General features: G+C 37.6%; 62 protein-coding genes and 1 tRNA gene (1 of these 63 only partly in view). 20 read left to right on the top strand and 43 right to left on the bottom strand.

Going from position 1 to position 57,671, the window contains the following annotated elements; translation table 11 throughout:
- The first annotated feature begins 18 nt into the window (after positions 1 to 18).
- Positions 19 to 441, top strand: coding sequence for a YkvA family protein (locus ABES02_RS20835; RefSeq protein WP_430139231.1), 423 nt, complete (start codon positions 19 to 21; stop codon positions 439 to 441).
- Between the two features lie 36 nt (positions 442 to 477).
- Here the strand turns inward: ABES02_RS20835 and ABES02_RS20830 are convergent, their stop codons facing one another.
- Both ABES02_RS20830 and ABES02_RS20825 read right to left on the bottom strand, forming a co-directional pair.
- Positions 478 to 609 (bottom strand): YjcZ family sporulation protein, encoded by a 132-nt coding sequence (locus ABES02_RS20830; protein WP_430139229.1) that lies wholly within the window; start codon positions 607 to 609, stop codon positions 478 to 480.
- Positions 610 to 630: 21 nt separating this feature from the next.
- Complete coding sequence (locus tag ABES02_RS20825; protein WP_430139227.1) at positions 631 to 735, bottom strand: YjcZ family sporulation protein; 105 nt, start codon at positions 733 to 735, stop codon at positions 631 to 633.
- Between the two features lie 190 nt (positions 736 to 925).
- Between ABES02_RS20825 and ABES02_RS20820 the strand changes: the two genes are divergently transcribed.
- On the top strand, positions 926 to 1,735 hold the full coding sequence (locus tag ABES02_RS20820; protein ID WP_430139225.1) for a glycerophosphodiester phosphodiesterase: 810 nt from the start codon (positions 926 to 928) through the stop codon (positions 1,733 to 1,735).
- Positions 1,736 to 1,783: 48 nt separating this feature from the next.
- Here ABES02_RS20820 and ABES02_RS20815 read toward each other — a convergent pair whose 3' ends face one another.
- The 3 genes from ABES02_RS20815 to ABES02_RS20805 all read right to left on the bottom strand — a co-directional run bounded on the left by ABES02_RS20815 (position 1,784) and on the right by ABES02_RS20805 (position 4,612).
- Entirely contained in the window at positions 1,784 to 2,374 is a 591-nt protein-coding gene (locus tag ABES02_RS20815) for an ATP-binding protein (RefSeq protein ID WP_430139299.1), read from the bottom strand.
- 130 nt (positions 2,375 to 2,504) lie between these two features.
- The gene (locus ABES02_RS20810) at positions 2,505 to 3,335 is read right to left on the bottom strand and encodes an undecaprenyl-diphosphate phosphatase (RefSeq protein ID WP_430139223.1); all 831 of its coding nucleotides are present in this window, start codon (positions 3,333 to 3,335) and stop codon (positions 2,505 to 2,507) included.
- Between the two features lie 95 nt (positions 3,336 to 3,430).
- Positions 3,431 to 4,612 (bottom strand): LuxR C-terminal-related transcriptional regulator, encoded by a 1,182-nt coding sequence (locus tag ABES02_RS20805; RefSeq protein ID WP_430139221.1) that lies wholly within the window; start codon positions 4,610 to 4,612, stop codon positions 3,431 to 3,433.
- 288 nt (positions 4,613 to 4,900) lie between these two features.
- Here ABES02_RS20805 and ABES02_RS20800 point away from each other — a divergent pair, with 288 nt between their 5' ends.
- From ABES02_RS20800 to ABES02_RS20790, 3 genes are read left to right on the top strand one after another with little or no spacing between them, the layout of a single operon-like run.
- The gene (locus ABES02_RS20800; protein WP_430139219.1) at positions 4,901 to 5,500 is read left to right on the top strand and encodes a DUF6230 family protein; all 600 of its coding nucleotides are present in this window, start codon (positions 4,901 to 4,903) and stop codon (positions 5,498 to 5,500) included.
- Between the two features lie 40 nt (positions 5,501 to 5,540).
- Positions 5,541 to 5,981, top strand: a complete 441-nt coding sequence (locus ABES02_RS20795) for a DUF6114 domain-containing protein (protein WP_430139217.1) — start codon at positions 5,541 to 5,543, stop codon at positions 5,979 to 5,981.
- Positions 5,982 to 6,027: 46 nt separating this feature from the next.
- Positions 6,028 to 6,588 (top strand): hypothetical protein, encoded by a 561-nt coding sequence (locus tag ABES02_RS20790; protein WP_430139215.1) that lies wholly within the window; start codon positions 6,028 to 6,030, stop codon positions 6,586 to 6,588.
- Between the two features lie 40 nt (positions 6,589 to 6,628).
- On the opposite strand, the gene ABES02_RS20785 is transcribed toward ABES02_RS20790, so the two are convergent.
- The 3 genes from ABES02_RS20785 to phaQ form a co-directional block, all read right to left on the bottom strand.
- Entirely contained in the window at positions 6,629 to 7,816 is a 1,188-nt protein-coding gene (locus ABES02_RS20785) for a coiled-coil domain-containing protein (protein ID WP_430139213.1), read from the bottom strand.
- 516 nt (positions 7,817 to 8,332) lie between these two features.
- Positions 8,333 to 8,926 carry a hypothetical protein gene (locus ABES02_RS20780; protein ID WP_430139211.1) on the bottom strand — a complete coding sequence of 198 codons (594 nt, stop codon included), beginning with the start codon at positions 8,924 to 8,926 and terminating at the stop codon, positions 8,333 to 8,335.
- On the bottom strand, positions 8,907 to 9,344 hold the full coding sequence (phaQ, locus tag ABES02_RS20775) for a poly-beta-hydroxybutyrate-responsive repressor (RefSeq protein ID WP_430139209.1): 438 nt from the start codon (positions 9,342 to 9,344) through the stop codon (positions 8,907 to 8,909). The genes ABES02_RS20780 and phaQ overlap by 20 nt, the downstream gene beginning before the upstream one ends.
- A gap of 147 nt (positions 9,345 to 9,491) precedes the next feature.
- On the opposite strand from phaQ, the gene ABES02_RS20770 reads away from it, so the two are divergent.
- Positions 9,492 to 10,274, top strand: coding sequence for an alpha/beta fold hydrolase (locus ABES02_RS20770; RefSeq protein WP_430139208.1), 783 nt, complete (start codon positions 9,492 to 9,494; stop codon positions 10,272 to 10,274).
- Positions 10,275 to 10,337: 63 nt separating this feature from the next.
- Here ABES02_RS20770 and ABES02_RS20765 read toward each other — a convergent pair whose 3' ends face one another.
- The 9 genes from ABES02_RS20765 to ABES02_RS20725 form a co-directional block, all read right to left on the bottom strand.
- Positions 10,338 to 11,417 (bottom strand): alpha/beta fold hydrolase, encoded by a 1,080-nt coding sequence (locus ABES02_RS20765; protein ID WP_430139206.1) that lies wholly within the window; start codon positions 11,415 to 11,417, stop codon positions 10,338 to 10,340.
- Between the two features lie 23 nt (positions 11,418 to 11,440).
- Positions 11,441 to 12,022: a polyhydroxyalkanoate biosynthesis repressor PhaR gene (locus ABES02_RS20760; RefSeq protein WP_430139204.1), complete on the bottom strand. Its 582-nt coding sequence runs from the start codon at positions 12,020 to 12,022 to the stop codon at positions 11,441 to 11,443.
- Between the two features lie 18 nt (positions 12,023 to 12,040).
- Complete coding sequence (locus tag ABES02_RS20755; protein ID WP_430139202.1) at positions 12,041 to 12,721, bottom strand: hypothetical protein; 681 nt, start codon at positions 12,719 to 12,721, stop codon at positions 12,041 to 12,043.
- Positions 12,722 to 13,142: 421 nt separating this feature from the next.
- Positions 13,143 to 14,156, bottom strand: a complete 1,014-nt coding sequence (locus ABES02_RS20750) for an AMP-binding protein (RefSeq protein ID WP_430139200.1) — start codon at positions 14,154 to 14,156, stop codon at positions 13,143 to 13,145.
- 169 nt (positions 14,157 to 14,325) lie between these two features.
- The gene (gene adhE, locus ABES02_RS20745) at positions 14,326 to 16,929 is read right to left on the bottom strand and encodes a bifunctional acetaldehyde-CoA/alcohol dehydrogenase (protein ID WP_430139198.1); all 2,604 of its coding nucleotides are present in this window, start codon (positions 16,927 to 16,929) and stop codon (positions 14,326 to 14,328) included.
- A gap of 373 nt (positions 16,930 to 17,302) precedes the next feature.
- Positions 17,303 to 20,065: a phosphoenolpyruvate carboxylase gene (gene ppc, locus ABES02_RS20740; protein WP_430139196.1), complete on the bottom strand. Its 2,763-nt coding sequence runs from the start codon at positions 20,063 to 20,065 to the stop codon at positions 17,303 to 17,305.
- 163 nt (positions 20,066 to 20,228) lie between these two features.
- Positions 20,229 to 21,305 (bottom strand): cadherin-like beta sandwich domain-containing protein, encoded by a 1,077-nt coding sequence (locus ABES02_RS20735; protein ID WP_430139194.1) that lies wholly within the window; start codon positions 21,303 to 21,305, stop codon positions 20,229 to 20,231.
- A gap of 84 nt (positions 21,306 to 21,389) precedes the next feature.
- The gene (locus ABES02_RS20730; RefSeq protein WP_430139192.1) at positions 21,390 to 21,839 is read right to left on the bottom strand and encodes a CoxG family protein; all 450 of its coding nucleotides are present in this window, start codon (positions 21,837 to 21,839) and stop codon (positions 21,390 to 21,392) included.
- Positions 21,840 to 21,932: 93 nt separating this feature from the next.
- Complete coding sequence (locus ABES02_RS20725; RefSeq protein WP_430139190.1) at positions 21,933 to 23,111, bottom strand: LL-diaminopimelate aminotransferase; 1,179 nt, start codon at positions 23,109 to 23,111, stop codon at positions 21,933 to 21,935.
- Between the two features lie 234 nt (positions 23,112 to 23,345).
- Between ABES02_RS20725 and ABES02_RS20720 the strand changes: the two genes are divergently transcribed.
- A complete protein-coding gene (locus tag ABES02_RS20720; protein WP_430139297.1) occupies positions 23,346 to 23,954 on the top strand; it encodes a YczE/YyaS/YitT family protein in 609 nt (202 codons plus the stop codon).
- Between the two features lie 249 nt (positions 23,955 to 24,203).
- Here ABES02_RS20720 and ABES02_RS20715 read toward each other — a convergent pair whose 3' ends face one another.
- Genes ABES02_RS20715 through pabB form a run of 4 tightly spaced genes read right to left on the bottom strand, consistent with a single transcriptional unit; the run spans position 24,204 to position 27,834 of the window.
- On the bottom strand, positions 24,204 to 24,974 hold the full coding sequence (locus ABES02_RS20715; protein ID WP_430139189.1) for a nucleotidyltransferase domain-containing protein: 771 nt from the start codon (positions 24,972 to 24,974) through the stop codon (positions 24,204 to 24,206).
- On the bottom strand, positions 24,946 to 25,842 hold the full coding sequence (pabC, locus tag ABES02_RS20710) for an aminodeoxychorismate lyase (protein WP_430139187.1): 897 nt from the start codon (positions 25,840 to 25,842) through the stop codon (positions 24,946 to 24,948). Before pabC ends, ABES02_RS20715 begins: the two co-directional genes overlap by 29 nt.
- A gap of 1 nt (position 25,843) precedes the next feature.
- Positions 25,844 to 26,437, bottom strand: a complete 594-nt coding sequence (pabA, locus tag ABES02_RS20705) for an aminodeoxychorismate/anthranilate synthase component II (protein WP_430139185.1) — start codon at positions 26,435 to 26,437, stop codon at positions 25,844 to 25,846.
- Positions 26,434 to 27,834, bottom strand: coding sequence for an aminodeoxychorismate synthase, component I (gene pabB, locus ABES02_RS20700; protein WP_430139183.1), 1,401 nt, complete (start codon positions 27,832 to 27,834; stop codon positions 26,434 to 26,436). Before pabB ends, pabA begins: the two co-directional genes overlap by 4 nt.
- 175 nt (positions 27,835 to 28,009) lie before the next feature.
- Between pabB and ABES02_RS20695 the strand changes: the two genes are divergently transcribed.
- The 5 genes from ABES02_RS20695 (at position 28,010) to ABES02_RS20675 (ending at position 32,708) form a co-directional block, all read left to right on the top strand.
- Positions 28,010 to 28,714 (top strand): response regulator transcription factor, encoded by a 705-nt coding sequence (locus tag ABES02_RS20695; RefSeq protein WP_430139181.1) that lies wholly within the window; start codon positions 28,010 to 28,012, stop codon positions 28,712 to 28,714.
- Positions 28,711 to 30,069 (top strand): sensor histidine kinase, encoded by a 1,359-nt coding sequence (locus tag ABES02_RS20690; RefSeq protein WP_430139179.1) that lies wholly within the window; start codon positions 28,711 to 28,713, stop codon positions 30,067 to 30,069. Before ABES02_RS20695 ends, ABES02_RS20690 begins: the two co-directional genes overlap by 4 nt.
- A 77-nt stretch (positions 30,070 to 30,146) precedes the next feature.
- Positions 30,147 to 30,929: a PepSY domain-containing protein gene (locus ABES02_RS20685; protein ID WP_430139177.1), complete on the top strand. Its 783-nt coding sequence runs from the start codon at positions 30,147 to 30,149 to the stop codon at positions 30,927 to 30,929.
- Between the two features lie 130 nt (positions 30,930 to 31,059).
- Positions 31,060 to 31,641 (top strand): PepSY domain-containing protein, encoded by a 582-nt coding sequence (locus ABES02_RS20680; protein WP_430139175.1) that lies wholly within the window; start codon positions 31,060 to 31,062, stop codon positions 31,639 to 31,641.
- A gap of 176 nt (positions 31,642 to 31,817) precedes the next feature.
- Positions 31,818 to 32,708 carry a selenium metabolism-associated LysR family transcriptional regulator gene (locus tag ABES02_RS20675; RefSeq protein WP_430139173.1) on the top strand — a complete coding sequence of 297 codons (891 nt, stop codon included), beginning with the start codon at positions 31,818 to 31,820 and terminating at the stop codon, positions 32,706 to 32,708.
- Positions 32,709 to 32,783: 75 nt separating this feature from the next.
- On the opposite strand, the gene ABES02_RS20670 is transcribed toward ABES02_RS20675, so the two are convergent.
- Positions 32,784 to 32,978 (bottom strand): IDEAL domain-containing protein, encoded by a 195-nt coding sequence (locus ABES02_RS20670; protein ID WP_430139171.1) that lies wholly within the window; start codon positions 32,976 to 32,978, stop codon positions 32,784 to 32,786.
- 206 nt (positions 32,979 to 33,184) lie between these two features.
- On the opposite strand from ABES02_RS20670, the gene ABES02_RS20665 reads away from it, so the two are divergent.
- On the top strand, positions 33,185 to 34,030 hold the full coding sequence (locus ABES02_RS20665; protein WP_430139169.1) for an alpha/beta fold hydrolase: 846 nt from the start codon (positions 33,185 to 33,187) through the stop codon (positions 34,028 to 34,030).
- Between the two features lie 69 nt (positions 34,031 to 34,099).
- On the opposite strand, the gene ABES02_RS20660 is transcribed toward ABES02_RS20665, so the two are convergent.
- The 3 genes from ABES02_RS20660 to ABES02_RS20650 all read right to left on the bottom strand — a co-directional run bounded on the left by ABES02_RS20660 (position 34,100) and on the right by ABES02_RS20650 (position 36,506).
- Complete coding sequence (locus tag ABES02_RS20660) at positions 34,100 to 34,699, bottom strand: response regulator (protein WP_430139167.1); 600 nt, start codon at positions 34,697 to 34,699, stop codon at positions 34,100 to 34,102.
- Positions 34,696 to 35,835 carry a sensor histidine kinase gene (locus ABES02_RS20655; protein WP_430139165.1) on the bottom strand — a complete coding sequence of 380 codons (1,140 nt, stop codon included), beginning with the start codon at positions 35,833 to 35,835 and terminating at the stop codon, positions 34,696 to 34,698. The genes ABES02_RS20660 and ABES02_RS20655 overlap by 4 nt, the downstream gene beginning before the upstream one ends.
- Before the next feature lie 122 nt (positions 35,836 to 35,957).
- Positions 35,958 to 36,506, bottom strand: coding sequence for a hypothetical protein (locus tag ABES02_RS20650; RefSeq protein ID WP_430139163.1), 549 nt, complete (start codon positions 36,504 to 36,506; stop codon positions 35,958 to 35,960).
- Positions 36,507 to 36,720: 214 nt separating this feature from the next.
- Here ABES02_RS20650 and ABES02_RS20645 point away from each other — a divergent pair, with 214 nt between their 5' ends.
- On the top strand, positions 36,721 to 37,500 hold the full coding sequence (locus tag ABES02_RS20645) for an alpha/beta fold hydrolase (RefSeq protein WP_430139161.1): 780 nt from the start codon (positions 36,721 to 36,723) through the stop codon (positions 37,498 to 37,500).
- A gap of 81 nt (positions 37,501 to 37,581) precedes the next feature.
- Here the strand turns inward: ABES02_RS20645 and ABES02_RS20640 are convergent, their stop codons facing one another.
- From ABES02_RS20640 to ABES02_RS20615, 6 genes are all read right to left on the bottom strand, one after another.
- On the bottom strand, positions 37,582 to 38,649 hold the full coding sequence (locus ABES02_RS20640; protein WP_430139159.1) for an alpha/beta fold hydrolase: 1,068 nt from the start codon (positions 38,647 to 38,649) through the stop codon (positions 37,582 to 37,584).
- A 21-nt stretch (positions 38,650 to 38,670) separates the two neighbouring features.
- Complete coding sequence (locus ABES02_RS20635) at positions 38,671 to 39,237, bottom strand: polyhydroxyalkanoate biosynthesis repressor PhaR (protein WP_430139157.1); 567 nt, start codon at positions 39,235 to 39,237, stop codon at positions 38,671 to 38,673.
- Between the two features lie 20 nt (positions 39,238 to 39,257).
- The gene (locus ABES02_RS20630) at positions 39,258 to 39,887 is read right to left on the bottom strand and encodes a hypothetical protein (protein WP_430139155.1); all 630 of its coding nucleotides are present in this window, start codon (positions 39,885 to 39,887) and stop codon (positions 39,258 to 39,260) included.
- A complete protein-coding gene (locus ABES02_RS20625) occupies positions 39,859 to 40,350 on the bottom strand; it encodes a hypothetical protein (protein ID WP_430139153.1) in 492 nt (163 codons plus the stop codon). Before ABES02_RS20625 ends, ABES02_RS20630 begins: the two co-directional genes overlap by 29 nt.
- A gap of 153 nt (positions 40,351 to 40,503) precedes the next feature.
- On the bottom strand, positions 40,504 to 41,283 hold the full coding sequence (locus ABES02_RS20620) for an SDR family oxidoreductase (RefSeq protein ID WP_430139151.1): 780 nt from the start codon (positions 41,281 to 41,283) through the stop codon (positions 40,504 to 40,506).
- 21 nt (positions 41,284 to 41,304) lie between these two features.
- Positions 41,305 to 42,939 carry a long-chain-fatty-acid--CoA ligase gene (locus ABES02_RS20615; RefSeq protein WP_430139149.1) on the bottom strand — a complete coding sequence of 545 codons (1,635 nt, stop codon included), beginning with the start codon at positions 42,937 to 42,939 and terminating at the stop codon, positions 41,305 to 41,307.
- 492 nt (positions 42,940 to 43,431) lie between these two features.
- On the opposite strand from ABES02_RS20615, the gene ABES02_RS20610 reads away from it, so the two are divergent.
- Positions 43,432 to 44,235, top strand: a complete 804-nt coding sequence (locus tag ABES02_RS20610; RefSeq protein WP_430139147.1) for an alpha/beta fold hydrolase — start codon at positions 43,432 to 43,434, stop codon at positions 44,233 to 44,235.
- Positions 44,236 to 44,298: 63 nt separating this feature from the next.
- Here the strand turns inward: ABES02_RS20610 and ABES02_RS20605 are convergent, their stop codons facing one another.
- From ABES02_RS20605 to ABES02_RS20575, 7 genes are all read right to left on the bottom strand, one after another.
- The gene (locus ABES02_RS20605; RefSeq protein ID WP_430139145.1) at positions 44,299 to 45,939 is read right to left on the bottom strand and encodes a long-chain-fatty-acid--CoA ligase; all 1,641 of its coding nucleotides are present in this window, start codon (positions 45,937 to 45,939) and stop codon (positions 44,299 to 44,301) included.
- Between the two features lie 304 nt (positions 45,940 to 46,243).
- On the bottom strand, positions 46,244 to 47,410 hold the full coding sequence (gene trpB, locus ABES02_RS20600) for a tryptophan synthase subunit beta (protein ID WP_430139143.1): 1,167 nt from the start codon (positions 47,408 to 47,410) through the stop codon (positions 46,244 to 46,246).
- 135 nt (positions 47,411 to 47,545) lie between these two features.
- A complete protein-coding gene (cccB, locus tag ABES02_RS20595; protein WP_430139141.1) occupies positions 47,546 to 47,905 on the bottom strand; it encodes a cytochrome c551 in 360 nt (119 codons plus the stop codon).
- Positions 47,906 to 48,096: 191 nt separating this feature from the next.
- Positions 48,097 to 48,567, bottom strand: coding sequence for a nickel insertion protein (gene larC, locus ABES02_RS20590; RefSeq protein ID WP_430139140.1), 471 nt, complete (start codon positions 48,565 to 48,567; stop codon positions 48,097 to 48,099).
- A gap of 20 nt (positions 48,568 to 48,587) precedes the next feature.
- Positions 48,588 to 49,421, bottom strand: a complete 834-nt coding sequence (locus tag ABES02_RS20585) for a LarC family nickel insertion protein (protein ID WP_430139138.1) — start codon at positions 49,419 to 49,421, stop codon at positions 48,588 to 48,590.
- Positions 49,418 to 50,176, bottom strand: coding sequence for a nickel pincer cofactor biosynthesis protein LarB (gene larB / locus ABES02_RS20580; RefSeq protein ID WP_430139137.1), 759 nt, complete (start codon positions 50,174 to 50,176; stop codon positions 49,418 to 49,420). Before larB ends, ABES02_RS20585 begins: the two co-directional genes overlap by 4 nt.
- A 289-nt stretch (positions 50,177 to 50,465) precedes the next feature.
- Positions 50,466 to 50,537, bottom strand: a tRNA-Val gene (locus tag ABES02_RS20575).
- Between the two features lie 165 nt (positions 50,538 to 50,702).
- Here ABES02_RS20575 and ABES02_RS20570 point away from each other — a divergent pair.
- The 5 genes from ABES02_RS20570 (at position 50,703) to ABES02_RS20550 (ending at position 55,517) form a co-directional block, all read left to right on the top strand.
- Positions 50,703 to 50,927, top strand: a complete 225-nt coding sequence (locus ABES02_RS20570; protein WP_430139135.1) for a hypothetical protein — start codon at positions 50,703 to 50,705, stop codon at positions 50,925 to 50,927.
- Positions 50,928 to 51,038: 111 nt separating this feature from the next.
- Complete coding sequence (locus tag ABES02_RS20565; RefSeq protein ID WP_430139134.1) at positions 51,039 to 51,761, top strand: alpha/beta hydrolase; 723 nt, start codon at positions 51,039 to 51,041, stop codon at positions 51,759 to 51,761.
- 140 nt (positions 51,762 to 51,901) lie between these two features.
- Complete coding sequence (locus ABES02_RS20560) at positions 51,902 to 52,414, top strand: YjcG family protein (protein ID WP_430139132.1); 513 nt, start codon at positions 51,902 to 51,904, stop codon at positions 52,412 to 52,414.
- Positions 52,415 to 52,420: 6 nt separating this feature from the next.
- On the top strand, positions 52,421 to 52,843 hold the full coding sequence (locus ABES02_RS20555) for a GNAT family N-acetyltransferase (protein ID WP_430139130.1): 423 nt from the start codon (positions 52,421 to 52,423) through the stop codon (positions 52,841 to 52,843).
- A gap of 382 nt (positions 52,844 to 53,225) precedes the next feature.
- Entirely contained in the window at positions 53,226 to 55,517 is a 2,292-nt protein-coding gene (locus tag ABES02_RS20550; RefSeq protein WP_430139129.1) for a UvrD-helicase domain-containing protein, read from the top strand.
- A gap of 21 nt (positions 55,518 to 55,538) precedes the next feature.
- Here ABES02_RS20550 and ABES02_RS20545 read toward each other — a convergent pair whose 3' ends face one another.
- The 5 genes from ABES02_RS20545 to spoVAC all read right to left on the bottom strand — a co-directional run.
- Positions 55,539 to 55,793: a stage VI sporulation protein F gene (locus ABES02_RS20545; RefSeq protein WP_430139296.1), complete on the bottom strand. Its 255-nt coding sequence runs from the start codon at positions 55,791 to 55,793 to the stop codon at positions 55,539 to 55,541.
- 132 nt (positions 55,794 to 55,925) lie between these two features.
- Positions 55,926 to 56,039, bottom strand: coding sequence for a YjcZ family sporulation protein (locus ABES02_RS20540; RefSeq protein ID WP_430139127.1), 114 nt, complete (start codon positions 56,037 to 56,039; stop codon positions 55,926 to 55,928).
- A gap of 98 nt (positions 56,040 to 56,137) precedes the next feature.
- A complete protein-coding gene (spoVAE, locus tag ABES02_RS20535) occupies positions 56,138 to 56,494 on the bottom strand; it encodes a stage V sporulation protein AE (RefSeq protein ID WP_430139125.1) in 357 nt (118 codons plus the stop codon).
- A gap of 4 nt (positions 56,495 to 56,498) precedes the next feature.
- Complete coding sequence (gene spoVAD / locus ABES02_RS20530; protein ID WP_430139123.1) at positions 56,499 to 57,524, bottom strand: stage V sporulation protein AD; 1,026 nt, start codon at positions 57,522 to 57,524, stop codon at positions 56,499 to 56,501.
- On the bottom strand, positions 57,525 to 57,671 hold the final stretch of the coding sequence (gene spoVAC, locus ABES02_RS20525) for a stage V sporulation protein AC (protein WP_430139121.1). The gene runs 330 nt beyond the window's last position; the window shows 147 of its 477 coding nt (coding positions 331-477); its start codon lies beyond the right edge, outside the window; it ends in the stop codon at positions 57,525 to 57,527.

Below are 57,671 nucleotides of genomic sequence, written 5' to 3'. Positions count from 1 at the left end.
TAAAGGAAGTGAAAAAGCTTGTTCGGGAAAAAAGAGATATTTGAAATAGAGAGTAACAAGTATATTTCTAATGCAAAAGAATATCTTCACAATCAAGAAAAAACTGAGGGACTGCTGAAAAAGGCTATAAAAAAAGCGAATGATAAAAAAGGAAGCCTTAGTGAGGTTTGGGATAAACTGCAGTTGCTCCTCGAATTGATTAAGGCTTACTCTAAAGGCGAATACAAAAATGTCTCAAAAAGTACCATTATGACCGTCATCGGAGCTATCCTTTATTTCGTTTCTCCGCTTGACATAGTTCCGGATTTCTTGGTAGGTATCGGACTAATCGATGATGCTGCGGTAATAGGCTATACTCTAAAAAAATTAGGAACCGAGATTGAAGAGTTTAAGAAATGGAAACACACCTCACTATTTACACAGCAAAACCCGTTTGATTAACTCAAACGGGTTTAGTACATAATCTTTTCTTATTTATTACCATCTAAAGCAAGCTGCACCCACAATAATCAAAAGAATAAATAGCACAACGATTAATGCGAAGCCGCCGCCAAAGCCAAAACCACAGCCACCATAGCCGTAGCCACCATATCCATATCCAAATGGCATGATTATAACCTCCTTATTAAATTAACAGAATCCGTAACCCCAAGAAGCCCCAATTATAATTAATAAAATGAATAAAACGACTAGTAGGGCAAATCCGCCGCCGTAGCCACCTGCTGCACCAGACATTTGCATTACCTCCTTTTCTTAATTCCATATATCCTATTCACCTAGATAAAAATGTGCGATAGACACTTATCCATATTTAAAAAATGGGCGACTATTCATACCTGGTATCTGTCCATAAATAAATAAAGTTGACAATGGAAGCAATTTTCCATAATATGTTCACAAAATAAGTGTGGATTGGAGCATAGACTTGAAAAATGTTGTTACCATTTTCATGTTGATTGTAATGGTTTCTTTTCGGTTGATAAAAGGTTTAACTAGGAATTCAGAGCGTCAGATTCCCATAAAAATTGGTCACCGAGGCGCTGCAGGCTACTGTCCGGAAAATACATTTGCCTCATTTAACAAGGCATTAGAACTTGGTGTCGATTACCTTGAAATTGATATTCAGATGACAAAGGATGGAGAACTGGTGGTCCTTCATGATCCAACGGTTAACCGGACTACGAATGGAAAAGGCAAAGTAAAAGACCTAACCTTAAAAGAAATACAAGCACTTGATGCAGGGAGTTGGTTTCACCCTAAATTTAAGGGAGAAAAAATCCCCACATTTAGTGAGTTTTTAGATGTTTACGCAAGTGTAACTGGCTTGCTGCTGGAACTAAAAAAACCTTCCTTATACCCTGAAATCGAAATAAAGGTAGCAAAAGAGTTAATGAAAAGAGGTCTTCATTCTGGAGAAAATAATCATATAATTGTTCAATCCTTTGATATAAATTCATTAAAACGTTTTCATCATTTGCTGCCATCCATCCCAATAGGTGTTTTAATTAAGAATACGGGTGTAAAAAGGATCTCAACGAAAGATTTAAACTCATTTTCCAGTTTTGCTTCATATGTAAATCCCAAAATAACCTTGGTAAACAAGCGTCTCATTAGAAGAATTCAACACCATGGGTTTAAAACCATTATTTGGACAGTAAAAAAGAACAGCGATGTTAAACTGCTTAAGCAATTTAATATTAATGGAATCGTAAGTGATTACCCTGATTACTTTTAAAATAAAGATGAAAACCCAACAGCAATTGTGCTGTTGGGTTTTCCTTAATTATTGGAAGGTTGTCTTCGCTAATCCCCATTTTGGGAAGTACAGGCTAAATACAGTCCCTTTATTAATATCTGATTCTACTTCAACTCTTCCTCCCATCGATTCTGTAATTTTAAAGGTAGAAGTTAGTCCTAATCCAGTGCCATTCACCTTACCAGAGCGTAGAGGTTTACCTATTTGACTAAGTACTTGTGAAGGTATACCACTGCCATTGTCTTCCACTACAATAAAAACTTCTTTTAACATTTCATGAAGCGAGATATTGACTCTGCCGTTCGGCGTACAAGCCTCTATTCCATTCTTAATGATATTTAACAATGCAAAACGAAGCAAAGCGGGGTCCCCTTTTATCGAAACCTCCTCTTCTGCTGTTGATGTAAAAATAAGGTCAACTTTATGCATATCTGCATATGATTTCATTAATTGAACTACTTCTTTGAGATCATCCACAAAACTCATTTCTTTTCTTTCTATACTTCCCTCCCCCATAAAGGCAAGATAATGATCTAGACTGCGTTCTGCTTGATTAAGTTCATTTTTAGATTGTAATAAATAAAGGGTTTGTTGTTTTGACAGCGGCCCCTCTTCCACTAATTCCAAAGAACATTTAGCCGATTTAAGGATAAACCGGTAGTTTTTGTCACATTTTAGACAAATATTTTAATATTTTTTTCCTATAGACAATAAAAGACAGCTTCCATAAGGGAGCTGCCTACAAAATTTAAAAGAAAACTATATAAATAATGAGAGCTAATACGATTCTGTATATCGCGAAGGGTAAAAGCTTTATTTTATTGATCAATTTTAAGAAGAACTGGATGGAAAGTAATGCAAATATAAAAGCACTAATAAATCCGGCAATAAAAAACGGCAGTGAATCCATCGTCATATATTGCCAATTTTTCAACAGGGAAAGGAAACTTGCGCCCGCCATAATTGGCACAGCCATAATAAAGGTAAAGTCAGCAGCAGCACGGTGGCCCATTCCAAGTAAAACACCACCAGAAATTGTTGAACCAGACCGTGAGAAACCAGGCCATAATGAGAAGCATTGAAAAAGCCCAACTGCAATTGCCTGTCCGTACGTAATCTGATCTACAGTTTGTGTTTTTGGATTCTTGGGTCCTATTAAATCGGCAAGAATCATAAATGCTGCTCCTATTACTAGTCCAATCAATACAGTCTTGGTTGAAAATAAATGATCATCAATATAATCATTAAACAGTACCCCTAGAACACCTGCTGGAATCAACCCAACAATTACCTGAGTTAATTTAAGCCGGTCCTGATTTTGCTTTTCTTGATTAATAAAGCGCCCAAGTCCTAGCATTTCAATAAAACGGTTTTTAAAAGTGACAACAACTGCTAAAATCGACCCAAGTTGAATAACTACCTTAAAGGTATTGGCCCCATGCTTAGTTAAAAACGATTCTGACTTCAGCCACATGTCATCAACAATAATCATATGGCCAGTTGATGAAACAGGAGCAAATTCAGTTACCCCTTCCACTAACCCTAAAATAATTGCTTTTAACATCATAAGTAAATCCATGTTGTGAAATCTCCTAACTTTTTGCCGCAATATAATTGGTTTTGGTAAGAACTTTCCTATTTTACTCATTTTCTTGTTTGATTGCAAGATTATTATTATTCAATTATTCCCATTCGAATTGCTTTTACCGCAACCTCTGTCCTATTTTGCGCATTCAGTCTCTTCATTATGTTTGATATATAATCCCTTACTGTAAACTCACTTAAATAAAGCTTTAAGGCTGCCTCAGATGTTGAAGCGCCGTCTGCCAAAAGCTTAATAATTTCTGTCTCTCTAGGGGATAGGGAAACTGGGTTATCTTCAGTTACCTCTCTTTCTTTAATATCAGCCTGAATAAATTTTGATAGTAATTCCCCCGAACTTTGCCCAAATTTCATAAGTGCAGGATAGAGACTTGTATCAACAGTAAAATGCTGGCCAGGACCCTGATCTAAAACAACTCCACCGATTATTTTTCCTTCCTCAGGAACATAGATAGGTACAATGATTAAAGATGAAAGGTTAAAGGTTTTAACATATTTTTCAGGAAGATCCTTCTCAGCAAATGGTATATAAATAGGCTGAAAGTTTTTCAATTCATGCCCTTGTGATTTTAGTTTTACGATGCTTTCATTGAGAACTGGAATATTCGTGATTTTTTCAGCGATTGCCTTAACTTCCTCATTGTTTAAATGATGGCCAAACAAACCAACTCCTACACTTTCCTTGTTAGTAAACTTAAATAGCGCACATCGTTCAAAGGGAAGAAAGTAACCAAATCCAAAACAAATATTTTCTACGGATTCCTGAAAATTTTGTGAACGGATAATCCATTCATTAAATAATATTACTGCATCCTTCCAAATTGTATTATTCTCTTTTTCCGATTGAAAAAGCATCACTTCACTAATCTTTGAAAATAAATAATGGACTGAAGGATGTAATTTAGATGAGTAAGCAATCCTAGATTTTAATACCTTATGTGCAGAGTTCTCTAATAGATTCAAATGAAAAATTAGTGCTTCAGGTTCTGGATCCCTATTAAAATGCAAATACCACTCATCCTGAATTTCATCTAACATTCTAAATAAATCAGCATTGCCATTTCGTCCAGAATATAAAAACTTGACTAAGAATTCACTAATAAATTCAAATACCGCTATTGATCTTTTTTTTGTATTCTTAAGAGATTGGAGCGTCAACTCCCACTCTTGTAAAAGTTCATCTTGATATATGGTAAGTAATTTTACAGCATCATTTAAAAGATCGTCCAAATGGCTGTTTAACGATTTCGACAATTCGACTACACTCCTCTCCTGAACATCTTAGCTGCTTCTTAAGTATTAATTGTGAATAATCATTATTCTCTAATAAATTCATCTAAACATGCCAAATTTCCTGCCCATTTTCAATATTTTTGATTATTTTGACGAAATTTGTTATTTCCTTTTTTTATCATAGGAACAACTTCCTACAAATGTAGGGATTAACGAATCCCTATATTTATCTTAAAATTGTGACGATAGCGTAAGCGCATACATATCCAACATGCTTTCGCTAATTACAAATAAAAGGGAGGAAATAAATTGACAGCAGAATCAATCATTATCGGAGGTCAAACAGTCAAGAAAAAGCTAGTATTTGCATTATTAGGTGGATTTTTGTTTTTAGGTTCCCTTCTTGCCATTTTTGGGATAACCGGCGTTGCTGTTGCTGCTCCATTGAGCGGGTTTGGTGAATTCACTGTCAAGTTTGACAAAATGGTAGGTACAAACTTTAAGCTTTACGGCGGTGTCGCTGATGGTGCTACCACTAAAAACAACCCAGTTGCAGTAAACCAAATTGATAAAGCTACCATAAACGGATTAGAAATTTCTAAGGCTATCCCTGCTCTTGGAATTCGAGTTGTTATTACTTCTGATAAACCAGTTGAAATTAACGGTCTTATTCAAAAAGCGACAATGGTAAATGGTGATGCTAAATTTGAAAGTCTAACTATGTCGGAAAATTACATTGGTAATTATGACCTAACTGACCCTGCACAAAGGGCTGAAGCATTAGCAAAGGAATTTACGCAAACTGCCAACACCATAACAATTGAAAATGGTAATTTACAAACCTTATACCTTTTCCAGCAAACTGTTTCATTACCTGGAATGAAGGTTTACTTTGAAAAATTACAATAAGTTTAAAACACCATAGAACAGTTGAGTTAGGATGATAAAAATGAACTCTACTTTATCAAAACGCGCAAAATTAAAAAATTGGAGAGCAAGGCGCCCTTTCTGGGGGGCGGCCTTGTGTATTCTTTCTGGATTAATCATTTTATGGGTACCAGCTAAACTTTATGAAGTTGCTGCTGCCCCTGGCAGTATCTTATTTGTTGGTTTTTTCTTAGGCGGTCTAACCCTATTAATGGGTGTACTAGGAATTATTATGCCAAGGCTTTCTACACTTCTTGGAGTATTGGCTATATTCTCATCCGTTTTATCGATTATGGGAGCCCTTGGCGGATTTCTTATCGGGACGATTCTTGGAATAGTGGGAGGTTCAATGTTCATTGCCTGGAAACCTCAGCTCGGGTCCAAAGAAATTTTTGATCAGACTAATGAAAGTAATTTTGCTGAAGAAGAGGTAGCGACAGGAAAAGAGATCTTACCAGAATAATAGTTTTCGAAGAATCGTAAAAGCATTCAGAAAAATGGTGATGGCTTTGACACGTAGAAATAATTCTTATAAGTTTGTAATTATATTTATTTTAATTATTTGTGGACTGATGATTCCGACAAGGGATAGTTTTGCGAGTAGTTCAACAATTATTGGTTTTATCATTGAAGCAAGTCAAATGGAAGGTACCATGATGGCCCCTTCCATGATTGTAGGTGATACAACCGAACAAAAAGATCGGCCGATGCTCGGATTGAAATTTGAAAACCTCTCAGTGGATGGATTAATGATTAAAAAATTAGTGAAAACTCCTAATGGGATTGTAACAATCGGTATGACTCCTAAAGAAACGGTCCATTTCGATAATCTTAATCTAAGTGTTACAAACGCTGTATTCACTGAGAGTTATCCCCCCGCAAACGGTAACATAGGTCTTAAAGATGTAAAATTATTGGCACACAATGTATCTACCGACAACTCAAATTTACCTCAATTTAAGTTAAGTATTAATCAAGGCGGTCAGGTCGAGTTGGACCCGAAAAGTGAAGCAGAACTAATTGAAATGAAATTATTCCTGGATGGGTTACTTACATTGAAGCAACCATAAGAAAAGAAGCGATTGCTAAAGCATCGCTTCTTTTCTTATATTAATCATTGATTATTCTCATGACTCTTCCATTGAATTTCTTGGCGTAGAACCCGGAAGACAAATCTGCAATGGCAATACCTGTTGAACTCTGAGAACCTATGAATTTTCCATCGCCAAGATAAATGCCAACATGGCCGTCTATTTTATAGGTATCAAAGAATACCATATCCCCAGGACGCGCTTCACTAAATGGTACTCTAGTTCCGGTATTTTTTAGAATATCTGTATGTGCCCCTACTTTTATGCCTGCTTGTGCAAATGCCCATGATACAAATGCAGAACAATCGAATCTTCCATTAGAAACATCGTATGCGTTTCTACCGCCACCGAAAACATAAACGGAATTTCCAATATATTTTTCACCAGCATGAATAACAATATTAATTGCTTCATTCGTTGAGACGGGGATCGAATAATTAACGTTGAAAAGATTATCAGGATCGGTTACAGCGGCCCTAAGGTCAGCCTCTTTTATAGCTAGATTACTATCTTGTTGCTGCAGATTGGCCTTTTCTGAGAGTTTTTCCTGTTCCTTCATTTTAAGCGCTTCTTTTAACAAATCATTTTGCTCTTTTTGTTCTAATATCTGAGCCTGCATTCCTTCTAGTTCTATCTTCAAATTTTTTAGATCAGCCAATTTCTTTTCAACGGTAATTTGTTTATTTTCAATATCAATCTGGTCCTCTTTATGCTGCTTTACTAGGTCTTGGTCAGCTTCTACCATAGTTGCAACCGCTCCAAGCCTGTCAACAAAATCACTAAAACTTGACGAACCCAAAATCACTTCGAAATAACTCACCTTTCCTCCGCTTTCCTGAAGGGAGAGGACACGTTTTTTTATTATTTCATTACGTTTGTCAATTCTGCCTTTTATGTAAGAGAGCTCTTGCTCAAGCACTTCCACTTCTGACTCTGTTTCGTTCACTTTTGCTTCCGTTTGAACAATCATATTATTATTATCAATAATGGCTAGTTCAACTCTTTTTATCTGCTCCGAAAGCATAGCGAGTTCATCTTGAACTTGAGTTATTTCCTGATTCGTTTTGGTTAACTCATTTTTAACTCCTGATCTTTGCTCTTGAATATTACTTATGTTGGTTGCCCTTGCCTCTATACCCGGCATAGCACTAAAAATACCAAGTCCCAGTAAGAGTGAAGCACTAAATGTCGTTATCTTCTTTTTCAAACCAGTTCCCCTGCCTTCTTTAAAGACCCAAATTATCTAATGTTAATGAGTTCAATCTTTGAAGACTAGTATAAATTAGCTAATTAATACCCAATATAATCCTATTTTGTCTATATTGGAAGTATATCATCTAAATTATTAAAAAAATTAAAAATAATATTACAATTCTATTGCAAAGGTGATTTTTTAGGGAATCCTCACAAATTTTTCAAAAAAAGTAGCAGTGTTAAAATTGGCTGTCGATTTCCGCTACAGGCACTTCGCTTTCCGCGGGCGTGCCGGGGAGCCTCCTCGTCGCTTCGCCCCTGCGGGGTCTCCCCTGCCCCGTACTCTCGCAGGAGTCTTCGTGCCTTCCGCTCCAATCAACGTAGTTACAAAATTAAAATTGACCATTAACATAGCAAAAAATAAAAAGCCACAATCCCTGTTTTATTTAGAGATTGTGGCTTTTAATTATTAAAACAATTTTTATTATTTATCAATGCTGAATACTTCCCCTTTTTTTACTGTAAATGGTTATTCAGATTTTACTAGTTCTTTAATGCTATTCTTTCCGCGTTCAACCAAGCTAAAGTGTGTATTTCTCGCTAGCTTAAGGTAGTCTTTTCGAACTTGAATCCATGCATTACGACGTTCCCTCGCATAGGCTACATTTGCCTCCGCATTCTTTTCAAAATTATCCTCTAATTGGTCAACCATATGAAAGAAAGTTCTGAATGGTGTAAGCGCTAGTTTCTCTAATTGTCCAGATACCTCTTTCAATTGATTTTTTAAATCACGGTCAGTATTGGCAACCACTACTTCCTTCATTTCCTCTTTACGGGAATTTATTTGATGCATTAGTTCAGTTGTCATTTCCTTATTGGTCTTCTTAGTTTGATCATATAATTTGGAGATGGATCTTCGATATTGCTTATTGAATTTGATCACTTCTTTTAATGCATTGATATATGCATCTTCCCGGTTTTCACGAACCTTTTCTGCACGTTCCTGTGACTGTTCAAATTGATCCCAAAAAGTGTTAACAAAAGAACCTACAGCTATTGATTCCTCTAATGATGGTATCACTTTTTCCTCAATAGCTGCCGTTTCATTTTTCTTCTGTGCCATTGTCCTTCCTCCTCCTACTTTTATTTACTTTCTCTATTGGATCCTTCTTTTGAAATGAAGGTATATAGAGTTCAAGGAAACTCGAATACATTTTGAAAAATTGATCCAGCAACGATTGATATGTTTCTAATTGATTTGCATAGCCTTTTAAGTATGTAGCACCAGCTTTAGTAATGGAATATCTTCTTTTGGCAGGACCTGTTCCTGTTGTATCCCATTCTGACGAAACAAGCTCGTCCTTTTCCAGTTGTCTTAGGAGCCTGTATAAATTCCCTTGATCAAGTGCCTTAAACCCGAATGCTTCCAGCTTCTGGCTTAGTTCATACCCATGAAGAGAAACTCTGCTAAGAAGCAATAAAATAAATGGCAGCACAAAATTTTTGGATGGATTAACTGTTTGATTATCTTGGTTTACCATATTCTTATCACCTCACCTAGGTGTATTTTACACCTATCAGTAATATTTTGTCAATCTTGTAAATAAATATTATTAATCTCGAATTTAAATGTTTACAATTTACTAAAGTTGGTTTTAAACTTAATTAAAATGAGTAGGTGGTGTAAAATGGAAGAATCGAAATTTAGTAAATCTGGTGTTCCATATTTGCATTTTGGCAACGGTGAACCGTTGGTGCTGATTCATGGCTTAGGTGAAATTAAGGAAGGCTGGCAAAATCAATTTGAATTAGCTGATCAATTTGAGTTGATTATTCCTGATTTACGTGGACACGGAGAATGTACCAAGACAGATGGAATTACAATTCAAAATTTTGCTTCTGATGTCATCGGCTTGTTAAAAGAGTTAGGAATTGAAACCGCTCACATTCTTGGTCTATCAATGGGTGGAGCAGTTGCACAGGAAATATACCGCCAAGCACCCTCCCTAGTCCGTTCTCTCATGTTAATAAGCACCTTTCACTATTTCCCTAAAAAACTAAAAGGAATCTTGTTTGAAAATCGCAAAGCAAAGTTTGAATCGGTATCTTCTTCTGGCAGACAATTAGAGCATTTAGCACAGATGGCACTTTACTCCTGGAATAAAGATACGGTTGAAAAATTTAGTCATTTTTTCCGTCCAAAGCACCAGATTTTTATTGAATCTTTGAAAACATGTCTTGAGGTCAATTATTCAACCTTGCTGCCTAAAATACAAGTGCCAACTCTTATAATCGGCTCTCAATATGATTCCGTTTTACCTGTGTGGATACAGGCCTGCATGCATAAGCTAATACCAAATTCTAAGTTTATCATCATGAGGAATACGGGACATATTGCAAAATTGGAAGCTAAAGACCGATTTAATAGCCTTCTTCGGAGATTCCTGAAACAACAAATTAATGCTGCTTAAAAAAAGACAAGCGGGAAGGATAAGAATCCTTTCCGCTTATAATTTATTCTTGTATATAATAAATTATACAAGTACTTCTTGAATTTCTTGTGAACGAGCCGAAAGCCACTTATCCCAAATTTCAGCGAACACCCCAGTCAATGCCAATGAAACATGTCCACCTTCATAGACCTCGTAAGTTTTATCCTCACTTGAAACAAGGTCCAACACCGGAAGGCTTTGCTTTTCTAAAACAAGTGTATCACGTGAACATGAGAAGACAAAAAGCGGGCAGTGTATATTCTTTAAATCTACCACCCTTCCACCAATTACCAATTCCCCCTTTATAAGCTTGTTGTCTTTGTAGAGGTCATTAAACATCTGTTTGAATGCAGCACCAGCAAACGAGGCAGTGTCCTTCGTCCACTTGTCCATACGACGCCACTTTTCGACATACTTCTCATCATGTGCACGGGTGATTAGATTGATATTAGGGCTTCCATAAGATGGTGATAGCATTCTAAACATTAAATATAGAAATTCTGATGGAATGGTTCCATAAGCATCTGCGAAACGGTCAAAACTAAGCTCTCCCTTTTGTAGTCCGTTCAGCCACTTATCCGGAACGATACCAATGCTAAAATCAATTGGAACAGCCGCAAGTGATAGATTCTTAATTGGCAGTTCTGTTATAGAGGCTAAGATCGCTGCAATGGTTCCACCTAAGCAATAACCAGCAAGAGATATTTCCTTTGCACCGGAATGTCTTAAAGCTCGTTTAAGACCGTTCTCCAAATAATCAATGATATAATTGTCAAGTGTGATATCAGAATCTTCAAGGCCAGGAGATCCCCAATCCAATAGGTAGACATCATAGCCGCGCTCAGTAAGACCGCCAACAACACTGCTTCCTTCACCGACATCGAGGATGTACACCTTATTTAACAGGGAGTAGATTAGAAAAACCGGAATTGCATGTTTTTTTTCCTTTGCAGGATGATACCATAGGGTTGTTTTATTTTTCTTCCAGACCATCTGTCTTGGTGTAGGAACTATATCTGGCTTTGGTTCGGTCATAATTTTATACAATTGATTCCACCGTCTCGTTTCTTTTTCTAAGTTTAAGAGTGGAAAACGGTTTGTTCCTAATGCATTAGTGCTCATAATTAAAGTTGCTCCCTTCCATGTTATTTAATTGTGGTAGTACCGGTGAGCACTAGATCTTTTTCCTGCTTTTTCTCCGGTTCTTTTTTCTGTTTTTCCTTCTCTTGTCCGATAAGACCTCTCAATGTAGTAAGTTCAGTTTTTATATCAACAAGACCTTGACGTAATTCCTGCAGCTCATCGTTCATTTTTTGAGTTTCTGCCACTTCTTGTGCGACCTTTTGAAATTCATTCTTCATTTGCATGACAATATTTACTACTTCTTCAAACATTCCTAAATTTTCTTTCGTGATAGAGCTTAAACTATCCTGTAATTTCCAAATTTGCTCTTCTAAAATATCAATTTTTTCTTCCGTTTGAATTGATAGCTTTGCGGCATTAGCAACATCTTTCTTTGTCGGGATATTCATTAAAGCAGCAATAAGCTCTTGGTTCTTTCTAATTCGCTCAAGGTAATAAGAATAGGTGTTAATCCCGATATTTGCTGTACGAACAAATTCCTTGTTGTCAGTCAGATTATATAATAGACCGTTTATTTGTTTATCCCACATTCCACTCAATTGCTTAAAACCAAAAAAGGGATCGAAGATTTTTTCATTTGACATGCCAATGCACTCCTTAAATTATGATTTTATATGTTCTTCTGTTTTTTCCATATATTTATTTAGCGGGAACATTAGCGCTTTGATTTGTCTAGCAAACAGATTGACAAATCCTTTTTGATTTTCATAAAGCAGATTTCCAGCTCGTTTAACAATTTTAATATATTGCAATCTTCCTTTTTTCCTTAGTGCAATATATTGATCAATCATTTCTAGATATTTCTCAATTGCTGGAATGTTTCCGATGAATTGACAAGGAGTACATATGAGCGATAAAGCACCTTTTTGAATTTGATCAATTTGCGCATTAATTTCCTCATAAGACCGAATTGGTAAGAAATGCTGAAGAGCGGTCGTAGACATCAAAAATTCATCTCGTGCTGTCTTTTCCCACTCGATCATTTGCTTTGTAAATTGCTCGGCGACTGCTTTTATATTTCCTTGATTTCGCTGAACACTTTCAGTAAAACGCCTAACCTCATTTAAGAAGACTTCATCCCGATCATCACCACGCTTTGACCATTCGTCTATTTCACGAAATGCCTGCTTCCAGAGAAGGTCTAAGCTAGAAAGTGGGGTTTCAGTTTCAATATCGAGAGTAACCTCTTCAACCGTTTCAATTGTATCGTCAACTTTTTGTTGCTTCTTTCGCGTTTTGGTTTCATTTAAAGAAACCTTTTCATTGTCCTTGTTCGGAGCCATTATACTCACATCCTTTTTAGGATTTTTAAAGATACCTGAGTTAGTTTGAAATCTTGGTGATTTTCTATGAAGTCTATTTAACGAAGTCTGTTTAAATGGGAACGATATCCATTCATGTTGAGGTAAATTGAGTAATTGCTTTTTATAAAAACTAAACTTGAGCTTTTTCTTCCTCTTTGCGGAGCATTCTTCTTAACAACTTTCCAACAGAAGATTTAGGTAGGTCATCTAGTATTTCAATTTCTTTAGGCACCTTGTAGGGTGCCAGACTAATCTTCGCATATGGGACGTCTTGAAAACCCTCTGCCGTTTCTTCTACTATTCTTGCTTCGGTCCCAGGGAGTGGGATACCGACACTACCTAATTTCCTAGGTAGGAACGGAGGGGTGGAAATTGCTGATGGTGAGGTTTCTGATAGTCCTTAGCCATCTACAATTCTATTCCCTACCCTTTTCTCAAACATTTTTACCTGCTCGACAGGAAGAGGGGCACCACCGCTGCTCAAATAGAAAACATCTCCAATATTGCTTTCTTCCAAAAGAGGGTGGCTATTCAAAGCAAATATCATTGTTGGAACTGCTGTAAGCTGAAAAGGTTTCTCCCGTTTAATCAATTCTAATAATTCATTTACATCAAATCGAGGTAAAATCAGCTGATTGCAGCCAATTCTTATCGCCGAAAGGGCGTTACAAGATAAGCCATAAACATGAAACATTGGCAGAACACTTATGATTTTAAAATTCTCAGGTTTCTCATCCACTGTATTATAGGTAAAATCACAGACTTGGATAATATTAGCTAAAAGATTATGATGAGTAAGCATAACACCTTTGGAGACACCCGTAGTTCCACCAGTGTATTGTAAAATAGCGACATCCTCATGAATATCGATTGGAATCTCTGGAATTACATTGTCATGGGTTAAAAAGTCTTCGAAATAACTGTCTCCGTCTGCAAGTTGGATTCTATTGCCTCCAAAACCAACAACAATAATCTTTTTCAATGAGGTTTTCGGTTGAACTTGCTTGATCCTTGGATAAAGAGCCTCAAATACAACCATATATTCTGCCTCAGAATCATTTAAAACATATTCAATTTCTCTTTCAACATACATCGGATTTACTTGAACAGCGATACCTCCTAATCGGAAGATGGCAAATAGGCTAAAAATATAGTGAGGGCAGTTTGGCAGCATGATCGCTATCCGATCTCCCTTTTTAAATCCAACCCGATATAACGATGCTGCGAGCCATTCAGAAATCATTTTCGATTCTTTGTAACTCCAGGATTTCCCGAAAAATGTTAAAGCAGGTTTTTCATTATGGATGTTCGCTGCCTGCTTCAAAAGGTCAAATAATGATTCGTACTCAATTGATACATTCCCACTGATTCTAGAATCATAAAATTTTAACCAAGGCTTTTTCTGATATACCATATTTTCCACTCCCTTTTTTTCCTTCCATTTACACATGGAAGAAGTTGTCATCAACTAAATTATAAGAGAATTGGGACAAATTTTGATTAACGATACTTCTTGTTCACAAAAAATTCAGTAATTAATCAGTCCCAGCGAACTGAGACTGATTGTTTACATAATAGATATCTTATACACCTTGATAAGCTTGGCGATAGATTCCCGCAAGCTCACTTACTAGTGGCATTTTTGGATTAGGGATTGTATCTTGATCGTGAAAAGCATGCTCAGCCAGATCAGCTAATTTGCCTTCAAATTCTGTTTTATCGACCCCGGCCGCTTCGATGCTCATTGGCATTTCCAATTCCTTAGCAAGCTTGATAATTGCCTTGATTAAGCTCTCAACCCCTTCATTTACCGTGCTTGCTGGAAGTCCAAGCATTTTAGCAATTTCGGCATAGCGTTGATCTGCAATGAAATGCTCATATTTCGGGAATGTCATGAACTTATTTGGTTTCATGGCATTAAAGCGAATGACATGCGGCAGCATGATCGAATTTGCACGTCCATGTGGAATATTAAACTCTGCACCAAGTACATGGGCAAGACTATGGTTAATACCAAGGAAAGAATTTGCAAACGCCATTCCGGCTATCGTTGAGGCATTATGCATTTTTTCACGGGCAAGCTCGTCTCCGCCATCCCTGTATGCCCTTGGTAAATATTCAAAGACTAATTGGATCGCTTTTAATGCTAGTCCATCTGTATAGTCATTTGCTAACACGGAAACATAGGCTTCAATTGCATGTGTCAAAACGTCCATTCCAGTATCAGCTGTTACATGGCTAGGGACTGTCATGACGAATTGCGGATCGACAATCGCCACATCTGGTGTTAACTGGATGTCAGCCAAAGGATATTTCATATTGGTTTTCTTATTAGTGATAACTGAGAAGGAAGTAACCTCAGAGCCTGTTCCAGACGTAGTCGGAATCGCCACAAATTTTGCCTTGCCGCGAAGTGCTGGGAATTTAACGACTCTTTTGCTTGGGTCAAAGAATTTTTGCGTTAGGCTGTTAAAGTCGGTTTCAGGATGTTCGTAAAAAAGCCACATCGCTTTTGCCGCGTCCATTACGGAACCACCGCCAAGAGCTATAATACAATCTGGTTCAAACTTTCTCATTCGTTCTGCACCACTCATGACTGTCTCAATGCTTGGATCTGGCTCGACAGCGGAGAAGGTTTCGAATTGAATATTATTTGGATTCTTTCTTAAATGATAAACAATTCTATCAACAAAACCATTTTTCATAGGACTTCCACTCGTTACAATAAATGCCTTCGAAATGCCAGGAATAGCTGCAAGGGTCTGAATCGAGTTCTTCTCAAAGAAAATCTGTGATGGCACCTTAAACCACTGGGTCATCGTCCTTCTTTTTGCCACTTTTTTAATATTGATTAAATTCGCTGCTCCAACATTCTGTGACACAGAGTTCCCTCCATAAGTTCCACATCCAATTGTTAAGGATGGTAAAGATGTATTATAAATATCACCAATAGCTCCATGTGTTGAAGGTGTATTAACGATAATTCTTCCTGCCTTCATTCGTAAGGCAAAAGCATCTATTGCCTCCTGATCAGCTGTATGAATAGCAGCAGAGTGGCCAAGACCACCATATTCCAGTGTTTCTTCAGCGATTAACAATCCATCTGCGAAGCTATTAACCTTATAACAAGCCAAAATTGGGCTTAATTTTTCACAGGATAATGGGTAGTCAGGTCCTACACCTTCAAGCTCAGCAATTAATATCTTTGTATTGATCGGCACATTTAATCCTGCCAATTTTGCAATCATGGCTGCAGGTAATCCGACAATCAACGGATTAAGTTGGGCCGTTTTTGGATCAATAGCAATTCTCTCTACCATCAAACGTTCCTCTTCATTTAGGAAATAACAATTGTTTGTCATTAGTTCCTGCCTTACTTCATCGTAAATCTCCATGTCGATAATTAGAGTCTGTTCTGAAGCACAAATCATACCGTTGTCGAATGTTTTAGATAAAATCAAGTCGTTGACAGCACGTTTAATGTTAGCTGTTTTTTCAAAATAACAAGGTACATTTCCTGCTCCAACACCAAGAGCAGGTTTTCCTGAACTATACGCTGCTGTAACTAGATTTGGCCCGCCGGTCGCAAGGATAAGAGAAATCTTTGGATGCTTCATCAATGCCTGAAAGGCTTCATGAGAAGGAACCTCAATCCACTGAATGCAATTTTCAGGGGCGCCAGCGCAGATTGCGGCCTCCTTTAACAATTCGGCTGTTCTTACACAGCATTTCTGAGCATATTTCGGAAATGCAAAGATAATTGGATTTCTTGTTTTAAGAGAGATTAACGATTTGAAAATAACGGTCGAGGTTGGGTTTGTAATAGGGATGACACCAGCAATAACTCCAACTGGTTCTGCCATCTCAACCATGCCTTCATGGTCGTTTTCACTAATTACTCCAACCGTTTTCATCTCCCTGATATTGTTATAGATGCATTCAGTCGCAAACATATTTTTGAAGACTTTATCTTCATATACGCCTCTTTTTGTTTCTTCTATAGCAAGCTTTGCAAGCTCCTTATGGTGTTCAAGCGCAGTAATGGCCATCTGTTTCACAATTTGGTCCACCATTTCCTGATTGTAGCACCGGAATTCGCCCAGAGCATTTGCTCCGTTTGTAGCTAAGACATCAATCATTAGGTTAACATCATGATTTTCTAGTACCACTCTTTCCTTTACAGACATTAAAACATCCCTCCAGATTATCTATCATTCTGGCTAAAATATATCATGGACGCTCTCGCAAATTTTGTCGAATTTTGCATAAAAATGAATGAATACCCATTCATTTTTAAATAATTCATAAAACGTTCACAATTATTATTGAGCACTTATGTAGAGTACAAAAAAACACAAACCCATGCACTTCATGAGTTTGTGTTTCTTTAAGGCTCTTTTCGTAAACTTTGTTGCTTTTGGAACTTAATATGGTTCATTTACTAAGTTCCTAGGCAATTTTCGCACATGCTCTTACGAAAAGATGCACGAAGCTTCTAGTTATACGGGATGATAAACTTATACGAAAAATAACAATCCATGCGAAAATAGCCTTCTTTAATCAACCAGTATTACGCAATCCTGCTGATATACCACTTATGGTCAATAATACTTCGGTTAAAAGTTCTTCATTCGGCTCTTCTTGCTTCCGTAATTCCTTTATTAATTCCACCTGTAAAAAGTTCAATGGATCAACATATGGATTTCTTCTAAAAACCGAATCCTTAATATTTGGAGTGTGATCCAGCAGCTCTTTATCGCCAGTAATTTTCAATAGAATATTCTTTGTTCGTTCATATTCCTCAAGAATATTAGAAAAGATCCTATCGGCAATCCTTTTATCTTCAACAAGTGTTAAGTATTCTTTGGCTGTCGTAATATCTGCTTTCATTAAGGCCATTTGCAAATTGTCAATGGTCGACTGGAAGAAGGGCCATTTCACATACATTTGCTGTAAAAGCTGTATATTTTGTTCACTTCTTGATGCAAAGCTGTCTAACCCAGTTCCTGCTGCATACCAGGCAGGAAGCAGTTGACGGCTTTGTGTCCATGCAAATACCCAAGGAATCGCTCGTAAATCTTCAAATCGTCCGCGATTCTTTCGACTCATGGGCCTTGAGCCAATGTTCAAATCACCAAGTTCTCTTAATGGAGTTGCTTCGTTAAAGTAAGTCAGAAAATCTGGATCTCCAAATACCAGCGATTGATATTTAACCAAAGCGATACCAGAAATTTCTTCAATCGCCTCTTCCCAAACCTGTTCTCTAAGCTGCCCTTCCTCAGCTTCATTGGAAACATGGGTGGCCGCCTGAAGCAAGGTAGAGGTTGCCTGTTCTAAACTGCGGTAAGCAATATCCTCAAGCAAATACCGGGCAGACAACACTTCACCTTGCTCGGTAATTTTAACTCCATCACCAATGGTTTCAGCAGGCTGCGATAGAATGCTTTTATTTAATGGACCGCCTCCACGACCTAGTGATCCACCGCGTCCATGGAAAAATTTAAGACCAATTTGATACCTTTTTGCCATTTCGTGAATTTCTATCTGTGCTTTATACAATTTCCAATTGGCTGTTAAGGTGCCACCGTCTTTACTTCCATCTGAGTAACCGAGCATTATTTCCTGCTGGTTCCCTAAGAATTGCAAATGATTTCGATAAACAGGCATTTCAAAAAGAGTTTCCATTATTTTTGGCCCAGATGTCAAATCGTCAATTGTTTCCAATAAAGGGGCAACATTTAAATGGCTTTCCAACTCCCCGTCAGCATGAAGTCGATAAATGCCCGCCTCTTTCGCTAAGACTAAAACCTCAAGTAAGTCGCTTGGTGATTTTGTCATACTGACAAGATATACGGAAATAGATCGTTTTCCAAATTCCTCATGAGCATTTTTTATCATTTGAAATACTTTTATCATTTCTTGTGTTTCTTTTGAATAATCTTCATTTAATAACAAAAGAGGTCGCGGGTCCATAAGAATAGTCTGGAGAATTCTGAGCTTTTCCTCTTCTTCAAGATTTCCATAATTTTCGGAGATACGAACTTTTCGAAGTATTTCCGTAATGGCTGCCTCATGCTCACCGCTATGATTTCGGATGTCGAGTGTCGCTAAATGGAAGCCGAATAATTGGACTTGCCGGATCAGCTTTTGAATCGTTTTTAACTCGTGTGCAGCAGGATGATGATGTTTTAGACTATTTTGAATCAAGTATAAATCCTCTAATAATTCATCAGCGGATTTATAGCCTATAGCTGATTTCCCAACCTGCTTTACCCGTTCTATTATGATGGCAAAAGCACGACGATATACTTCCGATTCTACTGGCCATTTTTTATCATCTGTTAAAATGACATCCTCTTTTTCCTGAAGGAAGTTATGCAGTTCGCTGCTTACTTCTACCCTTGTAGAAGAATGACTATATCGCTTCATTAAATCTACTAAAACGTCTTTATATTTTTTTAAGACCAGCCTTCTTTGTTTAATCAGCGTTTCCCAGGACACGTCATGGGTTACATTGGGATTACCATCACGGTCTCCGCCAATCCACGAACCGAACCGAAGGAAGTTAGGAACTTCCCACGAAGTATCGGGATAATTGGTTTCCAGGCATGCTTCCAATTCACGATGTATTTCAGGGAGCACATCAAAAAGCGTTTGATCAAAATAATACAAACCATTTCGAACTTCATCCATAACGGTTGGCTTATGATGACGTAATTCATCTGTCTGCCATAGGATTGTCACTTCATTAAATAAACTTCCTTCGAGTTTATTTTTTTCTTTTTTTGTTAGTAATGGATGATCGAGACTTTTTAAAATATCCGCGATTCGTCGTTGAATTTCAAGAATCGAACGCTTTGTCGCCTCTGTTGGATGGGCAGTGATAACTAATTCGAGGGACAAAGTATGTAGGACTTGTTGAATCATTTCTTCTTCAATATTGTTTTCTTTAAGAGATTGAACCGCACTTTCAATCGAAGCCGGTTGAACATATTGATTGTCTTGGAGTTGGTATTCTCTTCTTCGTCGGATTCGGTGGTTTTGTTCGGCAGCATTAATCAAATGGAAATACATTGAAAAAGCCCGAATGATTTGTTTCCGCATGGGAGTGCTGAGAGATGCAATTTCTTGCTTTAAGGCATCATATTCCTCCTGATTAAAGCTGGTCCGAAGGTTTTTACACATATTCCGAATCTTTTCGACTTTATTGAATAATTCAGTACCACCATGGCTAATGAGAATTTCACCCAGCATTTTTCCTAGTAATTTAACATCACGGCGTAATGGAAGACTGCTGTCATTAATTTTTAAGTCGGTTGCCATACCTTTCACCTTCCCTTTTCTGTGATTCGGTAAAATTTTTATTTATTAATATAACACAACTTTGTTAGGTTTGTTAAAAAAATATTTTCTTTTTTTTCGAAAAATAGAGAAAACAAATTTAATAACACAAAAAAACCTGTTAATACAGGTTTTTCCGGCACCATTATTTTTCTTTATCAAATACAAGTACATATGTTTTGTGGTCATCATCATCATAGGTTACTACAACTGATATGATCGTTTTATTATCGTTTTCTAGCTGAACTGTTTTGTTTGTGGTTCCTTCAATTTTAATCGAAGAACTGCTATAAGCAGCAATTGGATTTATAGTAACCGTCTTTACATCGTTTGCAACAGCGATATGATAGGTATATTCATCAGAAGTGAAAGTGCTGTCCCACGTGCCTGTTGAAACAGATAACGAAGTGAGCCTTGCCTTGGTTGTTTTTTGTACTGCTCCTGTATTTGTACTAATTTGCCCAGTTGTGGGTTGGAAAGAGCTATTTCTATTATTCTGTGATGGAATTGTTGCAACTTGTATACTAGCAGCTTTTGCCCGGGTAACATGAAGTGTATAAATCCTTTTTTCCCCGCTTTCTGCGGTAACTATGATTTGAATGTCTTTTTTCCCTACTGGCAGTTCTACTGTAGCACTTGATTCCATCAATAAGTCTCCATTCACACTAATAGTCGAAGTCTTTTCTATAGCAGAAGGTGTAACTGTTATTGCGGAAGTATCATTTGAAACTTCAACACTATAATCCGTTACCTTAGAAGAAAATGAAGGTGACAATTCACCAGCTGATAGTTTAATATTTTGCAGGAGATTATTATTATTTTGTTCTCTTGTTACAGTAAGCGTATAAGTACTTGTTGTATGAGTGCCATCATTAACTGTAATCAAAAAGGTATTTACACCTGTTTGAAGAGCATACGTAACGTCATTTCCAGTTGTAAGTACTTTGCCATTTATAGAAATGACCGACTCTGGATTTTCACTTTCTACATGAAGTGTAACCTCTTGAACATCATTGGAAATGCTGGCAGAATAATTGAAGTTATCAGCCGAAAAATCTTTATCCAGAGAAATCCCTTTAATTTCTAAATTGGAAAGTAAATTTGTTTCCACATTAGCCACACTTTCTGCCGATGCAGCAGGTGTATACGATACCGTCCCCATCCCTGCGATTGAAATAATTAGAATTGCATTCATCCCTCTTTTTTGCAGTCTTTTTAACATCGTTAGTCCTCCTGTCTGCTTTCCTAAAAAGGAAAATAGAATTTGGACTAACTGTATCAATTTTTGCTTAAGATTATCTTAATTTTATTTTCTTTGAAATTCCTCCAGTTTAGAAGAAATAGCCACGGCTACTTCTTCGTCCGAAATTTGGATAGCTTTTTTAAATAGCGAATTCGCTAATGATCCCATTGGACCTGTGGCATTTATGTCGAGAAACCCTGTAAGGCGGGTTTTATTTTTATTGAGTGCTTTTGCTTCAAAGTACCCCTCTCCAAGGTACTTTTCATTCTTCCGCTTTAATTCAAAGCTTACCTTCCTAGGCTCACTCCACTCTTTGATATCGATGATAAGTGTGACCTTTTTTTTCACGATACCTAGGTCACTCTTAAATTCCCAGCTGATTAGGCGGTCATTTATTTTTTCATGTAAAATATAGCCAGGTACCAGAGGTGCCCAATTATTCGCATCGCGAATAAAGTCCCATATAACATCGATGGGGATATCTATTTCTAACTGTTGCAGTTCGCTTGGCATTTGTATCCCTCTTTCGTTTTAAAAGTAAAAGACCTTCAAGCTGAAGGTCTTTTTTTTAAATATATGTGAATTAACGGATTTATAGAAGTCTCTTTATTTTGTTGAATAGGCCAATAGGAATTCATAAATTCGTTCAGCAGCTTCAGAAAGCCTTTCCGGCGGCTGGACCATGGCAATGCGTACATAGCCTTCTCCCTGCACTCCAAAGGCATCGCCTGGAATCACTGCTACGCCAGCATGATCAATTAATTCAAAAGCAAAATCCCGAGAATTCCATCCTGAAGGGATTTTTGCCCACACAAACATCGTGGCTGGAGACTTGGCCACCTGCCATCCACTTTTTTCAAGTCCGGCAATCAAAGCATCACGGCGGGTTTCGTACTGAATGACTTGTTCTTTTAGGAATGAATAGTCGGATGTTAGTGCTTTAACCGCTGCCTTTTGAATCGGATAAAAAATTCCATAATCAATATGGGATTTAAAAGAAGCCAATATATCAATTGCATGTTGATTTCCAACTACATAGCCAATGCGGCATCCTGCCATATTAAAGGTTTTAGAAAGTGAATTAAATTCAATTCCGACCTCCTTTGCCCCTTTTACGGCCATGAAACTAATTTGCGGGTTATCATCGAAGATTAGTTCTGAATAGGCAAAATCATGTACAACTAAGATATGATGCAGTTTGGCAAATCGTACTACCTCTTCAAAGAAGCTTTTATTCGCAAGGGCGGTTACTGGATTCCCTGGATAACTAATAATCATCATTTTTGCTTTCTGTAAAACTTCTAAGGGAATATCTTCAAGTTTAGGTAGAAACCGATTCTCCGCTAATAATGGCATTGGATATATAACCCCGCCAGCGATGTTCACACTAGCTTCATAGATTGGATAGCCTGGGTCTGGAACTAGAACATAATCACCAGGGTTAATAATCGCTGTAGCTAAATGGGCAAGTCCATCCTGAGACCCCATCAATTGCAGGACCTCTTTGACAGGGTCTAGATCAACCGAGTAGCGGTTTTTGTAAAAATAAGTAACCGCTTCATTAAATTCCGGTATGCCCTTTAATGTATATCCGTAAGTTCTTGGGTCTTTCGCATATTCAACTAGTGTATCGATAACGAACGTTGGCGGTGCAAAGTCTGGACTTCCAACACTTAGATCTATAACATCTTTTCCTTTTTTTATCGCTTCCTGTTTTCGCTCCGCGACTTCTTGGAAAATACTCGACGACATTTTTTGAAGCTTATCTGATGCAACAAAGTTCATAGCACATTCCCCACAGTCTAGTTTCTATTTTTTATTTTTCGTAGAATAATAATTTTATTTATTTTAACATATTTCAGATCCTAACAATTCGATAATGCATCCATAATACAAATTAACCATTGATTATTGGAGGCTGATATTTTAAGATATGAAGATAGGTTTGAATATTCGGAAAAATAGTTACGAGCGTTGGGGGTACTGGAATTGAAATTCTTGCAATATGTTTTATTTTTCATGGGTTTAACTTTTTTTGGCTTGGGAAATGCGATTGCTGTAAAAGTTAAATATGTGGGACTGCACCCTTGGGAAGTTTTGAATGTTGCACTTTATCAACATTTTGGTCTTACTATTGGAACATGGGGCGTATTTTGCGGACTCATCTTAATTATCGTTTCATTATTTGTTGATAGAAGATATATTAGCATAGGGACAATTTTAAATGCTTTATGTATAGGGCCAATCATGGACTTTTTTCTCTGGCTTGATATATTACCGAAGGCAACCAATTCTTGGGTCGATTATCTAATTCTCCTTTCCGGAGTTGTGATTACCGGAATTGGGGGTGGTATGTATGTAGCTGCAGGAATCGGTGCCGGCCCGCGAGACGGCTTTATGCTCTCCATCTCTGATAAAACACGTTTATCAGTTAGTCAAGCACGAATCATCGTTGAAAGCCTGGTTTTAGTTATCGGATTTTTATTAGGCGGGCCAGTATTTATTGCTACTTTTGTTTATACCTTTATCCAGAGCCCTATTTTTCAACGGTCCTTAAAGCTTTTTAAAGTGATAGTCGAAACAAACAAAAAGAAAAAGAGTTCGACTCAAAAAAGGGCTGTTATATAAAGCTAAAGAAGCCCTCACTAATATAGTGAGGGCTTCTTTAGCTTTAGGCTGTGTTAAACTTGGCTATTGATTTCCGCTCCAGGCACGAGCGGTTCGCGGGCGTTCCGGGGAGCCTCCTCGTCGCTTCTCTCCTGCGGGGTCTCCCCTGCCCCGTACTCCCGCAGGAGTCTTCGTACCTTCCGCTCCAATCAACAGAGTTAAATAATCAACATTTACCTTTAACATAGCCTAGCTTTAAAATAATAGTTTTTATGACCATACTTCTTCTAGTATATTTTTAAACAATTCATCAAGCATTGGTGTGACGTCCTCTTTGGAAACAACCAATGTCCTCGTGTATTCCTCTAGTCGAACGATTTCTCTTTCTAAAAATTCATTAATCACCCCAACCTTTGGTTCGAGATTTAGTTCGTCCCCTCTCATCTTCCTATCTAATAATGTTTGGACTTCTTGCTTAAGGATTCCTTCCTCAAGGAGATCCTCGACTAATTCATGAAATTCAATTGGAGGGACCGTATTATACTTTTCAATCCATTTACAGGCTAAAACCGGTCTTAGGACGTAGAAATATTTTTTAATTTTAACATGTTCTCCCTGTAGATAATCTCGAAAATTCCCCTTCGCCATATTTAAATAATGATAAAGAGCAGATTGAGGCAAAAATACTTTGTTTTGAATCTCTTTCATTTTGTCCACTAATGAAAAAGCCTGGTAATAAACAATGCCGGAATGAAGCCATTCCATGAGCGGAGGATTAGATTTTTTAAAAAGCCTTAGAGCCTTCCTTAACTCCCATCCATTAATATCAAGGAGATCATTAATCGGAAGTTCAATTACATCACGTTTTTGATCTATCGACAAATACCATTCTTTTTTATGGACATAGATAAACCTTACATCATAATCACTATCCTTAGATGGAAAGCCCCACGCACGGCTTCCAGACTCGACTGCATAGCAGACTTTCACATCGAATTGTTCTTCTATCCTTCTAATTTCCTTGATTATTCTTTCTCTCATGTTTTTTCACTCCTAAATTACGCCTTGACCAAAGGCTTTTACAAAACAGAGAATAGTCTTGATGGAATCGCTGGACCCACACTCCTGTTTTACCAGGCAGTACATGTCTATCAAACGAGGAAAGGGGAACAATTTCTTGGATAGAGTTTGTTACAAACATCTCTTCTGCTTCAATTGCTTGCTCCAATGTATAATGGCCTTCTTGCACACTTAGACTGTGTTTTTTAGCGAGTTCCATCACAAATTGACGGGTAATTCCGTTTAAGATACCTGTACTTAATGCCGGTGTATATAAGAAGTTTCCTTTTTTCCAGAAAAGGTTTGAGACAATCCCTTCCGCTAGGAACCCATTCTCCGATAAAAAGATTCCTTCTAGCTCAGGAGAATCGCCGATTTCTCTTTTCGCAAGCATATTATTTAAAAAATGATGAGATTTAAGACGTTCATCACCTTCAGGGGTATTTCGCTTTTGCTTTAAAAGGATGGCCTTTTTTTCAGTTAATTCTCCTGCAGGCGGTAACGGCTTTGAAAAAATAATAATGTTTGGCTCCTTGTAGGACGCTGTTTGCAACCCGATATCACCAGTACCTGCAGAAATATTCAAGCGGATATATGCATTGCTAAGCTTGTTTTTCTCGAGTAAGATTTGCAGAATTCTGTTTGTTTCCTCTCGATGAAATTGATGTCTAATGTTCAATACTTCTAAACCATGATTCAGCCTCTCTAAATGATCATCTAAAAGAAAGGGGTGCCCGTCATAAATACGAAATGTTTCAAAAAGACCCATTCCATATAAAAAACCATGATCGAAGGGTGAAATCATTGCGTCTTCTTTTTTTACGATTTTATCGTTTAAATAGATAAACATCTTAACTCCCTTTTACTATATGAACTTTTCCATAATGTTGGACGAAGTTTCGTAATAACTCTTTCCCACATGTAGTCATTATCGATTCAGGATGAAATTGCACACCTTCAATTGGCAGCTCCTTATGGCGGATCGCCATGATTTCCCCTTCCTTTGTCCAAGCTGAAATTTCGAAACAATCAGGCAAGGTTTCTTTTTTGACTATAAGAGAGTGATACCTGGTTGCAGGAAAAGGATTGGGAAGTCCTTGAAAAATGGTTTTTCCGTCATGATACATTTCGGAGGTTTTTCCGTGCATCAGCCGCTCGGCCTGTACAACCTCTCCATTGAAGGCCTGTGCAATCGCTTGATGCCCAAGACAAACACCAAAAATCGGCGTTTTCCCTGCGAATGCATCAATAGCCTCTAAACTAATTCCTGCTTCATTCGGACTGCAGGGTCCTGGTGAAACCATTAAGAATTTCGGCTTAAATGCAGCAATTTCTTCGATAGTAGTTTGATCATTTCGTTTTACGACTAATTCCTCACCTAGCTCACCAAGATATTGAACTAAGTTAAAAGTAAATGAATCATAATTATCAATCATAAAAATCATCGTTGCTCACCCTCTGCCAATTCTTTAGCTTTCCATAATGCAGCCGCTTTCTTCAAGGATTCCTTGTATTCATGCTTTGGATTAGAATCAATCACAATTCCAGCTCCTGCTTGTACATGTGCCATCCCGTCTTTTACGAGCATGGTTCGAATGACAATGTTTAATTCTAAATCTCCGCTAAAATCTATCCAACCAAGAGAACCCGTGTAAATTCCCCTTCGAACGGGCTCGAGCTCTTCAATAATTTCCATCGTACGGACTTTAGGAGCACCAGTGATTGTACCGCCGGGGAATACTGCGTCAATAATATCAAAGCTTGATTTATCCTTTGCTAATTCACCTCTTACATTAGACACGATGTGCATCACATGGGAGTATTTTTCAATGACCATAAATTCATCCACTTCGACTGTCCCATATTTGCATACTCTTCCTAAATCATTCCTCTCGAGGTCTACAAGCATCACATGTTCTGCCCGTTCCTTTTCATTTTCGATTAATTCATTTGCAAGTTTTACATCCTCATCATTGTCCTTCCCTCTTGAGCGAGTCCCTGCAATTGGTCTCGTACTAACTTCCGAGCCGTTTTTTTTCACTAAAAGCTCAGGAGAACCACTAACAAGCTGAAAGTCTGGTGTATGAAGATACCCCATATATGGTGATGGGTTTAACGACCTCAATTGTTCATACACATCCATTGCTTCTACTTGAAGCGGTTTGGATTGGCGCACAGCGAGATTGACTTGAAATACGTCCCCCTGTGCAATATAGTGCTGGATCTTTTGAACTGCAGCTTTAAATTCCTCTTCTGTCATTGAAACCTCTAATTGATTTTCATCAATCTTCACAGCTTTAGAAGATACTTCTGTGGCCGATTCTTGAAGCCAGCGCATTTCCCAGGAAGAAAGCTTCTCATCGATATCGTGATCATTTTCAGCCAAAAATAAAAGCCATAAGATATCATTTTCGTGGTCAAAAACAAACCATTCTTTTACGATAAAAAAGTATATGTCTGGTGTTTCTAAATCATCTCTAGCTAATTCAGGTAGGTTTTCTATATTCCGTGCATAATCATAACTGATAAACCCGATTGCTCCTCCTAAAAAGCTAGGAAGCCCTTCTATTTTGTCGACCTTATACTCGTTTATCCATTCCTTCAGTAAATGTAATGGATTACCTGTTATTTTTTCTGTCCCCGAACTATTGATAATCTCCAGCTGATCATTTTTTCCTTTCATGATTGTTTCAGGCTCAAAGGCTGCAATACTGTATCGGCCTCCCCGTCCACTTTCCAATAACACATGATAGTTGCTGTTATGTGCAATTGAGCGAAATTGACGGAAAAACTTCGAATATGAATAAGGTATTTTTTTACTATAAATGTGAAGCTGCGGCAAACTAGTCACTCCCATCCTGTTTCTACTGTTTCATCATACTTTAACTGAAAAAGTTTTTGAAGGTAGAAGAAGTTCTTATTTTAAATAAGAAGGATAAATTAGTGCTCCTGTGGAAAAAAAGGTAATAAGATGAATTATTGGAAAAGTTAGAATTTTTACAAAAGGGGGCTTTTTAATGAAAAAAGAAACCATACTTGTCGTTGAAGATGAAGAAAAGATTGCCAGGCTTCTAGAGCTTGAACTCGAGTATGAGGGATACCAGGTAACAAAAGTGATGGATGGGCTCGAGGCTTTCGATGCCTATCGGTCTGGGAAATGGGATTTGGTTTTACTAGATGTTATGCTTCCCGGCTTAAGTGGAATTGAACTGCTGCGGAGGATCCGCATAAATGATAAACATACTCCCGTATTATTATTAACGGCAAAAGGTTCTGTTGAGGATAAAGTTTCAGGACTTGATTATGGTGCAAATGACTATATTACGAAGCCCTTTCAAATTGAAGAGGTACTGGCGCGGATCCGTGCTGCACTAAGATTCAAAGAAGTGACGGAAGTTGAACAAATTGAGGTAGACACTGACTTGTTGACTTTTGCCGATTTGAAAATTAATCAGAGAACGCGTGAGGTTTACAGAGGTGAAGGCTCAGTCGATTTAACTCCAAGAGAATATGACCTACTTGTTTATTTACTTACCAATAAACGCCAAGTCTTGAATAGGGACCAAATTTTAGAAGCCGTCTGGGGGTATGACTTTTTGGGAGATACGAATGTAGTAGATGTTTACATTCGGTATGTTAGAAAAAAGCTAGACCTTCCAAACATGCCCGCTTTAATACATACCGTTCGTGGTGTTGGTTATGTTTTGAAGGAAGCCAAATGAAGCTAAGTAATAAAATTAATTTATCAACCGCTGTTTTGGTGGCTTTTCTGTTAATTGTTATGAATCTTTCGGTATATCTTACCTTTAGCAAATTAATACTCGATAGTGAGCTAGAAACAGCAAAAAAGGAATTAGAAAAAACAGCTACTGACATAGGTGAATCACTTGGTTCTATTCCAGAAGGAGAACTGCTCCGCTCTTATGTACCTATTAATGGAATGATAGAATTTGTTACAACTGATAACCACCGCTTATCGTCTGTGACAAGTTCAACGGAGCAAAAATTAATTGAGCGAAAAATAAATTTCTTCCAAGCGGAATTGAGTCAATTCATTTCTTATCAGAATCGTACTTATACGTTTGTATCGATGCCAATTATAATGCGGGATGGCAGTGTTGCGAATCTACAAATTACGAAAAGTATTATATCTGCTACAGATAACTTAAAAGTGCTCCGTCTAGTTCTAATCGTTGTGACGTTTCTAGCATTAATTCCTGTCATTATCTCAAGTCGTATTCTGAGTAAACTGATTACGATGCCGGTAACCTCTATGATCAATACGATGACTGAAATTAGACAGAGTGGCCGCTTTAAACGCTTAACCCTTGAGGAAAAGTCAAAGGATGAACTTTTTCAAATGGGTGAAACTTTTAACCATATGATTGATTTACTTGAAACCAACTACGAAAAGCAAAAAATGTTTGTATCCAATGCATCACATGAATTTAAAACTCCATTAACGATTATTGAAAGTTATGCAAGTTTATTAAAAAGAAGAGGTTTAGCAGATCCGGAACTTTTTTCGGAATCCATTGAGGCCATTCATTCTGAAGCAATCCGGATGAAAGAAATGACAGAGCAATTATTGTTACTTGCAAAACACCATGAACAGTGGAACATCCAAAAGGTTCCAATAAATCTTGAAGATTTTTTAAACCAAACTGTAAAAGCATTCCGAAATGGATTTAACAGAGAAATCCACTTAGAACAGGAAAACACTGTTGTTCGACCAATTACGATTGAAACAGATGAAAAGAAATTAAAGCAGCTATTGTTTATTTTTCTTGATAATGCCCGGAAATATAGTGATTACATCATAACTGTTTCATTTGGAGTGGTGGATGGAGATGCGTATGTCAAGATTAGCGATCGAGGAATTGGCATTAGTAATGAAGAACTACCAAAAGTTTTTGATCGTTTTTACCGCGTTGATAAGGTCAGAAATCGAAAAAAAGGCGGGTCTGGCCTTGGACTTTCATTAGCAAAGGAAATCGCAGACGCCATTGGTGCCAGGATACAGCTTGAAAGTAAAGAAGGGGTCGGAACCACTGCTGCTCTTTTTCTAAAAAGATAAAAAAACAACCAATTTCTCAGCATTTTCTAATTTTCGTGTTAGAAAATAGGAGTATGTATATGTGGTGAGGTGAAGAAATGAAAAATAAATTATGGATTTGGCTGTTCTTCTGCTTTTTTATAGCAGGAATTTTCATTACCTGGCAAATGCTTGATCATACGAATGCAAGTGCTCAGCTACTATCCAAACAGGATGCAGAAAAACTCGTGGAAAAACGTTATCAAGGTACGGTAACACAAATTAAGCTTGCCGGCCAACAATATCATCTGAAATTAGAAAAACAAAATTATCTTTATCAGATCAAGATAAATGCGACAAACGGTAAAATTTTATCCTTTCAGAGAATAGAAAATAATTCAGTACCTCAGAATCAACCACCTTCAAGCATATTATCGGAGGAAAAGATAAAAACCATTGTACTAGCTGAGGCAAAGGGAACCATTGCATCTTTAGAAAAATTAGAGAGCAATGGAGAGCCAATATATAAGGCCGTTGTAACCGAAGGGAATAAACAGACAACGATTACAATTAATGCTGTGTCAGGGTCCATCATCTCAAGTACGTCAATAAATATCAATGAGCCCCCAAAGAGGTTAACAGAAGCTGAGGCAGGTAAAATTGCCGCGAAACAAGTAAATGGGATCGTGGACCATATCTGGCTTGAAACCAAGGGAGAGGTCACCTATTACCTTATAAAAGTTAAAACGAAAAACGGGTTGGAAGCGGTTGTGCAAGTTCACGCCATTACAGGCAATGTGCTTTCAGTAACATGGGATGATCACAAAAAGGAAGATAACAATAAAACCGATGATAAAAAATCTGATGATAAAAGCAATGATAATAAAAAAGATGACGACTAATTACCCTTTGAAATAAATTGCAAAGAATCAACATCGACTCTCATTAATTTCTAATGTTTCTCTTCCCTATCCTCTAATCTTCGCTGGATATTCTATCATTGTAGAAACAAATACGAAGGAGGAATTTACAATGAGAAATAAGATAATTGTTGGTGCGTTGTCAGGTTTACTAATTTTGGGTGGTGCAGCATTTGTAAGTGCATCGAAAAATGATACTCGCCCAGATGATTCAAATCATCAAGATGATAAAAAGATCAGTGCATCAGTAAACAGCCAAAGCAAATCTGAAACAACGGTCAATGGGCAAAAGGTTGAAATCGAAACAGAACATGGCAAGAAATATGTTAAGGTTGATCCCAAGGACAGTAATAGCTCACAAACTGCTAGTAAAAATTTAATTTCTTCAGACCAAGCTGCTGAAATTGCAATGAAGACGGTAGACGGTACTGTAAGAGAGATTGAGCAAGAAATTGAGCACGGCAAAATGCAATACAAAGTAGAGTTAACTACTAGCAGCGGAGAAGCCAAGGTACGAATTGACGCAGAGACCGCAAAAGTGGTCAGAGTAGATAAAGATGATCATAAAAATGTGAGCGAAGATAACGATAAATCAGGTGATGGCTCACATCAAAATAGACACAGCGGGGATGATGATAATAAGACTGACGATGGCAGTCACCAAAACAGACATAGCGGCGATGATGATAACTAACTTTTTGATAGTTTAAAATGGTTTAAAGTGAAGAGGCCCTATCCAAATGGATTGGGCTTCTTTTTATTTATCGAAATTCTAAATTGTTTTATAGAAATGCTATAATAATATTTATTTAACTTATCTATTATATCAATTGGATTAAATCGATTTTTTATATAGATGGCGGTGTTAACATGGATTTACATCAGTTGTATGTATTTACAAAGGTTGTAGAGCATAAAAGCTTTTCGAAAGCAGCAGAGGATATTTTTTTAAGCCAATCCACGGTAAGTTCTCATATACATTCATTAGAAAAGACTTTGAATGTTACTCTTTTTGACCGTGTGGGACGGGAAAGCGTCCTAACCCCTTATGGAGAGCGATTGTACCAATGGGCACTTAAAATTTTGTTCTTAAAAGACCAAGCGTTATTGGACTTAAATCAAGGAATGACAGAATTACAGGGAATGATTCGGATTTCAGCAAGTTCTGTTCCAGGTCAATTTCTAGTCCCTAGGATGGTAAAACAATTTAGAGAGCAATTTCCTTATGCACGATTTCATATTAATCAATCCTCTTCCAAAACTGTTGCTGATCAGGTCCTTAATGGGTCCGTTGATATGGGGATATTAGGAGAAAAATATGAACATGATAAGCTCCATTTTATTCCTTTATTAAAAGAAAAATTAGTACTAATTACTTCAAATCAAGTTCCCATTATGGAAAAACTCGACATTCATGACATCACGAAGTACCCATTTGTTATGAGGAATCCAAGTTCAGGGACGAACGCATCGATTGAAAGGTTTTTAAGGAAAAATAAAATTCAAAAAGAAGATATGAATATTATTGCCTATACTGATAGCGTCCAGAGCATTATACAATTTGTCATGGAGGATATCGGTGTCTCCATTATTTCAGAAGTCGCTGCAAAAGAATTTGCAAAACAGAGCTCGATAAAAATGTATGTGCTTGATGATTTCACTGAAGAGAGGTATTTCTATCTAGTATATAATCAAAATAAGACCCTATCTCTGATTTCTAAGTTATTCATCGAGAAAGTTACCCAATTTGCAATAAACTAAAAAACAGAATGAAGCCCATATCCACATGAAGGATAGGGCTTCATTTTTTTAGTAGTAAATACATTAGTCAATGAATTAGGAAATTTTCTTAAGCTCTTCTGTTAACTTTAGGAATAATTCCTTGTTCCCTTCTTGTAAAGTTTGGTCGATTTCCTTGCGGATCTTCTCCCTTTTAAATTCAATCAGGACATGGTTTAGGAACATCTCTGCAACAACAGTATCTGTATGTTCATCCGAATGTTGTGGTGAATTTAGTAACTTCTTTTCCATGGAAATCAACTCCTTGAGCTTTTTTTTATTATACAGTTAGTTTTCTAAAAATTCAAACATTTTATTTCAAAAAAGGCAAAAAAAGTTGGAAATAATGAAAAAGGTGAAAATCTTAAAATGAATTGCCATGAATTTATTGGTGTAAGGATGCAAAATTAGGGAACATTAATTTCAACTATTATTGATGGAATTGGAGGATGAGATTGATGGAACAGGATGTATTAACCGGTTATCATCCGGTAAATAACATTAATGTTTATTATGAATTTTATCCTAAACCATCTTCGGACAAAACATTCGTTCTACTGCATGGTTTTCTTTCTTCCACCTTTACATTTCGTCATTTAATTTCGTTGCTCAAAAAAGAATATCAAGTGTTATCCGTTGATCTTCCCCCTTTTGGGAAAAGCGCTAAATGTAATCGCTACGTATACTCTTATAAAAATTTAGCTCAAACCGTGATTAAACTTACGGAGTATTTTGGCTTAAAAAAGATGACCTTTATCGGTCATTCAATGGGCGGACAAATTGTTTTGAATATTCTTCATATGATGCCAGAACTTGCTGACAAGGCCATCCTATTATGCAGTTCGGCGTATCTAAAACGCTCTAAACTGCCATTAATCCTAACAAGTTACCTTCCCTATTTTCACCTTTTTGTGAAGTATTGGTTCGCACGGACTGGAGTGAGAAAAAATCTTCAAGATGCACTTTATAATCACTCAATCATTAATGATGAAATGATTAACGGCTACTTGCAGCCGTTTTTACAGGATGAAATATTTGTTGCCCTTACTAGAATGATTCGGGACCGCGAGGGCGATCTTCCTCCGAAAATTCTAAAGCAAATCAAAACTCCCTGTCTACTCCTTTGGGGGGACCATGACAAATCAATGCCCCTTACCGTTGGCGAGAAACTAAACAAAGATCTGGCCAACTCTGAATTAATTGTCTTAAAAGAAACGGGTCACGCTCTCCCCGAAGAAAGACCCAACGAAATTTTTGATTATATAAAGAGCTTTTCAGCTAAATTTCAAACTGCTGTCGAATAGTGTCCACCCCTATTTCTTGTAAAAATATAAAAACCACCAACCGGTGGTTTTTTGATTCCTGTTAGCTTTTTATTTAAACCAGCCTTTTTCCTTTGATTGCGTAATCGCTTCAATACGATTTTTAACTTCCAGTTTATCTAAAATGATGGAAATATAGTTCCGAACGGTTCCAGTTTTAATGCTGAGCTCCTCTGCAATTTCCTTGGTATTCTTACCATCGGCAACAAGTTCTAACACTTCTTTTTCCCGGTCAGTTAAAGGATTTTCTTCACCATAGACATCATCCATTAATTCAGGTGCATAAATACGTCTGCCTGCCATTACACTGCGTATGGAGTTCGCAAGCTCTTCACTTGGGCTGTCTTTCAATAAATACCCGCTGACACCAGCCTTTAAAGCTCGCTGAAAATAGCCTGTTCGTGCAAAAGTTGTTAAGATAATTACCTTACACCCAAGACCCTTAATGTCTTCCGCTGCTTCAAGTCCACTCTTCCCAGGCATTTCAATATCCATTATGCAAACATCAGGCTTGAATTTTTTCACCAGTGCGACTGCTTCTTCTCCATTAGAGGCTTTTCCGATTACTTCCATATCATCTTCCAAATTAAGCAGAGATCCAAAGGCTCCCAGCAGCATTTGCTGATCTTCAGCGATAACGATTTGAATCATTTCCGCTCCTCCTTATCTAATTCCGGCTTCACATCATTTGGCACTCTAATGTTTAATACTGTTCCATCGCTAGTCACAAGTTCAAGACTGCCATTAATAAACTCAAGTCGTTCCTTCATTCCAATCAGTCCATGCCCTTCAGCTTTGAAACTTTCTTCAACCTTAAATATACCATCATCACGAACTGTTAATACAATGTCCTTCCACGATTGCTCAATGGAAACATAACAGGACGAGGCACCGCTATGTTTGACAACATTATTGACGGCCTCTTTCAAACACATACTTAATATATTCTCCGTCAGTAATGAAACATTCGTTAAATTGAATTCGCCTTCACAAACACATTGAATTTGAGCCGCCTTGAGCATTTGCTTAACCTGAAGAATTTCATCCTTTAACCGAATACCGCGCATTGAGGAGACCATTTTTCTTACCTCGCTTAACGCCGTCCGTGCCGTTTGCTGAACATCCTTCAATTCATTACGTGCTTGTTCAGGGTCTTTTGTGATTAATTTCCTTGCCAAATCCGTCTTCAAGCCAATTAAGGAAAGCTTTTGTCCTAATGTATCATGAAGGTCCCGGGCAATCCGCTGCCGCTCCTCCATTTTGACCAACTCAGAAATTTTCTTATTCGCATCCTCCAGTTTTTCTTCTAGTTGCCCCCTCTCCTTCCGATTATAAATGCTAAAAGGAAGGAGGATAACGCTAATCCAGATGATAATGACAAAAGGTAATTGCTGTAAAAACAACTTTTCCTGCATCACAATACTGTAATTGATCGATGCCGAGGTACTGAGTAAATGAATAAAATACAAGGTTAAAAAAGGTACTCGGTCTTTAATGTTGCCAATAAAATATGCAAGGAAAAAAGCAAAATAAACATAACTGAAAAGACTGGTGGCAGTTATCGAAATCCCAATAAGAATTAACGTCCAAAGATAAACCGGCCATCCTTTTGAAATAAAGGCAATCCGATAAAGGATAAAGAATATCAGCGTAAGCAAGATCCCCACAACAATTTCGATTGTGGAGGGAGATTGAAAAATAAAGTAAAAGGGTAATATACAGAGAACCGTCCAAATATATGGAGCAATCCCATTATTTTTTTGGAAAGTCATATACTTTTTTATCATGGATTGGACCTCATTTTCATAATACTTACCTTATTCCTTAATCTTAACGTAAAGTCCCTTCATTTGGAAAGAAAACAAAAAACTCTACTGTCAAAACGACAGCAGAGTTTTTATAAAGGACTTTAATTTGTACTAACTAATACTTTCCCGCTCTCTTCAAGGCGACGAGCTAATTTTTTGTGGCTGTTTCTTGCAGCCTTTACATATTCATCAGAAACTTTCTCCCAGCCATTGCGGCGCTCTCTCGTATAATTCACATAATTTTCACTACCTTCAACAAAATTTTCTTCAAATCGTTGAAGCAGGTCTAATCCAGCTGCAAGTGGGGCCATGGTTAGTTGCTCGATACGTTCAGTTACCTCACCGAATTGATCCTTCAATTCTGGGCGTACAGCTTGTGTTTCTTCCACTCTTTTTACCAAACTGCTTGATACCCCTTTAACAAGCTCTGAACTTGTCTGTCTTGAAGTTTGAAAAAGACTGGCAAGTGAACCTCTAAATTCTTGATTAAATTTGACTACTTCTTTTACTGCATTAAGATAGGCTTCTTCTCTTCTTTCACGCATTTTTCTCGAGCGGTTTAAAGATTGCTCATATTGATTCCATAATGTGTCTACAAATCGATTAGAATCTAATGCTGCTTCTTGTTCCACTTTCTTTGTCGTACTCATTTTCTAACCCTCTCCTTTTTATTTGGTTCCCTGGATTGGAACGTTCTTACACCGTATGTATTTTCTTAGCTAGTCTATATATGTAATTTACACCTATGTGTTATAATCTGTCAATACTGATTATATAATAAAATAATCGGAATTTTATAAATGTTTATACCTTAGCAATGTTGGAAACATAGATTATTATAAAAAACTTGAGGAGGAATGTGTTTTGAGCGAAGTATTTAAAAGCTGCTCCGGAATTCCCTATTTACGCCTTGGTACAGGTGAGCCATTAGTTTTTATCCACGGTCTTGGAGAGATAAAGGAAGGTTGGTCTAATCAGTTCGAATTTGCCGATCAGTTTGACCTAATCATTCCCGATTTAAGGGGACATGGTGAGTATCACTCACCTGGTGAAATATCAATTAAAAATTTTGCCTACGACATTATTTCACTTTTGAGAGGTCTTGAAATTGAAAGCGCCCACATTTGTGGTCTATCAATGGGAGGCATGGTAGCGCAGGAAATTTATCGTCAGGCCCCTGAAATGTGCCGTTCCTTAATGCTTGTCAGCACCTTCCATTATGCACCAAAACAGCTCGGAAAATTATTCTTGAAATTCAGGGAAGCCCGTGCAGAAAATAAATCTCCAGACGATCTAAGAGAAACGGCAGCAAAGATTTGCCTTTACTCATGGTCAAAAGAAAATTTTGATCACTTTTATCAATTTTACAAACCAAATAGTGAATATTATTATAAATCGATGGAGGCATGTCTAAAAGTTAATAATATAAGTCTTCTTCCTAAAATTAAAGTTCCAACCTTAATCATTGGCGGACAATATGATTCCGTCATCCCAGTTTGGGTCCAATTACTGATGCATAAACAAATTCGCCACTCAGAGTTTGTTATTTTCAGAAATACTGGACATATTGCAAAGCTGGAAGCGAAGGAAGCCTTCAACGAAGTACTTCGCAACTTTTTAAATAAACACAAAAAAGCTAGTTAGGGGAAGGAATTCATTCCTTCCTCCTCCCAATTGCTCATAATTAATTTATTTACTTGTACTGACTCTTATTACAGAATAATTTTATAGTGGATTAGATCGTTTTGAAGCCCATTGATCCACAATACCAGCAAATATACCTGTCAAGGCTAAACTGACATGTCCACCCTCAACAACATTATAGGTTTTATCCTCGCTCGACACTAATTCCATCATCGGTTTACTTTGGTCTTCTAAAATTAAATTATCTCTAGATCCTACTACAACATAAAGATTTGCCTTAATATTTTTCAGATCCACTTTTTTATTTCCAATCATGAATTCCCCTTTTACTAACTTGTTCTCTTTAAAAAGGTCATTCGCTAATTGGCGATATGCCTCTCCAGCAAAAGGGACCTGGTCAATCGTCCATTTATTCATTCGGCGCCATTTATCTACATATCGTTGATCATGCGCTCGATTTAAAAGCATGGTATAGTTTGTAAAGTAAACTGGCGCTCCAATAGCTCTAAACATACCCTCTACCATCTTTGGAGGGACGATTCCAAAAACATCAATTAAACGGTCAATATTAACATCGCCATTTTTCATACCTTCAGCCCATTTATCTGGTCCAATAAATGGTTCAAAATCAATTGGAACAGTTGCAACAATTAAATTTTTAATTGGTTCTTCCGCAATGGCTGCATAAATGGATGCGATCGTACCACCTAAACAATATCCTACTAGTGTAATTTCTTCGGCTCCTGAGTGGCGAATAGCGCGCTTAACAGCTGTCCTTAAATATTTCTCGATATAGGTGTCCAAACCAATCTTCTTATCCTCATATCCTGGTGCACCCCAATCTAATAAATAGACATCATAGCCCATATTAGTTAGGTTTTCTAAAACGCTAGCCTTTGGGGCAATATCTAAAATGTATGGCTTATTAAATAGGGAATATACGAAAAATAACGGAATACTATATTTTTTCTGTTTAGCCGGATAATGCCATAATACAGATTTATTTTTTCTCCATACTTCGTTTCTAGGTGTATGACCGACCTTTGGCTCGGGTTCACTTAAAAGCTTAAACATTTGTCCCCAGCGTTTCATTTCTTTCTCATAATTCCAATTTGGAATTAAGTTTTTTAAAGGTGTTTCTGTCGCCACGCTTTTCCCTCCCTTTTATTATTATTTAGAAGATCCTGCCCCAGTTAACACTGGTTCTGCAGCTTTGTCTTTTTCAATGAGCCCCTTAAGTGCCGCAAATTCTTCTTTAAAATCTTGTAATTTCATAAGCTCAAATTTCATTTCTTGAAGCTCTGCATGTAAACTCTTTGTATCGTCAATTTCTTTTTTCGATTTTATTAATTCTGTTTTTAGCTGTTTTGTTAATTTAATGATTTCTTTTGATACTTCTACAACACTTTCAATTTCTTTGCTTTGAGACTTCATGGATTCCTGCAGTTCCCAAATTTGTTCCTCAAGCGCATCGATTTTATCCTCAGTTTGAACGGCTAAGGTTGCCACATTTGCGACGTCATTTTTAGTAGGTAAATTTAATACACCTGCCATTGCTTCTTGATTCTTTTTAAATGCTTCCATATAGCGCGATTGCATTTCAGTCCCGAAATTGGTCATTTTGACATATTCTTTGTTATTTGTCCAAAGATAGATAAAATCATTTATTTGCTTTTCCCACAATTGACTAAACTTGTGAAATGACTCATATGGATCGTATGATTTTTTATCCGACATTTTCTTCCACCCCTATTTTGTTATGATTTTCTAGACAATTCAGATACACTTTTCATATATTGTTGAAAAGGGAACATAGCCGTTTTCACTTGTTTTGCAAAAAGGTTTGCAAATATTTTTTGATTTTCATAGACGACATTCGTTGTCTTCTTTACACTATCCACATATTTCTCTCTGCCTTTTTTCCTAAAAGAAATATATTGTTCAAGCGTTTCTAAGTACTTTTCAATTGCCTGGCCATTCTTCAATGAACGAAATGGAGTTAACAATAGGGACGTGGTTTTAGTTTGAATATCATCCACAACCTGATTGATTTCTTCATACGATTTAATAGGGAAAAATTGCTGGAGAGACGTTGTTGTCACAAGAAGTTCTTCCCGTGCGCCTTTTTCCCATTCCTTTAGCTCTTTGTTAAATTGCTCTGAGATTGCTTTAATATTTTCCTGATTGCGTCTGAGTCTTTCCACATAGTTTTTAGCCTCTGCAAGGAAAAGTTCATCGCGCTTGTTATATCTTTCAGCCCATGAATCTAATTCATCAAATCCAACCCTCCATAATAAGTCGAAACTTGATAGCTGCTCCTCAGGTTGGATTTCTGCTTCTTGATTTTCAACCATTGTTTCAAGGTCTGTTTCTTTTTTCTTCGCCATCGATATTCTCCTCCAATTCGAAATCTGTATGAAAAAGCTGCTTTAATTCAAACAGCTCTTCCTCTAACCTTTTTATTTTATTATCTTGTATTTCTTTTACTTCTTCTTCTAAAATAACAAGCAAATCTTCAAATGCCTTCTTCACTCTTTTTACATTGAAACAATTCTCTTGCATTCTTTTTGTTATTATATAGAATTTCTCATCAAGAAAATCCAGCTTTTCCTCACAATCTACCATTCTGATGGAAAGAGCAGCTATTTCATCTTTATTCGGAAGGTCTTTACGATTTAACCACTTAGTTGTTAACCTTCTGTGAACCTTTAATTGGCTAAGATGGGCATCCATTCCCTTGCCAAAGGCACGAGTAAAGAATCGGCTATTAGTACGGTCATGGATACTTTTATTGATTTCATCTTCAAGTTTTTTATAATCAAATATTGAATCTTGTTGTTTAGAATCCATCAAAGCCCCTCTTAACTAACCGGTCGGTATGTTTCTCTTATCATAGTAAATTCAAGCTCTTAAGTCAATTTGAAATTTAAGAAAATAATGAAAAATATTTAACTATTTTTCTATGAAGATACTTATTAATTTTATCCATTGATTAGAAATAGTTTATAGAACTGATGCACTTGATCCGCCATCTACAGCTAGAACATGACCAAATACATAATCAGATGCACTAGAAGCTAGGAAAAGTGCAGGTCCTTTCATATCCGCGTCAGAGCCAAAGCGTCCAGCAGGAGTACGCTCAAGGATTTTTTCTCCTGAATAGCCTAAAATGGCCTTTGTCATTTTGGTAGGGAAGAATCCCGGTGCAATCGCATTCACATGAACATTATAAGGTGCTAATTTTACTGCTAGTTCTTGGGTTAACGTAATAACCGCTCCCTTGCTTACTGAATAGCCAATCGCATCCATTACTAATGGATTTTGACCACCCATTCCTGCAATTGAGGCAATATTAATGATTTTTCCAGAGCGCTGTTCCTTCATAATTTTTCCTACAGCCTGAGAAAATAAGAAGACAGCTTTAAGGTTGATATCCATAACTTTATCCCATTTATCAGCTGGCATCTCTAATGCCGGTGCACCCCAACTTGTCCCGCTATTATTGACTAAAATATCAATTCGACCAAATTCTTTTAACGTTTCGTCCACAACGTGCTGGATTTCCTCCGGATTGGAAACATCACATTTAATGGCAAGGGAACGAACGCCTTTTTCTTTTAGGGCATCACTTAACTCCTGGCATGCGTCAATATCTCTTGAGCAGACGACCACATTTGCTCCTGCCTCTGCATATACCTCAGCAATTTGTTGACCCAAGCCTCTGCCGCCGCCAGTAACTATAGCTGTTTTCCCTTTTAAACTAAATAAATCTTGTAAACTCATCCTTATCCCTCCTGTATTCTATTAAGCTTTTATTTTTAATTTCTCTTGATCTCTTAAAACTCTTCTCAGTAATTTTCCGACTGAGGATTTTGGAAGTTCTTCTAGTATTTCTACATCTTTAGGTGCCTTGTATGGAGCAAGGTTTTCCTTACCGAACTGCTTAATTTCCTCTTCAGTAATAACGGCCCCTGCTTTTAACTTCACATAGGCTTTTACAGTTTCACCGCGATATGGATCTGGAACCCCAACGACCAATGCCTCTTCGACTGCATCTAACTGGTAAAGCACTTCCTCAATTTCAGTAGGATATACATTGTAACCGCTCGCAATTATCATATCCTTTTTGCGATCAACAATGTAAAAATAGCCATCTTCATCCATTTTGGCGATATCACCAGTAAACAGCCAGTCATCCTTTAATACTTCGGTGGTATCATCCGGACGGTTCCAGTATCCCTTCATAACCTGCGGACCTTTAATAATTAATTCACCTGCTTCACCAACTGGTGCATCAACAAATCCATCATCGGTTGTCTGAACAATCCTAACTGTTGTACTTTGAACCGGAATCCCGACACTTCCATATTTCCTTTGGACAAAAGGCGGACTAAAAATGGCTGTTGGAGCCGACTCAGATAATCCATATCCGTCAAGCAGTTTTACACCTGTTCTTTTTTCAAACAATTTTGCTGCCTCGATTGGCAACGGTGCTCCGCCGCAACTAATATAGTACATCTGGTCAAAGCCGCAATCTTCCAATCCTTCTTGACTATTCAGGGCAAAAAACATAGTCGGTACACCAGACATTTGGAATGGTTTTTCACGTTTAACCGTTTCCATTATTTCTTTTGGATCAAATCGAGGCAATACTATTTGATTGGCGCCTTCTCGGATTCCGCAAAGGGCAACACTAGAGAGCCCGTAAACATGGAACATCGGAAGGACTGTAATCATTTTAAAGTCTTCAGGTTTATTATCACATGTTTTATAGGCAAAATCACATACTTGATTAAAGTTTGCTAAAAGGTTCTTATGGGTCAGCATAACACCTTTGGATGGCCCTGTCGTTCCTCCAGTATATTGAAGGAGGGCTACATCTTCATGTCCATTAATGTCTACTTCAGGAATATGTACCTCATCATGGAGGAATTCATCTAAATAATGATCTCCGTCTGTAAGGGCAATCCTCTCTCCTCCGAAGCCTACAACGAGAACCCTTTCTACCGATGTATTAGGCTGTACTTTTTTTACTTTTTGATAGAAAGCATCGAGTACAACTATATATTTTGAGCCTGAATCATTTAAAACATGTTCTATTTCTCTTTCGACATACATTGGGTTAACTTGGACAGCAATCCCACCCATGCGAAATGTCGCAAATAAGGTGAATATATATTGAGGGCAATTTGGAAGCATTATCGCTAAACGATCACTTTTTTTAAATCCCTCTTTATGTAAGGCAGTGGCCAAACGATCCGTAAATTCTTTTGTTTCGTTAAATGTCCAAACTTTACCAAAGAATGTGAAAGCAGGTTTGTCATTATAACGGGTTACTGCACCTTGTAGGAATTCGTAAAGGGAATTATGCTCAATTTGAACATGCTCATCAATTCTTGAATCATAGACTTTTAACCACGGCTTTTGCAGATAAACCATAAAACACGATGCCTCCTCATGATTTTGTTATATCAACTTCCATACTATTTAAAAATTGCTGTCTATCCTAAGAGGTTTCTACCATTAAAATAATAAGAATATTAATATAATTATAATTATTGTAGAAAAATATAGATTTGTAAACCTATCATTATCGACATTTTTCTGCAAGAGACTAGAGCAGATGAGAAGGAAATCCTAAAAATTCCTTGTTTCCGCAATTTTATGTCATCCCTTTCAAATAAAAAATTTGAAGATTGTGCCGAAAATTGTCGGAAAATCTTTCGTTGCTCCGACACAAAATGTTTATTATTTTACAAATTTACCCGAAAATCAACCCTACCAAAAAACAATCACTCATGACTTTTTCTTTAAAATGATATTCTTCTATAATGATTTCTTTTAGGTTTTAATTCCGCGCCAATTTTGTTCTGTGCTAATCCCATTTATCATATAATTTACCGTAATCTTACAAACGAGGAGTTGAATAATATGCCAATTACCAATGCAAATGGGATTGATCTTTATTATGAGGTGCACGGAGAAGGTGAACCATTACTATTAATTATGGGGTTGTCTCTTAATTCAAAATCCTGGTTCAGAACTCTGCCTGCTTTAAGTGAGCAATACAAAGTTATTATTTTCGATAATCGGGGCGTAGGTCACAGCGGGAAACCGAATACCCCATATTCCATTGAACTTATGGCAGAAGATACAAGAGCTGTTTTGGATGGTGCGGGGGTTGAATCTGCCCATGTTTATGGCATTTCGATGGGAGGTATGATTGCTCAACGATTTGCCATTAAATATCCAGAAAAGGTACGCTCTCTCATCCTTGGCTGTACAACCTCTGGAGGTGTCAATCATGTACAGCCTAGTGCGGATGTCTCGATGCTAATGTTATCAAGAGCTTCTTCAACTGCTACTCCTGAGGAAATGGCCTGGGCAACGGCTCCGATTCTATACAGTCAATCGTTTATCGAAAATCAGCGGGAACTCATTGCTGAGGATATCCAGCGAAGAATAGAACTTCCTATTCTTCCATACGCTTATATGCTCCAACTGCAAGCTTGCCTAGCGCATGACACGTACAATGAGATTGAACAAATTAAAGCCTCTACACTCGTCATACATGGTGATGAGGATAGGTTAGTTCCTTATGATAACGGAGTAACATTAGCAGAGAAAATTCCAAATGCCGAATTTCTAACCATCAAAGGTGCTGGGCACATTTATGTGACGGAAGAAAATGATTTTGTAAATAATAGAGTAATAGAGTTCCTAAAAAAACAATAAAAATGTAAAATGCCCGATCCAAAATTGGTCGGGTATTTTACGTTTATAACTTGATGATAGCTTTTAAGCTTTTACTTTAGTAAGTTCTTCATCACGAAGCACTCTTCTTAACAATTTACCAACAGATGATTTTGGAAGCTCTTTAAGGATTTCTACTTCTTTTGGTGCCTTATATGGTGCAAGATTATCCTTTGCAAACTGCAGAATAGTATCCACTGAAAGTTCAAATCCATCTTTCATCTTAATAAATGCCTTCACAGTTTCCCCGCGATAGGAATCCGGTACACCGATAACAATTGCTTCTTCCACACCCTCTAGTTTATACAATACCTCCTCTACTTCACGAGGATAAACATTGTATCCGCTTGCAATTATCATATCTTTTTTCCTATCAAGAATATAAAAATAACCATCTTCATCCATCCTGGCAATATCTCCGGTAAATAGCCAGCCGTCCTTCAATACCTCTTCTGTATCTTTTGGACGGTTCCAGTATCCTTTCATAACCTGTGGACCCTTAACAATTAATTCTCCAGATTCTCCGACAGGAACATCCTCAAATTTGCCTTCTAGCGTTTCACGAACAATTCTAACCACTGTACTCTGAACCGGTATTCCAATGCTGCCATATTTTCTAGGGACAAAAGGAGGATTAAAGATAAGTGTCGGCGCTGCTTCGGAGAGTCCATATCCATCCCGAAGAATAGCACCCGTTATTTTCTCAAAGGCTTTTGCTGCTTCAACAGGTAATGGCGCCCCGCCGCTGCCAACGAAATACAAATCTTCGAAACTACACTCCTTTAATAATTCTGGTTGACTATTTAAAGCAAAATACATGGTTGGTACCCCTGCGAAGATGAAAGGTTTCTCGCACTTAACTGTCTCTAAAACTTCCTTCACATCGAAACGAGGTAAGATAATCTGATTCGCCCCTTCTCTTATCCCACATAATGCTACACTGGAGAGCCCATAAACATGAAACATTGGCAGAACGGTTATCATCTTAAAGGATTCTGGAATATTATCACAAGTATTATAAATAAAATCACAAACCTGATTAAAATTAGCTAATAGATTGAAGTGTGTAAGCATAACACCTTTAGGAACTCCAGTCGTACCACCAGTATATTGTAATACCGCGACATCTTCATGAGGGTCAATTTCCACTTCAGGAATTTGCATTTCACTTTGTAAGGCTACTTCAAAATAGTCATCGCTCTCAGCCAATTCCTTTCTTTTGCCACCAAAGCCTACAACTATAACCTTTTTTAATGATGTATCCGCTTGTACTTTTTTCACTTTAGGGTAGAAGGCATCGAGTGCAATCATATATTTGGCTCCGGAATCTTCTAATACAAAGCCTATTTCTCTTTCCACATACATTGGATTCACTTGGACAGCAATGCCGCCTAAGCGAAAAATAGAAAACAAAGAGAAAATATATTGTGGGCAGTTTGGCAGCATAATGGCTACCCTATCACCTTTTTTAAAGCCTTCCTTATGTAAAGTGGATGCGAGCCTGTCAACAATCATTTTTGTATCGTTGTAGCTAAAAACCTTATTGTAAAAAGTAAAGGCAGGTTTTTCACCAAACCGTGCAACAGCATTTTCTAAAAAATCGTAAAGTGACTCATACTTCACACTTACATGCTCATCAATTCTTGGATCATAAAGCTTCAACCATGGCTTTTCTTGATAGATCATTATACATCCTCCTCTTAAAATAAATTGCACAATTACTAATGGCTTCTCATACAATTTAAATTATTGTAAGGAATGAACTAATTGTAAACGTACGAATCTCGACATGTTTCTTCAAATCTCCATCGGATTATATGGACATGATGTTGGTTTTATAAAGTATTTCCTTGAAAATAGTCGAATGTTGGCGAGCAGTTACCCCTTGTTCACAAAACCTTAATACAATTTTATGAAATTTCTTTGAACAAAAAAGAATTGCCAGCTAAGTTGCCAGCAATTCTTTTTTTACGGTTTCAGGAACCAATATTTATTTTTGCAGCATATGAAAAACTTGTTCTACGTCCTTATCACCTCGGCCTGATAAGTTAACGATTAAAACGTCATGGGTTGACAATTCTTTTGCTAACTTAATAGCATAGGCAACCGCATGTGAGCTTTCAAGCGCCGGGATGATCCCTTCCGTCTTACTTAAAAGTTGAAAAGCATCCAACGCTTCCTGACCTGTTACAGTTACATATTCCGCTCTGCCGCTAGTTTTCAAGTAACTGTGCTCCGGCCCCACCCCAGGGTAATCCAAGCCTGCAGCAATGGAGTAGGTTGGTTTTGGTTCGCCATTTTCATCTAACAGCGTCAAACACTTGAATCCATGGATAACAGCAGGAATCCCTTCCGTTAAGGTTGGTGCCTCAGCAGGTTCAACGCCAATTAAGCGAACATTCTTCTCATCAATATAATGGGCAAACGCTCCAATCGCATTACTGCCACCACCTGCACAGGCAATAACTGCAGTCGGCAGTTTCCCTTCCTTTTCAAGCACTTGTCGTTTGGATTCCTCACTGATAATTGCCTGGAAGTGTTTAACTATTGTTGGATAAGGATGTGGCCCAACAGCCGATCCTAGTAAATAAAAGGTATTTTTATAGTTTTGCACCAAGTCACCGAGTGCTGCATCCACTGCATCCTTTAAACGACCTTGGCCATTGGCTACTGGGATTACTTTTGCCCCTAGTAATTCCATTCGGAAAACGTTCAACGCTTGACGTTCTGTATCAAGCTTGCCCATATAGATCACACATTCCATACCAAACATCGCACATGCTGTTGCTGTTGCAACACCATGTTGACCTGCGCCTGTTTCAGCAATAATTCGCTTGGCTCCCATTCGCTTTGCTAATAATATTTGACCAATAGCATTATTAATTTTATGGGCGCCTGTATGGTTTAAATCTTCCCTCTTGAGATATATTTTGGCACCGCCCAGCCGCTTCGTTAAATTTTCGGCATATGTTAACGGATTTTCCCTCCCTATGTATTCTTTAAGATAGTATTTAAATTCTTCTTGAAAATCAGGGTCATCCTTGTATTTTAAAAATTGCTCTTCTAGTACATTCATCACCTGTTGAAGATCCTCAGGAATAAAACTTCCGCCAAATTCTCCAAAATAACCTTTGCTCTCAACACTAACTTTCTCCATTTCCACTCATCTCCTTAAATCTATTATTTTGGCTCAATAACAGTATTATAAATATATTTAACTGAATATTCAAATATTTATTTTAAAAATAAAACCAGATTGGCATTCTAGCACCATTCTGGTTTTTCTTTACTATTATTTTTTGTCAGATAGCCAGGTTGCAACTGCGTCTGCATCATCACCTTTTAAAAGCCCCGCAGGCATACCGCCTGATTTACCATTTTGGATAATATCTAGAATTTCAGCCTTTGAATATTTCGATCCAATCTTATCTAGGTCTGGTGCACTTCCACTTTTTAAATCTGCGCCATGACAGGCTGCACAAGTCTGCTGGAAGGTCGCATCTGCATTAGCCGTGTTTGTTGCTGGAGCCTTTTCTTTGGTTTTTTCAGTAGTGGTGTCCTTATCTGTAGTATCCTTATCATTGCCACCGCCACATGCTGCTAGAAATCCGAGGAAAACAATACAAACTACACCATTAATGAGTTTCTTCATCGTTCTCACCTCCATTAAATTTAGATTTTGTTTTTTTTACCTGTAATATTCATTTCTTATTTGACTAACCGTATATTAATTTCTCGCGATTATCTGCTTGCGGAGGCTCCTTCATCCATCCGTTTTTTATCATAATTCTACAACAATAAAAAAGACTCAAAAAAGAGATTACACCTCTCCTTTTTGAGTCTTTAGTCATGATTGATCATCTTCCAAACCTGCTCATACACTTGTTTCAAAGGGATCTTATGAATTTTGGCAATTTGTTTACACTCTTCATACTCTGGAGCACTTTGTACGAGTTTGTCTTCATAATAGCCCTCCTTCACTGTAACAGGGCCCCACACGGTTTCCACGCTTTTAAACTTCCTTTCAAGCCGATGAACTGTTAAGGGATAATAGCGTACACCTAATGTAGTTGTTTCTTTAAATAATATTTCTTTCATTTTATCTATTTTTTGACGAGCTGAAAGAAGTTGAAGTAAAACTCCTGGTCGATTTTTTTTCATATAAATAGGTGTATAAAATACATCATTTGCCCCAGCTTCAAAAAGTAAATCCATGACATAGCCGAGCCATTCACCTGGCACATCATCAAGATTCACTTCCATCTTGATCATTTCGTCATCAATATGTTCATTGTTATGAGGATGAGAAACCACTTGTATACTCCTCCTATGAATTATTCTCCAATGATGACTCGAAGTACATTTGGACGGTCTTTAAAGGTTTTTGTTCCCGCACCATATCCAATTGATTTTACTTTTATGGATGGAATCGTGCAAAATTCTTCTACTAGAACTGCTACGATGGCTGCACCTGTTGGGGTTGTAAGTTCAAATCGTACATTACTTTGTTCAATCGGGACACCTTTTAATACTTCAAGTGTGGCTGGTGCCGGAACTGGATAAACACCGTGATCGATATGTATTCTTCCTGAGCCTACAGGAATGGCTGAAGATTGTATTTTCTTTATGTCTAATTGATGAATTAAGATTGCAGCTCCGACAATATCAATGATCGAATCGACTGCACCTACTTCATGAAAATGGACTTCTTCTAATGGCATACCATGAATATGCCCTTCTGCTTCTCCAATTTTCCGAAAGATTTTTAATGAAGTCTCTTTCACTTCAGCCGCTAAATCAGATGATTCAATCATTTTTACAATATCACTGTATGAACGGTGATGGTGAATATGATGATCATGCCCGTGGTGGTGGTCATGTTCATGATGGTGATGTTCATGCTCATGGTGGTGGTCATGCTCATGGTGGTGGTCATGCCCGTGATGATGATCGTGATGGTGGTCAGTATGTGCTAGCACTACATCAAACTTAGTGCTTGTGATTCCGTTTTTAACGATTTTCTTCCATGTCAATTGATATTCATCTTCAAAATGAAGCTTTTTTAATTCTTCTTCTAAAATTTTAGGATCAGCACCTGCATCTAAGAGAGCTCCAATGAACATATCACCGCTGATCCCTGAAAAACAATCGATATAAAGTGTTTTCATCCGTTGTTGGCTCCTTTTTTTGCTATATTATCAATCAGTACAGCATTGTACGCAGCACCAAACCCATTGTCGATATTCACAACACTTATACCAGATGCGCACGAATTCAACATTGTCAACAAAGCTGACAAACCATTGAAATTTGCACCATAACCTATACTTGTTGGAACTGCAATCACCGGATGGGATACGAGCCCGCCAACTACACTTGGCAGAGCTCCTTCCATTCCTGCTACTACCACTGATACAGTTGCCTGTTGTATTTGTTCAATATTATCAAACAAGCGATGAATTCCAGCGACACCTACATCATAAAAACGGCGTACTTCACTTCCTAACGCTTCAGCTGTTATTGCCGCTTCCTCTGCGACTTTCAGATCTGATGTACCAGCACACACAATGGCAATGTAGCCTTGATTTGGTTTCTCATTATTTTTGTTCTCTTTCCAGAAGAGAATCTGTGCTGTTTCATTATAGGTAAATTCAGGATGTTCCCGAAGGATAAAATCAGCTTTTTCTGTTGAAATTCGTGTAACTAAGACATCATTATCTTTTAATCTGATTGCTTCAATGATGGAAAGGATTTGTTCTTTCGTTTTCCCTTCCCCATATATCACTTCTGGGAATCCTTGACGATTCTTCCGATGATGATCGACTTTTGCAAACCCTAAATTCTCATATGTAGCTAACTTTTCTTTCGCCTCTGAAACACTTAAATTGCCTTTTTGGACTTGCTGCAATATCTCTTCTAACATTGTTTTCACTCACCTTAAACGATCTGTTCGATACGAATCCATTTCACCTATTATTTTCTTTGGTTGGTTCAAAAATACTTTCAACATTGACTATTAACTCTGTTTAAAAAATGGCTCTGTTAAACTAATCTGTTGATTTCCGCTTCAGGCGCGAGCGGTTCGCGGGCGTGCCGGGGAGTCTTCGCGCCTTCCGTTCCAATCAACGAACTTCGAAAATCAACAATGTTCTTTAACATTGCTAAAAAATATAAAAAAAATCCTAACATCTCTCTGATGTTAGAATTTTTTATGATCCGAGAGGGATTCGAACCCCCGACCCCATCCCTGTCAAGGATGTATTCTCCCACTGAACTATCGGATCGCTTATTAAGTACAAATTTAATTATATAAAATATTTATAGAATGTCAATATCTTTTTGGAAAATAATCACTTAGTAAAAAAAGAACGTTTGTTCTTATTTTGCATTGAATAAAGAACTAATGTTCGGTTATAATTATACTATTAAAGAAGAAAGGAGCGATTAATATGGAGGGACTTTTCGTACGTTCAATTGAAGAAAATATTCCATTAGAAATGATTTATCTTGCTGAAAATAAAGAATTGTCACAGCGAACATTAATCGTAAAGGAAGTGACTGAGGAATACATTCGCGCCTATTGTTTGCTGCGTAAACAAATACGGACCTTTAAACGCGAAAATATTTTATCCATCATGCCTGAAACTCGCCCTAAAAACCGCTTTCTTCACTAATTTCCACTTAGCTTAACTCCTTATTCCTACTTCACCCATGTTAACAGCATTTCCTCTCCAGATATGATAAAATTCAGTTGTATTATATCGATTTATTGGGGGTTTTGTCGCATGGAGTTTCCTAAAGGCACGATTAAAGAACTTACCTTTCAAAGCGAAGCGCTTGGGGAAGATATGCAGTTGCTTGTGTATCTGCCTGCTAACTTTTCACCGTTGTATAAATACTCGCTGCTAATCGCCCAGGATGGCCGGGATTATTTTCAGCTTGGCCGAATCGGCCGCTTGGCAGATGAGTATCTTTATGAAAGGGAAATTGAAAATTTAATAATTGTTGGGGTACCCTATAAAAATGTGGAGGATCGCCGTAGGAAATACCTTCCATCTGGTGAACAAAATCAACCATACATTCGCTTTCTTGCCCATGAATTAGTTCCTTTTCTAGATCAAGAATTCCCAACTTATCAAATGGGTTCCACAAGAGCACTTATTGGGGATTCATTAGGTGCAACGGTCTCGTTAATGACAGCGCTTCAATACCCGCATACATTCGGAAAAGTTCTTATGCAATCTCCATTTGTAGACCAAAAAGTGCTGGAGTTAGTTGCTGACTTTACCGAACCGCAGCTTTTAGAGATCTATCATGTCATTGGAAAGCAAGAAACAGAAGTAAAAATAACGGATGGAAAAACGGGTGACTTCTTAACACCCAACCGTCAACTTTCTAAGCTAATTAATGAAAAGCCTTTTACATACTTTTATGAAGAATTTAATGGGAACCACACCTGGACCTTCTGGCAGCCGGATTTAAGACGCGCACTCAAAATGTTATTTTAGACTCACTACTATCGACTCAAATAAATATCAACTAATTTTATATTATTTAATAAATTTAGAAAATTTGTTATAATATTAGGAAGACTTATTTGAATAATTATTTTTCTATAAAAACATTTTCTTACTACGGAGGTATACTTATGAAATTTGGCGTTGTTATTTTTCCGTCCAAAAAACTTCAGGATTTAGCTAATTCCTATCGCAAGCGCTATGACCCGCACTATGCCTTAATTACTCCACACCTTACGCTGAAGAATTCCTTTGAAGCAACGGAAGAAGAGGCAAAAGAATTTGCTGAAAATTTACGCGAAATCGCGAGAAGTACCAATGCATTCTCGTTAAAAACAGCTAAAATCAGCTCTTTTCAGCCTGTTAATAATGTTATTTATTTTAAAGTAGAGCCTACTGAAGAGTTATCCTCATTGCATGCTGCGGTTAATCAAGAATTCAGTGAACAAAACCTAGAATATGCTTTCGTCCCACATATTACGATTGGCCAAAAGTTGTCTAATGATGAGCATTCGGATGTGTTTGGTTCACTCCGCATGACTAAAATTAACCATGAAGAAACGGTTGATCGTTTCCATCTTCTTTATCAATTAGAAAATGGTTCTTGGACCGTTTATGAAACATTTCGTCTTGGAAAGGAATAATTGAAAGTGACTGTTAAAGTTGTCGAAAATCAAAAAGAACTAGAAGATGCTTATTCCATCAGAAAAATTGTCTTTGTGGAGGAGCAAAATGTCCCTCTAGAAGAGGAAATTGACCAATACGAAGATGAAGCAACCCATTTTGTCATGTACCAAAATGGATCACCTGTCGGGGCAGGCAGATTCCGTGTTGTCGATGGGTATGGTAAGGTTGAACGGATTTGCGTATCAAAAGAAGCCAGAAAAACGGGTGCAGGAAAAGCGATTATGAGGAAAATAGAGGACCACGCTAGTGAAAACGGGCTTCACAAATTAAAGCTAAATGCCCAAACACACGCCATTCCCTTTTACGCCGGTCTTGGTTATGATGTTGTCTCAGAGGAATTTTTGGATGCAGGAATTCCACACAAAACAATGATTAAAGAAATATAATTTGAAGAGCGCTTGCTGAAAAACAGCAAGTGCTTTTTGGTTGGCTCTGTTAAACGAAATTATTGTTTTTTTATACTCTGTTGATTGGAGTGTAAGGCGCTCGACTCCTCGAAAATGCTACCGCATTTCCTTCGTGCGTGGGCAGATTCGAGGAAGTAAAATCAATGTCCTGCGGGAGTACGGGGCAGGAGAGACCACAGGCGCAAAGCGCCGAGGAGGCTCCCCGGCCCGCGCGGCGCTTTGCGCCTGGAGCGGAAATCAACAGCCAAATTTAATAGAACCTTTTGGTTAATTAAACCTATCCCGCTTAGATACTTTTAGTTATGAGTAGGTTTTGATATGATAGAAAATGTGTTATTTTTCGAAATAGAGGGTTTATAAAATGAAAACAGCTATGTATCAAAAACAGATTATTAACCTTGATCATTTAAATCGTGATCAATACCAAAAGATTTTTATTGCAGGAAAAAACGGAGAATTGAAATGCCCGGTGTGCAATGAAAAGGTAAAACTATTTCTGGGAATCCAGGCATCACCTTATTTTTTTCATGCGCAAACACCTGAAAAACAATGCCCGGAACCCAGTCTTCCAATAATAAAAGAGCACTTTATCGAGCAAAACGGATTTAAGATACCGCAAGGCAGAACCATTACAGAAACCTCCACTTTCCAAGAACTTTTCAAACCCGCAAAAACTATTAAATTTGAAGTCCCTTTTAAAAAGACTGTGACCGGGAAAAACCAAGATTTTTCTCCCTATTTACATCGATTAGCAGAAAATGGGGTCTTCCTAGATGATAATCAGGCTGCAGCAGTTTTAGAAACAGAGGGGTCTTTATTAGTACTTGCCGGTGCAGGAAGTGGAAAAACGCGCGTGCTTACTGCTCGGACGGCCTATATGCTCGAAGTAAAACAAATTAATCCACGTTCGATGATGCTCGTTACATTTACATCAAAAGCAGCTGCAGAAATGAAAAACCGATTACTTTCCTATCCGCAAATGAAGCGTGAAAAAATTAATCAACTTGTCAGTGGCACCTTTCACAGTATTTTTTATCGCATCCTCATGTTTCATGATGCAGCAAATTGGTCATCTAACAATTTACTGAAAAAAGATTGGCAGCGTGAAAAAATCTTAAAGGAAGCTGGAAAAGAACTTGACTTATCTGAGAAAGAATTTGCTTATGATTTAGCGCTTCAGCAAATCGGCTTTTGGAAAAACTCGCTGCTGATGCCTAACGAAATAAAACCCGCATCTGAATGGGAGGAAAGTGCGGCATTATTATATAAACGATATGAAGAATTCAAACAAAAAGAGGGGCTATTTGATTTTGATGATATGCTTTTAGGCTGTTACCAACTCTTAAGATCTTCCGCTTCCCTTCTTGAACAGTATCAAGACCGCTTCCATTATTTTCTAATAGATGAGTTTCAGGATATCAATAAGGTTCAATATGAACTAATTCATTTATTATCCGGCAAGCATAAAAATGTTTGTGCCGTTGGTGACGATGACCAAGCCATATACTCTTTTCGAGGAAGTGATCCAAGTTACTTGTTGGACTTTGAAAAGGATTTTCCTTTCGCCAACCTAGTCACTCTAGATCAGAATTATCGTTCTACTCATGAAATTGTTACAGCAGCTAATCATATGATTGCTGCTAATAAGTTCAGAAGAGCGAAAAAAATGAAAGCACAATTTTCATCAGGAGCCCTCCCGATGATGTTTTTCCCATATGATGAAGAAGAAGAAGCAACAATGATTGTTACAGATATTCAAGAATGCATCTCAAAAGGGGCGAACCCTTCTGATTTCGCCATTCTTTTCAGAACCAATGCTGCCTCGAGAGCTGTGTTTGAACGATTAGCAGGCTCCAATCTTCCTTTTAAAATCGATTTAGATGCTGAAGCTTTTTACGATCGATACATTGTCAGAAGCGTCCTCTCCTTTCTTAAGGTTAGTTTGAACGAGGAAGATCCTCATGCACTTTCAGATATTTTACCGTTATTATTTTTAAAACAGACGGCTATAAAAGAGATCAAGGCAATCAGTATTTTACAGGACTGTACTTTTCTAGAGGCACTATCACACCTAAAAACAGCCCATGCTTTTCAAGAAAAAAAATTGAAGCAGGCTGTTAACATCATACGTGGCCTAAAACATTTGAATCCTCAAGTAGCCATAGGAAAAATTGAAAAAGAAATTGGTTTTCTTGATTTTCTCAAAAAACGCGGTAATGAAGCGAGCATGTTGGAAAAAGGCTCCGATGACCTAAAGGATTTGAAAGTGGCAGCAAAAAGTTTTGACTCCATTGAGGCATTGCTGGCACATGCTGAACATATGTCTGCCATGAATAAGGAAATTAAAAATTTAAGTAAGCATTTTACCGAGGCCATTACACTAAGTACCATACACCGGTCAAAGGGCCTTGAATATAACACCGTTTATATCATTGGTGGGATCGATGGCAGCTTGCCACATGATTTTGCTTTGGATGCTTATCGAAATGGTGACTTATCTGCACTAGAAGAAGAGCGGAGATTATTTTATGTTGCGATGACTCGTGCCTGTGAACAGTTACTAATTTCAGTTCCTGATAATAGACGCGGAAAAAAAGCAAACCGTTCTAGATTTCTCGCACCACTCTTGAAAAAGAAGAAGACCCATTCCTAAGATTAGGAATGAGGTCATTTTTTATTTTTTATTAATCATATTTGAAATAGTGTTGAAATCAAGTTGTTTACCGTCTTTAATAATTGATTTTACAATTTGATCTTCTAGGTCCTGACTCACTTTTTTACCTGCAATCTTAGAAACTCTTTTAATCACATTACGGACTGTTTGTTCATCTTTAAAATTTGCATGCTGTAAGGAGTTTGCTAATTCAAAGATTTCTTTCATATTTACGCCCGTTTTCTTTTCTATGTTTTTAAAGAAACCATTATCCATGTTCAAAATTCACACTCCTTCATAAACTACTTTATTGTATGAAGGCGGAGTGATTTTGTGAATCAAAGGAAAAGAAAGGGCTGGCCAAATATATGGCCAACCCCTTCCATCGCTGTCAAGCTCTCAAATTGATTAATAAAAGCTTGCACCAACAATGATTAACAGAATAAATAATACGACGATTAATACAAAAGTTGAACCATAGCCGCCGTAACCATAACCGTAGCCGCCACATCCATAGAACATAGATAGTCACCTCACCTTATTAGTTTCATTAATAACATATGAAAGTACTTAAAAAAATGTATAGGCGCGACTTACTTGGCTAAAAAAATGTGTTTTTTTCACCCTTTGGGTTTGAAAATGAGTGCTCCAATAAAACCAAAAATAATGGCGGCGGAAACTCCTGAACTTGTCACCTGAAACATACCAGTTAACACCCCAATAATTCCGTGTGCCTTGGCATCCTGCAATGCTCCATGAACTAGGGCATTTCCGAAACTTGTGATGGGAATGGTTGCACCTGCACCAGCAAAATCCACGAGTGGTTCATATAGGCCGAACCCATCTAAAACAGCACCCGCAACAACGAGCAGGCTTAATGTATGCCCTGGAGTCAGCTTAGCAACGTCAAAAAGAAGCTGCCCTATCACACATATTAATCCACCGACCACAAATGCCCAAAAAAACATCGCGAGCATAAACTCACCCCTTATATCCATTCATTTCAATGGCGACAGCATGCGCAATACATGGAATTGATTCGTTTTGTTGAAAGCTGAGAGGGGATAACAGTGCACCTGTTGCCACAACCAAAATCCGATTATAGGTACCCTTTTTCATTTCATTTAGTAAATGTCCGTACAATACAGTAGCAGAGCAGCCTGCCCCGCTTCCCCCAGATTGAACGGGCTGGTCATCCTTATACATTAATAATCCGCAATCCTGAAATTGTTTTCGTTCCATTTTTAGACCACTTTTGTTTAATAATTCAAAAGCTGTATCATGACCAACTCTACCTAAATCACCAGTAACGATTAGATCATAGTGGGATGGATCTAATTGTAGGTCGCGAAAATGGGCCATTATCGTATCGGCTGCAGCGGGTGCCATAGCCCCGCCCATATTAAATGGGTCCGTTAACCCCATATCTATAACCTTACCAATCGTCGCTGATGTAGTTACAGGCTCAACCCGTTCTGAATCGTTTGGCTGTACAAGCGCAACCCCGGCACCTGTGATTGTCCATTGTGCGGTTGGCGGCTTTTGACCCCCATACTCTGTCGGATAGCGAAATTGTCTTTCGACCGCTGCATTATGGCTTGATGCACCAGTTAATACATTTTTTGCACCCTGATAATTAACAACAAACGATGCTAAAGCCAATCCTTCCATCGAAGTGGAGCATGCTCCAAATAGCCCGAAATATGGGATCTGCATCGTTCTAGCCGCAAAGCTCGTAGGGGTAATTTGATTAATTAAATCTCCTGCAAATAAAAATTGGATTTGTTCCTTTTGGAGTTTTGCTTTCTCTAAAGTGATTTTAATGGCCTCTTCAAGTAGTAGCCTGTGGGCTTTCTCGTAGGATTCTTTTCCCATCCACAAATCTTCATATAAGAGATCAAAATCATTCGCCAATTTTCCATTCGCTTCGAAAGGGCCACCCGTTACACCTCTTGCTGAAATCATTGGCCGGTTTTCAAACACCCATGATTGATGCCCTTTTAACAATTACAAAACCCCCCAAATAACAAGTAACGTTTTTACAAGTGCTACCACAAACGCTGAGAATACACCAAAAAGAATGACTGAGCCCGCAAGCTTAAACATATTGCCGCCAACACCAAGAACAAGTCCTTCTGTTCGGTGCTCGATACA

It is taken from the genome of Neobacillus pocheonensis (assembly GCF_050477905.1).
Taxonomy (GTDB): Bacteria; Bacillota; Bacilli; order Bacillales; family Cytobacillaceae; genus Neobacillus; species Neobacillus pocheonensis_A.
The sequence above is the reverse complement of the archived record's forward strand: the minus strand, read 5'-3'. Positions and strand labels throughout refer to the sequence as shown.

Bases quoted from the DNA above. Each gene is read 5' to 3' on its own strand.
- ABES02_RS20680 (WP_430139175.1), top strand. From the start codon at position 31,060: ATGAGAAATAAGATAATTGTTGGTGCGTTGTCAGGTTTACTAATTTTG.
- ABES02_RS20675 (WP_430139173.1), top strand. From the start codon at position 31,818: ATGGATTTACATCAGTTGTATGTATTTACAAAGGTTGTAGAGCATAAA.
- ABES02_RS20755 (WP_430139202.1), bottom strand. From the start codon at position 12,721: ATGGCTCCGAACAAGGACAATGAAAAGGTTTCTTTAAATGAAACCAAA.
- adhE (WP_430139198.1), bottom strand. From the start codon at position 16,929: ATGTCTGTAAAGGAAAGAGTGGTACTAGAAAATCATGATGTTAACCTA.
- ABES02_RS20665 (WP_430139169.1), top strand. From the start codon at position 33,185: ATGGAACAGGATGTATTAACCGGTTATCATCCGGTAAATAACATTAAT.
- ABES02_RS20830 (WP_430139229.1), bottom strand. From the start codon at position 609: ATGCCATTTGGATATGGATATGGTGGCTACGGCTATGGTGGCTGTGGT.
- ABES02_RS20585 (WP_430139138.1), bottom strand. From the start codon at position 49,421: ATGAAAACACTTTATATCGATTGTTTTTCAGGGATCAGCGGTGATATG.
- ABES02_RS20765 (WP_430139206.1), bottom strand. From the start codon at position 11,417: ATGAGCACTAATGCATTAGGAACAAACCGTTTTCCACTCTTAAACTTA.
- ABES02_RS20780 (WP_430139211.1), bottom strand. From the start codon at position 8,926: ATGGCACAGAAGAAAAATGAAACGGCAGCTATTGAGGAAAAAGTGATA.
- ABES02_RS20635 (WP_430139157.1), bottom strand. From the start codon at position 39,237: ATGTCGGATAAAAAATCATACGATCCATATGAGTCATTTCACAAGTTT.
- ABES02_RS20825 (WP_430139227.1), bottom strand. From the start codon at position 735: ATGTCTGGTGCAGCAGGTGGCTACGGCGGCGGATTTGCCCTACTAGTC.
- pabA (WP_430139185.1), bottom strand. From the start codon at position 26,437: ATGATTTTTATGATTGATAATTATGATTCATTTACTTTTAACTTAGTT.
- ABES02_RS20690 (WP_430139179.1), top strand. From the start codon at position 28,711: ATGAAGCTAAGTAATAAAATTAATTTATCAACCGCTGTTTTGGTGGCT.
- ABES02_RS20720 (WP_430139297.1), top strand. From the start codon at position 23,346: ATGGGTTTAACTTTTTTTGGCTTGGGAAATGCGATTGCTGTAAAAGTT.
- ABES02_RS20545 (WP_430139296.1), bottom strand. From the start codon at position 55,793: ATGGATAATGGTTTCTTTAAAAACATAGAAAAGAAAACGGGCGTAAAT.
- ABES02_RS20725 (WP_430139190.1), bottom strand. From the start codon at position 23,111: ATGAACTTTGTTGCATCAGATAAGCTTCAAAAAATGTCGTCGAGTATT.
- ABES02_RS20605 (WP_430139145.1), bottom strand. From the start codon at position 45,939: ATGATCTATCAAGAAAAGCCATGGTTGAAGCTTTATGATCCAAGAATT.
- ABES02_RS20695 (WP_430139181.1), top strand. From the start codon at position 28,010: ATGAAAAAAGAAACCATACTTGTCGTTGAAGATGAAGAAAAGATTGCC.
- trpB (WP_430139143.1), bottom strand. From the start codon at position 47,410: ATGGAGAAAGTTAGTGTTGAGAGCAAAGGTTATTTTGGAGAATTTGGC.
- ABES02_RS20565 (WP_430139134.1), top strand. From the start codon at position 51,039: ATGGAGTTTCCTAAAGGCACGATTAAAGAACTTACCTTTCAAAGCGAA.
- ABES02_RS20795 (WP_430139217.1), top strand. From the start codon at position 5,541: ATGAACTCTACTTTATCAAAACGCGCAAAATTAAAAAATTGGAGAGCA.
- ABES02_RS20540 (WP_430139127.1), bottom strand. From the start codon at position 56,039: ATGTTCTATGGATGTGGCGGCTACGGTTATGGTTACGGCGGCTATGGT.
- spoVAE (WP_430139125.1), bottom strand. From the start codon at position 56,494: ATGCTCGCGATGTTTTTTTGGGCATTTGTGGTCGGTGGATTAATATGT.
- cccB (WP_430139141.1), bottom strand. From the start codon at position 47,905: ATGAAGAAACTCATTAATGGTGTAGTTTGTATTGTTTTCCTCGGATTT.
- ABES02_RS20650 (WP_430139163.1), bottom strand. From the start codon at position 36,506: ATGAGTACGACAAAGAAAGTGGAACAAGAAGCAGCATTAGATTCTAAT.
- ABES02_RS20570 (WP_430139135.1), top strand. From the start codon at position 50,703: ATGGAGGGACTTTTCGTACGTTCAATTGAAGAAAATATTCCATTAGAA.
- ABES02_RS20610 (WP_430139147.1), top strand. From the start codon at position 43,432: ATGCCAATTACCAATGCAAATGGGATTGATCTTTATTATGAGGTGCAC.
- ABES02_RS20625 (WP_430139153.1), bottom strand. From the start codon at position 40,350: ATGGATTCTAAACAACAAGATTCAATATTTGATTATAAAAAACTTGAA.
- larB (WP_430139137.1), bottom strand. From the start codon at position 50,176: ATGTTAGAAGAGATATTGCAGCAAGTCCAAAAAGGCAATTTAAGTGTT.
- ABES02_RS20770 (WP_430139208.1), top strand. From the start codon at position 9,492: ATGGAAGAATCGAAATTTAGTAAATCTGGTGTTCCATATTTGCATTTT.
- ABES02_RS20735 (WP_430139194.1), bottom strand. From the start codon at position 21,305: ATGTTAAAAAGACTGCAAAAAAGAGGGATGAATGCAATTCTAATTATT.
- ABES02_RS20670 (WP_430139171.1), bottom strand. From the start codon at position 32,978: ATGGAAAAGAAGTTACTAAATTCACCACAACATTCGGATGAACATACA.
- pabC (WP_430139187.1), bottom strand. From the start codon at position 25,842: ATGTTTATCTATTTAAACGATAAAATCGTAAAAAAAGAAGACGCAATG.
- ABES02_RS20750 (WP_430139200.1), bottom strand. From the start codon at position 14,156: ATGGTATATCAGAAAAAGCCTTGGTTAAAATTTTATGATTCTAGAATC.
- ABES02_RS20560 (WP_430139132.1), top strand. From the start codon at position 51,902: ATGAAATTTGGCGTTGTTATTTTTCCGTCCAAAAAACTTCAGGATTTA.
- ABES02_RS20620 (WP_430139151.1), bottom strand. From the start codon at position 41,283: ATGAGTTTACAAGATTTATTTAGTTTAAAAGGGAAAACAGCTATAGTT.
- ABES02_RS20730 (WP_430139192.1), bottom strand. From the start codon at position 21,839: ATGCCAAGCGAACTGCAACAGTTAGAAATAGATATCCCCATCGATGTT.
- ABES02_RS20615 (WP_430139149.1), bottom strand. From the start codon at position 42,939: ATGGTTTATCTGCAAAAGCCGTGGTTAAAAGTCTATGATTCAAGAATT.
- ABES02_RS20715 (WP_430139189.1), bottom strand. From the start codon at position 24,974: ATGAGAGAAAGAATAATCAAGGAAATTAGAAGGATAGAAGAACAATTC.
- ABES02_RS20630 (WP_430139155.1), bottom strand. From the start codon at position 39,887: ATGGCGAAGAAAAAAGAAACAGACCTTGAAACAATGGTTGAAAATCAA.
- ABES02_RS20550 (WP_430139129.1), top strand. From the start codon at position 53,226: ATGAAAACAGCTATGTATCAAAAACAGATTATTAACCTTGATCATTTA.
- ABES02_RS20655 (WP_430139165.1), bottom strand. From the start codon at position 35,835: ATGATAAAAAAGTATATGACTTTCCAAAAAAATAATGGGATTGCTCCA.
- ABES02_RS20760 (WP_430139204.1), bottom strand. From the start codon at position 12,022: ATGTCAAATGAAAAAATCTTCGATCCCTTTTTTGGTTTTAAGCAATTG.
- phaQ (WP_430139209.1), bottom strand. From the start codon at position 9,344: ATGGTAAACCAAGATAATCAAACAGTTAATCCATCCAAAAATTTTGTG.
- ABES02_RS20660 (WP_430139167.1), bottom strand. From the start codon at position 34,699: ATGATTCAAATCGTTATCGCTGAAGATCAGCAAATGCTGCTGGGAGCC.
- ppc (WP_430139196.1), bottom strand. From the start codon at position 20,065: ATGGCAACCGACTTAAAAATTAATGACAGCAGTCTTCCATTACGCCGT.
- ABES02_RS20810 (WP_430139223.1), bottom strand. From the start codon at position 3,335: ATGGATTTACTTATGATGTTAAAAGCAATTATTTTAGGGTTAGTGGAA.
- ABES02_RS20685 (WP_430139177.1), top strand. From the start codon at position 30,147: ATGAAAAATAAATTATGGATTTGGCTGTTCTTCTGCTTTTTTATAGCA.